Annotated in this window: 56 protein-coding genes, 1 other RNA gene and 2 pseudogenes (1 of these 59 cut by a window edge); 19 read left to right on the top strand and 40 right to left on the bottom strand. The window is 64.0% G+C overall.

What is annotated here, in order from left to right:
* The 4 genes in view from ftsE to AC1U2B_RS09010 are tightly spaced (at most 2 nt apart) and all read left to right on the top strand, a layout consistent with a single transcriptional unit that may run on beyond the window.
* On the top strand, window positions 1-622 hold the 3' portion of the coding sequence (gene ftsE, locus AC1U2B_RS09025) for a cell division ATP-binding protein FtsE (protein WP_043394723.1). Its footprint begins 68 nt before the window's first position; only the last 622 of its 690 coding nucleotides appear in the window; the start codon falls outside the window, past its left edge; the stop codon is at window positions 620-622.
* The gene (ftsX, locus tag AC1U2B_RS09020; protein ID WP_043394725.1) at window positions 623-1,519 is read left to right on the top strand and encodes a permease-like cell division protein FtsX; all 897 of its coding nucleotides are present in this window, start codon (window positions 623-625) and stop codon (window positions 1,517-1,519) included. It abuts the gene before it with no gap.
* Between the two features lie 2 nt (window positions 1,520-1,521).
* On the top strand, window positions 1,522-2,022 hold the full coding sequence (smpB, locus tag AC1U2B_RS09015; protein ID WP_480216613.1) for an SsrA-binding protein SmpB: 501 nt from the start codon (window positions 1,522-1,524) through the stop codon (window positions 2,020-2,022).
* Window positions 2,019-2,864 (top strand): EamA family transporter, encoded by an 846-nt coding sequence (locus AC1U2B_RS09010; RefSeq protein ID WP_197063780.1) that lies wholly within the window; start codon window positions 2,019-2,021, stop codon window positions 2,862-2,864. Before smpB ends, AC1U2B_RS09010 begins: the two co-directional genes overlap by 4 nt.
* Before the next feature lie 9 nt (window positions 2,865-2,873).
* Here the strand turns inward: AC1U2B_RS09010 and AC1U2B_RS09005 are convergent, their stop codons facing one another.
* Both AC1U2B_RS09005 and AC1U2B_RS09000 read right to left on the bottom strand, forming a co-directional pair.
* Window positions 2,874-3,281 carry a VOC family protein gene (locus tag AC1U2B_RS09005; protein WP_043395260.1) on the bottom strand — a complete coding sequence of 136 codons (408 nt, stop codon included), beginning with the start codon at window positions 3,279-3,281 and terminating at the stop codon, window positions 2,874-2,876.
* A gap of 20 nt (window positions 3,282-3,301) precedes the next feature.
* The gene (locus tag AC1U2B_RS09000) at window positions 3,302-3,736 is read right to left on the bottom strand and encodes a helix-turn-helix transcriptional regulator (protein ID WP_029119570.1); all 435 of its coding nucleotides are present in this window, start codon (window positions 3,734-3,736) and stop codon (window positions 3,302-3,304) included.
* A gap of 80 nt (window positions 3,737-3,816) precedes the next feature.
* Between AC1U2B_RS09000 and AC1U2B_RS08995 the strand changes: the two genes are divergently transcribed.
* Entirely contained in the window at window positions 3,817-4,671 is an 855-nt protein-coding gene (locus AC1U2B_RS08995; RefSeq protein ID WP_480216518.1) for a maleylpyruvate isomerase family mycothiol-dependent enzyme, read from the top strand.
* A gap of 91 nt (window positions 4,672-4,762) precedes the next feature.
* Window positions 4,763-5,135, top strand: a transfer-messenger RNA (tmRNA) gene (gene ssrA / locus AC1U2B_RS08990).
* Between the two features lie 128 nt (window positions 5,136-5,263).
* Here the strand turns inward: ssrA and AC1U2B_RS08985 are convergent.
* Both AC1U2B_RS08985 and AC1U2B_RS08980 read right to left on the bottom strand, forming a co-directional pair.
* Window positions 5,264-5,782: a hypothetical protein gene (locus AC1U2B_RS08985; protein WP_480216517.1), complete on the bottom strand. Its 519-nt coding sequence runs from the start codon at window positions 5,780-5,782 to the stop codon at window positions 5,264-5,266.
* Window positions 5,783-5,949: 167 nt separating this feature from the next.
* Window positions 5,950-6,570 (bottom strand): PaaI family thioesterase, encoded by a 621-nt coding sequence (locus tag AC1U2B_RS08980; RefSeq protein ID WP_480216516.1) that lies wholly within the window; start codon window positions 6,568-6,570, stop codon window positions 5,950-5,952.
* 371 nt (window positions 6,571-6,941) lie between these two features.
* Here AC1U2B_RS08980 and AC1U2B_RS08975 point away from each other — a divergent pair, with 371 nt between their 5' ends.
* Window positions 6,942-7,610: a helix-turn-helix transcriptional regulator gene (locus AC1U2B_RS08975; protein ID WP_480216515.1), complete on the top strand. Its 669-nt coding sequence runs from the start codon at window positions 6,942-6,944 to the stop codon at window positions 7,608-7,610.
* 12 nt (window positions 7,611-7,622) lie between these two features.
* Here AC1U2B_RS08975 and AC1U2B_RS08970 read toward each other — a convergent pair whose 3' ends face one another.
* A complete protein-coding gene (locus AC1U2B_RS08970; protein ID WP_480216514.1) occupies window positions 7,623-9,362 on the bottom strand; it encodes a 3-ketosteroid-delta-1-dehydrogenase in 1,740 nt (579 codons plus the stop codon).
* 133 nt (window positions 9,363-9,495) lie between these two features.
* Here AC1U2B_RS08970 and AC1U2B_RS08965 point away from each other — a divergent pair, with 133 nt between their 5' ends.
* Window positions 9,496-10,644: a 3-ketosteroid-9-alpha-monooxygenase, oxygenase component gene (locus AC1U2B_RS08965; RefSeq protein WP_480216513.1), complete on the top strand. Its 1,149-nt coding sequence runs from the start codon at window positions 9,496-9,498 to the stop codon at window positions 10,642-10,644.
* Window positions 10,645-10,646: 2 nt separating this feature from the next.
* The gene (locus AC1U2B_RS08960; RefSeq protein ID WP_480216512.1) at window positions 10,647-10,931 is read left to right on the top strand and encodes a ferredoxin; all 285 of its coding nucleotides are present in this window, start codon (window positions 10,647-10,649) and stop codon (window positions 10,929-10,931) included.
* Between the two features lie 43 nt (window positions 10,932-10,974).
* Here the strand turns inward: AC1U2B_RS08960 and AC1U2B_RS08955 are convergent, their stop codons facing one another.
* Window positions 10,975-11,907 (bottom strand): hypothetical protein, encoded by a 933-nt coding sequence (locus AC1U2B_RS08955; protein WP_480216511.1) that lies wholly within the window; start codon window positions 11,905-11,907, stop codon window positions 10,975-10,977.
* 248 nt (window positions 11,908-12,155) lie between these two features.
* On the opposite strand from AC1U2B_RS08955, the gene AC1U2B_RS08950 reads away from it, so the two are divergent.
* Window positions 12,156-12,770 (top strand): TetR/AcrR family transcriptional regulator, encoded by a 615-nt coding sequence (locus tag AC1U2B_RS08950; RefSeq protein WP_480216510.1) that lies wholly within the window; start codon window positions 12,156-12,158, stop codon window positions 12,768-12,770.
* 29 nt (window positions 12,771-12,799) lie between these two features.
* Here the strand turns inward: AC1U2B_RS08950 and AC1U2B_RS08945 are convergent.
* The 11 genes and pseudogenes from AC1U2B_RS08945 to AC1U2B_RS08895 form a co-directional block, all read right to left on the bottom strand.
* Window positions 12,800-13,573: pseudogene (locus tag AC1U2B_RS08945) on the bottom strand (SDR family NAD(P)-dependent oxidoreductase); the annotation flags it as partial.
* Window positions 13,574-13,593: 20 nt separating this feature from the next.
* Window positions 13,594-14,670, bottom strand: a complete 1,077-nt coding sequence (locus AC1U2B_RS08940) for a hypothetical protein (RefSeq protein ID WP_480216509.1) — start codon at window positions 14,668-14,670, stop codon at window positions 13,594-13,596.
* Entirely contained in the window at window positions 14,657-15,694 is a 1,038-nt protein-coding gene (locus AC1U2B_RS08935; protein ID WP_480216508.1) for an alpha/beta hydrolase, read from the bottom strand. Before AC1U2B_RS08935 ends, AC1U2B_RS08940 begins: the two co-directional genes overlap by 14 nt.
* A gap of 1 nt (window position 15,695) precedes the next feature.
* Window positions 15,696-16,559 carry an SDR family NAD(P)-dependent oxidoreductase gene (locus tag AC1U2B_RS08930; RefSeq protein WP_480216507.1) on the bottom strand — a complete coding sequence of 288 codons (864 nt, stop codon included), beginning with the start codon at window positions 16,557-16,559 and terminating at the stop codon, window positions 15,696-15,698.
* Entirely contained in the window at window positions 16,556-17,047 is a 492-nt protein-coding gene (locus AC1U2B_RS08925) for a polyketide cyclase (protein ID WP_064986483.1), read from the bottom strand. The genes AC1U2B_RS08930 and AC1U2B_RS08925 overlap by 4 nt, the downstream gene beginning before the upstream one ends.
* A gap of 70 nt (window positions 17,048-17,117) precedes the next feature.
* Window positions 17,118-18,161: an acyl-CoA dehydrogenase family protein gene (locus tag AC1U2B_RS08920; protein WP_480216612.1), complete on the bottom strand. Its 1,044-nt coding sequence runs from the start codon at window positions 18,159-18,161 to the stop codon at window positions 17,118-17,120.
* Between the two features lie 14 nt (window positions 18,162-18,175).
* The gene (locus AC1U2B_RS08915; protein ID WP_480216506.1) at window positions 18,176-19,333 is read right to left on the bottom strand and encodes an acyl-CoA dehydrogenase family protein; all 1,158 of its coding nucleotides are present in this window, start codon (window positions 19,331-19,333) and stop codon (window positions 18,176-18,178) included.
* The gene (locus tag AC1U2B_RS08910; protein WP_480216505.1) at window positions 19,330-20,106 is read right to left on the bottom strand and encodes a crotonase/enoyl-CoA hydratase family protein; all 777 of its coding nucleotides are present in this window, start codon (window positions 20,104-20,106) and stop codon (window positions 19,330-19,332) included. The genes AC1U2B_RS08915 and AC1U2B_RS08910 overlap by 4 nt, the downstream gene beginning before the upstream one ends.
* Complete coding sequence (locus tag AC1U2B_RS08905) at window positions 20,103-21,527, bottom strand: aldehyde dehydrogenase family protein (protein ID WP_480216504.1); 1,425 nt, start codon at window positions 21,525-21,527, stop codon at window positions 20,103-20,105. The genes AC1U2B_RS08910 and AC1U2B_RS08905 overlap by 4 nt, the downstream gene beginning before the upstream one ends.
* Before the next feature lie 16 nt (window positions 21,528-21,543).
* Complete coding sequence (locus tag AC1U2B_RS08900; RefSeq protein WP_480216503.1) at window positions 21,544-22,650, bottom strand: zinc-binding dehydrogenase; 1,107 nt, start codon at window positions 22,648-22,650, stop codon at window positions 21,544-21,546.
* 13 nt (window positions 22,651-22,663) lie between these two features.
* Window positions 22,664-24,250: an acyl-CoA synthetase gene (locus AC1U2B_RS08895; protein WP_480216502.1), complete on the bottom strand. Its 1,587-nt coding sequence runs from the start codon at window positions 24,248-24,250 to the stop codon at window positions 22,664-22,666.
* Between the two features lie 103 nt (window positions 24,251-24,353).
* Between AC1U2B_RS08895 and AC1U2B_RS08890 the strand changes: the two genes are divergently transcribed.
* Together AC1U2B_RS08890 and AC1U2B_RS08885 are read left to right on the top strand one after the other, a co-directional pair.
* A complete protein-coding gene (locus tag AC1U2B_RS08890) occupies window positions 24,354-26,276 on the top strand; it encodes a flavin-containing monooxygenase (RefSeq protein WP_480216501.1) in 1,923 nt (640 codons plus the stop codon).
* On the top strand, window positions 26,273-27,160 hold the full coding sequence (locus AC1U2B_RS08885) for an SDR family NAD(P)-dependent oxidoreductase (RefSeq protein WP_480216500.1): 888 nt from the start codon (window positions 26,273-26,275) through the stop codon (window positions 27,158-27,160). The genes AC1U2B_RS08890 and AC1U2B_RS08885 overlap by 4 nt, the downstream gene beginning before the upstream one ends.
* A 6-nt stretch (window positions 27,161-27,166) precedes the next feature.
* Here the strand turns inward: AC1U2B_RS08885 and AC1U2B_RS08880 are convergent, their stop codons facing one another.
* Complete coding sequence (locus AC1U2B_RS08880; protein WP_480216611.1) at window positions 27,167-27,802, bottom strand: Dabb family protein; 636 nt, start codon at window positions 27,800-27,802, stop codon at window positions 27,167-27,169.
* 456 nt (window positions 27,803-28,258) lie between these two features.
* On the opposite strand from AC1U2B_RS08880, the gene AC1U2B_RS08875 reads away from it, so the two are divergent.
* Complete coding sequence (locus AC1U2B_RS08875) at window positions 28,259-29,470, top strand: NADH:flavin oxidoreductase (protein ID WP_480216499.1); 1,212 nt, start codon at window positions 28,259-28,261, stop codon at window positions 29,468-29,470.
* Here AC1U2B_RS08875 and AC1U2B_RS08870 read toward each other — a convergent pair.
* Window positions 29,431-30,249, bottom strand: coding sequence for an IclR family transcriptional regulator (locus AC1U2B_RS08870; protein WP_480216498.1), 819 nt, complete (start codon window positions 30,247-30,249; stop codon window positions 29,431-29,433). The two genes, AC1U2B_RS08875 and AC1U2B_RS08870, sit on opposite strands and share 40 nt — an antisense overlap.
* Before the next feature lie 226 nt (window positions 30,250-30,475).
* On the opposite strand from AC1U2B_RS08870, the gene AC1U2B_RS08865 reads away from it, so the two are divergent.
* Complete coding sequence (locus AC1U2B_RS08865; RefSeq protein ID WP_480216497.1) at window positions 30,476-30,910, top strand: hypothetical protein; 435 nt, start codon at window positions 30,476-30,478, stop codon at window positions 30,908-30,910.
* A gap of 11 nt (window positions 30,911-30,921) precedes the next feature.
* Here AC1U2B_RS08865 and AC1U2B_RS08860 read toward each other — a convergent pair whose 3' ends face one another.
* From AC1U2B_RS08860 to AC1U2B_RS08845, 4 genes are all read right to left on the bottom strand, one after another.
* Entirely contained in the window at window positions 30,922-31,074 is a 153-nt protein-coding gene (locus AC1U2B_RS08860) for a hypothetical protein (RefSeq protein WP_480216621.1), read from the bottom strand.
* Window positions 31,071-31,979, bottom strand: a complete 909-nt coding sequence (bphC, locus tag AC1U2B_RS08855; RefSeq protein WP_480216496.1) for a biphenyl-2,3-diol 1,2-dioxygenase — start codon at window positions 31,977-31,979, stop codon at window positions 31,071-31,073. The genes AC1U2B_RS08860 and bphC overlap by 4 nt, the downstream gene beginning before the upstream one ends.
* A gap of 13 nt (window positions 31,980-31,992) precedes the next feature.
* Window positions 31,993-33,174: an acyl-CoA dehydrogenase family protein gene (locus AC1U2B_RS08850; RefSeq protein WP_480216495.1), complete on the bottom strand. Its 1,182-nt coding sequence runs from the start codon at window positions 33,172-33,174 to the stop codon at window positions 31,993-31,995.
* Window positions 33,175-33,281: 107 nt separating this feature from the next.
* Entirely contained in the window at window positions 33,282-34,361 is a 1,080-nt protein-coding gene (locus AC1U2B_RS08845; RefSeq protein ID WP_480216494.1) for a 2Fe-2S iron-sulfur cluster-binding protein, read from the bottom strand.
* Window positions 34,362-34,565: 204 nt separating this feature from the next.
* On the opposite strand from AC1U2B_RS08845, the gene AC1U2B_RS08840 reads away from it, so the two are divergent.
* On the top strand, window positions 34,566-35,402 hold the full coding sequence (locus AC1U2B_RS08840) for a mycofactocin-coupled SDR family oxidoreductase (RefSeq protein WP_480216493.1): 837 nt from the start codon (window positions 34,566-34,568) through the stop codon (window positions 35,400-35,402).
* Window positions 35,403-35,497: 95 nt separating this feature from the next.
* Here AC1U2B_RS08840 and AC1U2B_RS08835 read toward each other — a convergent pair whose 3' ends face one another.
* Complete coding sequence (locus tag AC1U2B_RS08835) at window positions 35,498-35,878, bottom strand: hypothetical protein (RefSeq protein ID WP_480216492.1); 381 nt, start codon at window positions 35,876-35,878, stop codon at window positions 35,498-35,500.
* A 206-nt stretch (window positions 35,879-36,084) separates the two neighbouring features.
* On the opposite strand from AC1U2B_RS08835, the gene AC1U2B_RS08830 reads away from it, so the two are divergent.
* Window positions 36,085-36,924 carry an IclR family transcriptional regulator gene (locus AC1U2B_RS08830; RefSeq protein WP_480216491.1) on the top strand — a complete coding sequence of 280 codons (840 nt, stop codon included), beginning with the start codon at window positions 36,085-36,087 and terminating at the stop codon, window positions 36,922-36,924.
* A complete protein-coding gene (locus AC1U2B_RS08825; RefSeq protein WP_480216490.1) occupies window positions 36,921-37,916 on the top strand; it encodes a LipP1 family hormone-sensitive lipase in 996 nt (331 codons plus the stop codon). The genes AC1U2B_RS08830 and AC1U2B_RS08825 overlap by 4 nt, the downstream gene beginning before the upstream one ends.
* Here the strand turns inward: AC1U2B_RS08825 and AC1U2B_RS08820 are convergent.
* From AC1U2B_RS08820 to AC1U2B_RS08810, 3 genes are all read right to left on the bottom strand, one after another.
* Entirely contained in the window at window positions 37,867-38,511 is a 645-nt protein-coding gene (locus AC1U2B_RS08820) for a twin-arginine translocation pathway signal (protein ID WP_480216489.1), read from the bottom strand. The genes AC1U2B_RS08825 and AC1U2B_RS08820 overlap by 50 nt on opposite strands.
* Window positions 38,508-38,972 carry an Rv1363c family protein gene (locus AC1U2B_RS08815; protein ID WP_480216488.1) on the bottom strand — a complete coding sequence of 155 codons (465 nt, stop codon included), beginning with the start codon at window positions 38,970-38,972 and terminating at the stop codon, window positions 38,508-38,510. Before AC1U2B_RS08815 ends, AC1U2B_RS08820 begins: the two co-directional genes overlap by 4 nt.
* 470 nt (window positions 38,973-39,442) lie before the next feature.
* On the bottom strand, window positions 39,443-39,877 hold the full coding sequence (locus AC1U2B_RS08810) for an Rv2576c family protein (protein WP_480216487.1): 435 nt from the start codon (window positions 39,875-39,877) through the stop codon (window positions 39,443-39,445).
* Between the two features lie 306 nt (window positions 39,878-40,183).
* Here AC1U2B_RS08810 and AC1U2B_RS08805 point away from each other — a divergent pair, with 306 nt between their 5' ends.
* On the top strand, window positions 40,184-40,624 hold the full coding sequence (locus tag AC1U2B_RS08805; RefSeq protein ID WP_165605594.1) for an Rv2253/PknI dimerization domain-containing protein: 441 nt from the start codon (window positions 40,184-40,186) through the stop codon (window positions 40,622-40,624).
* Window positions 40,625-40,689: 65 nt separating this feature from the next.
* Here the strand turns inward: AC1U2B_RS08805 and AC1U2B_RS08800 are convergent, their stop codons facing one another.
* The 8 genes from AC1U2B_RS08800 to AC1U2B_RS08765 are packed head-to-tail and all read right to left on the bottom strand — an operon-like array spanning window position 40,690 to window position 49,829.
* Window positions 40,690-42,249: an MCE family protein gene (locus AC1U2B_RS08800; protein ID WP_480216486.1), complete on the bottom strand. Its 1,560-nt coding sequence runs from the start codon at window positions 42,247-42,249 to the stop codon at window positions 40,690-40,692.
* Entirely contained in the window at window positions 42,249-43,433 is a 1,185-nt protein-coding gene (locus AC1U2B_RS08795; protein ID WP_480216485.1) for an MCE family protein, read from the bottom strand. The genes AC1U2B_RS08800 and AC1U2B_RS08795 overlap by 1 nt, the downstream gene beginning before the upstream one ends.
* Window positions 43,430-44,896: an MCE family protein gene (locus AC1U2B_RS08790; protein ID WP_480216484.1), complete on the bottom strand. Its 1,467-nt coding sequence runs from the start codon at window positions 44,894-44,896 to the stop codon at window positions 43,430-43,432. Before AC1U2B_RS08790 ends, AC1U2B_RS08795 begins: the two co-directional genes overlap by 4 nt.
* Window positions 44,896-45,975, bottom strand: a complete 1,080-nt coding sequence (locus tag AC1U2B_RS08785; protein ID WP_480216483.1) for an MCE family protein — start codon at window positions 45,973-45,975, stop codon at window positions 44,896-44,898. The genes AC1U2B_RS08790 and AC1U2B_RS08785 overlap by 1 nt, the downstream gene beginning before the upstream one ends.
* On the bottom strand, window positions 45,975-47,006 hold the full coding sequence (locus AC1U2B_RS08780) for an MCE family protein (RefSeq protein WP_480216482.1): 1,032 nt from the start codon (window positions 47,004-47,006) through the stop codon (window positions 45,975-45,977). Before AC1U2B_RS08780 ends, AC1U2B_RS08785 begins: the two co-directional genes overlap by 1 nt.
* On the bottom strand, window positions 47,003-48,190 hold the full coding sequence (locus tag AC1U2B_RS08775) for an MCE family protein (protein ID WP_480216481.1): 1,188 nt from the start codon (window positions 48,188-48,190) through the stop codon (window positions 47,003-47,005). Before AC1U2B_RS08775 ends, AC1U2B_RS08780 begins: the two co-directional genes overlap by 4 nt.
* 11 nt (window positions 48,191-48,201) lie before the next feature.
* Window positions 48,202-49,062 carry an ABC transporter permease gene (locus tag AC1U2B_RS08770; RefSeq protein ID WP_064858439.1) on the bottom strand — a complete coding sequence of 287 codons (861 nt, stop codon included), beginning with the start codon at window positions 49,060-49,062 and terminating at the stop codon, window positions 48,202-48,204.
* On the bottom strand, window positions 49,059-49,829 hold the full coding sequence (locus AC1U2B_RS08765; RefSeq protein ID WP_480216480.1) for an MlaE family ABC transporter permease: 771 nt from the start codon (window positions 49,827-49,829) through the stop codon (window positions 49,059-49,061). Before AC1U2B_RS08765 ends, AC1U2B_RS08770 begins: the two co-directional genes overlap by 4 nt.
* Before the next feature lie 266 nt (window positions 49,830-50,095).
* On the opposite strand from AC1U2B_RS08765, the gene AC1U2B_RS08760 reads away from it, so the two are divergent.
* Window positions 50,096-50,941 carry an enoyl-CoA hydratase gene (locus tag AC1U2B_RS08760; protein WP_480216610.1) on the top strand — a complete coding sequence of 282 codons (846 nt, stop codon included), beginning with the start codon at window positions 50,096-50,098 and terminating at the stop codon, window positions 50,939-50,941.
* Window positions 50,942-51,030: 89 nt separating this feature from the next.
* On the opposite strand, the gene AC1U2B_RS08755 is transcribed toward AC1U2B_RS08760, so the two are convergent.
* From AC1U2B_RS08755 to AC1U2B_RS08735, 5 genes and pseudogenes are all read right to left on the bottom strand, one after another.
* On the bottom strand, window positions 51,031-51,444 hold the full coding sequence (locus AC1U2B_RS08755) for a hypothetical protein (RefSeq protein ID WP_480216609.1): 414 nt from the start codon (window positions 51,442-51,444) through the stop codon (window positions 51,031-51,033).
* 45 nt (window positions 51,445-51,489) lie between these two features.
* Window positions 51,490-51,699 (bottom strand): annotated as a pseudogene (locus tag AC1U2B_RS08750) (TetR/AcrR family transcriptional regulator); the annotation flags it as partial.
* Between the two features lie 194 nt (window positions 51,700-51,893).
* Window positions 51,894-52,694: an enoyl-CoA hydratase/isomerase family protein gene (locus AC1U2B_RS08745; RefSeq protein WP_480216479.1), complete on the bottom strand. Its 801-nt coding sequence runs from the start codon at window positions 52,692-52,694 to the stop codon at window positions 51,894-51,896.
* The gene (locus tag AC1U2B_RS08740) at window positions 52,691-53,920 is read right to left on the bottom strand and encodes an acyl-CoA dehydrogenase family protein (protein ID WP_480216478.1); all 1,230 of its coding nucleotides are present in this window, start codon (window positions 53,918-53,920) and stop codon (window positions 52,691-52,693) included. Before AC1U2B_RS08740 ends, AC1U2B_RS08745 begins: the two co-directional genes overlap by 4 nt.
* A 40-nt stretch (window positions 53,921-53,960) precedes the next feature.
* Window positions 53,961-55,022, bottom strand: coding sequence for a phosphotransferase family protein (locus tag AC1U2B_RS08735; protein WP_480216608.1), 1,062 nt, complete (start codon window positions 55,020-55,022; stop codon window positions 53,961-53,963).
* Between the last annotated feature and the right edge of the window lie 457 nt (window positions 55,023-55,479).

Raw genomic sequence — 55,479 nt, 5'->3', positions numbered from 1 at the left:
GCTCAAGATTGACAAGGGTGAGTTCGTCTTCCTCATCGGTCCGTCCGGTTCCGGCAAGTCGACGTTCATGCGGCTGCTGCTCGGCGCCGAGGTCCCGACCTCGGGTGACATCCGCGTCTCGAAGTTCCATGTCAACAAGCTGCACGGTCGCCAGATCCCGAGCCTGCGCCAGGTGCTCGGCTGCGTGTTCCAGGACTTCCGGCTGCTGCAGCAGAAGACGGCGTTCGAGAACGTGGCCTTCGCGCTGGAGGTGATCGGCAAGCGCCCGGACACCATCAACCGCATCGTGCCCGATGTGCTGGAGATGGTGGGGTTGTCGGGCAAGGCCAACCGGCTGCCCGGCGAGCTGTCCGGTGGCGAACAGCAGCGGGTCGCGATCGCCCGGGCTTTCGTCAACCGGCCGCTGGTGCTGCTGGCAGACGAACCCACCGGCAACTTGGACCCCGAGACGAGCAACGACATCATGGACCTGCTGGAGCGGATCAACCGCACCGGCACGACGGTCGTGATGGCCACCCACGACCATCACATCGTCGACTCGATGCGTCAGCGCGTCATCGAACTCGAACTCGGCCGCCTCATCCGCGATGAGCAGAGCGGCGTCTACGGAATGGATCGCTAAGTGCGCTTCGGCTTTCTTGTCAATGAAGTCCTGACCGGATTTCGTCGCAACGTCACCATGACGGTCGCCATGATCCTGACGACCGCCATCTCCATCGGCCTGTTCGGCGGTGGTCTGCTGATCGTCCGGCTGGCCGACCAGTCCAAGCAGATCTATCTGGACCGCGTGGAGAGCCAGGTCTTCCTGACCGACGACGTCTCGTCCAACGACCCCAATTGCGACGCCGACCCGTGCAAGTCGCTGCGCAAGCTGATCGACGACCGCAAGGACGTCAAGTCGGTGCGCTACATGAACCGGGACCAGGCCTACGACGATGCCGTCCGGCGCATTCCGGCGTTCAAGGATTACGCCAGCAAGAAGGCGTTCCCGGCGTCGTTCGTCGTCAAGCTCGACAATCCCGAGCAGCACAAGGGATTCGAGGACGCGCTGCGTGGACGTCCCGGCGTGCGCCAGGTGACAGACCAGAAGGAACTGGTCGACCGGCTGTTCGGCATCCTCGGCGGCATCAGCAACGCGGCGTTCGCGGTGGCGCTGGTGCAGGCCGTCGCCGCAGTCCTGTTGATCGCCAACATGGTTCAGGTCGCGGCCTACACCCGGCGTACCGAGATCGGCATCATGCGACTGGTCGGTGCCACCCGCTGGTACACCCAGCTGCCGTTCCTGGTCGAGGCGATGCTGGCCGCCACCATCGGTGTGGTCGGCGCTGTCATCGGCTTGATCGTGGTGCGGGCGATGTTCCTCGAGGACGTGCTCAACCAGTTCTATCAAGCCGGCCTGATCGCCAAGGTCGACTACGCCGACGTTCTCTTCTATTGCGCGCCAATCATGTTGGCATTGGGCCTGACCATGTCCGGGGTCACGGCCTACGCCACGCTGCGCGCGTATATCCGGCGATGATGATGGCCAAGAAGAAAGACGCCGACAAGGACAAGTCGGGCAACAACTCGGTCGTCGCAACCAACCGGAAAGCGCGACACAACTATTCGATCATCGATACCTACGAGGCGGGTATCGCGCTGGTCGGTACCGAGGTGAAGAGCCTGCGCGAGGGTCTGGCGTCGCTGGCCGATGCGTTCGCCACCGTGGACGACGGCGAGGTGTGGCTGCGCAACCTGCACATCGCCGAATACCACCACGGCACCTGGACCAACCACGCCCCGCGGCGCAACCGAAAGCTGTTGCTGCACCGCAAGCAGATCGACATGCTGGTCGGCAAGCTGCGGGACGGCAACTTCACGCTGGTGCCGCTCAAGCTGTACTTCTCCGATGGTCGGGTCAAGGTCGAGTTGGCATTGGCCCGCGGTAAAGAAGCACACGACAAGCGTCAGGACCTCGCCAAGCGCGATGCGCAGCGGGAGATCACCCGCGAGATGGGTCGACGTTTCAAGGGCAAGATCTGACCGGGGTTCTGCTGGCGCTGCTGTCCGCGCTGGGCTACGGCATCAGCGATTTCGTCGGCGGCATCGCCTCACGACGTGTCGCCGCTCTGCGGGTCGTGCTGGTGTCATACCCCATCGCCGGCGTGCTGCTGACGCTGATGGCGTGCGTTGTCGGCGGCCAGGTTTCGTCGAATGCGGTGCTCTGGGGCGTGTTGTGCGGCGTTCTGCAGGCGTTCGGGATCTGGTGGTTCTACGCCGCGTTGGGCTCTGGACCGATATCGGTCGTGTCGCCGCTGACCGCGATCCTGGTGTCGGCGGGGCCGATCGTCGTCGGCGTCGCCATGGGGGAGCGGCCCAGCGGGCTGGCGATCGCCGGGATCGCGCTGGCGTTGGTCGCGGTGGCATTGGTCAGTGCCCAGGCCACCGATGAGGACGAGACACCACACCGGTTCACCGCCAAGGTCGCCTGGCTGACCGTCGGCTCCGGATTGACCTTCGGGCTCAGCTTCGCCGTGATCCATCAGGTGCCGCACGAGGCGAAGCTCTGGCCTTTGGTATTCGCCCGCTTCGCAGCCACCGCGGTGGTGATGGTCGCCGCGTTGGCGACCCGCAATTTCGCTCTGCCACGCGGACTTCCACTGAAGCTCGCCCTGATCGCGGCGGCGCTCGACGTCATCGCGAACGTGGGGATGCTGCTGGCGCTGCAGGCTTCCATGCTGTCGTTGGCGAGCGTGCTGATCTCGCTCTATCCGGCGGCGACCGTCGCGCTGGCCATGGTGGTGCTCAAAGAGCGGGTTCGGGCCTGGCAGGCCGTCGGCATGGCACTGGCTTTGGGTTCGGTCGCGATGATCGCCGCCGGATAGCTGGTTGAACTAGAGCTGGTTGATCCTGATCAGGTTGCCGGACGGATCGCGAAAGGCGCAGTCACGCACGCCGTAATCCTGGTCGGTGGGTTCCTGCAGGACGTCGGCGCCGGCAGCCTCCAGACGCGCGAACAGCGCGTCCAGATCATCGGTGGCCAAGGTGACGGCGCCATAGGAGCCCTTGGCGATCAACTCCAGGATGGTGCGACGCTCGTCGTCGGTGATGCCGGGGTCGGCGCCCGGCGGGTGCAGCACGATCGACGTGCCCGGCTGTCCGGGCGGGCCGACGGTGATCCACCGCATGTCTTGGTAGCCAACGTCTTTGCGAACTTCGAAGCCGAGCGCGTCGCGGTAGAACGTCAGCGCGGCCTCGGCGTCGGTGTGGGGCAGGAATGCGTAGTGAATGGATATGTCCATGCCCGTCACGGTAATGGGGGTCAGTGCGGTGGTGCTTCTTGATTCCTGACCGGTCTGGTGACCTGTCTTGCCAGGCAGGCGGGAATGCCGTCGGCCGCCTGCGAGTGGTCGCGGCGGTACACGCTGGGCGCCACCCCGACCAGTTCGGTGAATCGGGTGCTGAACGTGCCCAGTGATGAAAATCCAACGGCGAAGCAGACATCCGTGACGCTGAGATCGCCGCGACGGAGCAGCGTCATGGCCCGTTCGATGCGTCGCGTCATCAGGTACGAGTAGGGCGATTCGCCGTAGATGCGCCGGAATTCCCGGCTCAGGTGTCCGGCGGACATGTGCGCGCCGCGGGCTAGGTCTTCGACATTCAGCGGCTTGGCGTACTCCCGGTCGATCCGGTCCCGCACCTTGCGGATCACGGTGATGTCCCGTAGGCGTTGCGCTTCCGCCCGGTCGTCCCCCATGGGGCCATCGTTGCATGACAAAATTGGGACGCATCGCGGATTTCCCGGTGCGGAGGGGTCTGCCGTCGTACGGTCAGCCGGTGAGTAGTCCATCGCGCCCCGTCACTGTCCTGGAAAAGTCCGATGTTCTGCCCGCCCTGTTCGGGGTGTGGGACGACCTGGACCAGCTGTTGTCGACCATCTCCGAAGCAGAACTGCTGACCACGCAGACCGAGCTGCCCGGCTGGCACGTCCGGGATGTCGTCGCGCACGTCATCGGTACCGAGCTGATGCTCAAGGGCGAGCCGGTGCCCGATGCCGACATCGACGTCTCGGAACTGGACCACGTGCACAACCCCATCGGCGCGATGAACGAATGCTGGGTCCGGTCGTTCGGCGCACTCTCGAGTGCCGAGCTGCTGGAAAGGTTCCGTGCCGTCACCGGCGATCGGCGGGCGACGCTGACCGCGATGTCGGACGAGGAGTGGAACACCCCGACGATGACGCCGGCCGGCCAGGACAGCGTGGGCCGGTTCATCCGGATCCGCACGTTCGATTCGTGGATGCACGAGCAGGACATCCGCGAGTCCGTCGCACGACCGGCGTCCGACGCGGCGTTGCAGAAGCCGGAAGCGCGGCTGTCGCTCGACGAGATCGAGACGATGATGGGGTTCGTCGTCGCCAAGCGCGGGGGAGCGCCGGACGGATCGCGCGTCGCGATCGAGCTGACGGGCCCCATGGCCCGCACGATTCGGGTCGCGGTCGACGGTCGCGCCGCGGTCGTGCCCGACTTCGGGGGAGCTGAGCCGAGCACGGTCATCCGGATGGACGGCTGGCAGTTCACGCGACTGTGCGGTGGACGCCCCCTAGGTGCCGTGCGGCCGGTCGTCATCGAGTTCGAGGGCGACGCCGAGGTCGGGAAGCGGATCGTCGAGAACCTCGGCTACGTCATCTGACCTGGTCGGACGCTGGAGCCGGATACTCGGTGGAAGTTGTCGGCGCGGCCGGTATGATGGAGTGTCCTACCGAAAGTCGGCGGGGGTGCGAGGGGCTGAACGGTTTCGACTTCGCGCATCGAATCAAGAGAAGCGTGCCGGTGCAGGCAACTGACCACCGTAAGCGTCGTTGTAAACCAATTAAGCGCCGATTCCAATCAGCGCGACTACGCCCTCGCTGCCTAAGTAGCGACCGCGTGTCTGTCAGACCGGGAACGCCCTCGGCCCGGACCCTGGCATCGACTAGAGGGAACCACCCACGGGTTCGGTCGCGGAACCTGTGGGGACATCAAACAGCGACTGGGATCGTCATCTCGGCTTGTTCGCGTGACCGGGAGATCCAAGTAGAGGCATAGCGAACTGCGCACGGAGAAGTCTTGAGGGAATGCCGTAGGACCCGGGTTCAATTCCCGGCAGCTCCACCGGAATAAAGCAGGCCAGGCCCTACAGGGCCTGGCCTGTTTTCTTTCCCGTCAACGTTGCGGCTGTATGTGCCGCTGTGGCGTCGTTGCACAAATGCGCCGGCAAGAACGACCCGGAGTTCGCTGTTCTTCTACCGGACTCTCGTGTGGCTGAGCTCGACCGTGGTGCCATCGCCCCGGTATCCCTCGATCGGCTGCAGCTCGTACCTGCCGGGGATGTCCCCGGTCTCGTAGTAGCTGAAGAACAGCTCGGCGGCTTCGTCGGCACCGAAAACCTGCGACCGGCTGATCACCTTCACGCCGTGCGCCAGCTGGATCGGGAGGTCCAGCGGCTCCGTGCCACTGCGCGGGTGACCGACTGTGTACCTGACCCAGTCGACTCCCCACTGCTGACCCCCAGGCTTACGGATCTCCAGAGTCATCGTGTTCGGGACGCCCGCGGCCTGGATGTACCGAGTCGGCAGCTCGCCCGTCTTCAGCATCTCGCTGTACGTCTTACCCGACGGGATAGAGGCTAGGCCGAGGCTCCACTGGTCGTCGCCGTTGAAGTTGTGCAGCGGGTTGGAGAACGTCGAAATATCCCGTCCCGCGGCGATTTCCGACACCAGGACGCCACCGTCGCAGGTGACGATGTGGGTGTATCCGCTCACCGTCTGACCCTATCCGCACGAAGCGTCGGTATAGGCCTCACGCCTCTTACCTTGTCCCGAACGCCGGTTTGTAGCACAGCCGTGTCCATCACTCCAAGGAGCCAATTATGGGTCGACAACCTCGGATTGCATCGCGACTGTCGCGATGAAGATCCGACGGTTTGCTCTCAATGCTTGCTCAAGGTGGAAGCGCCGCAACCGATCTGAGGAGTGATGAACACCCCTTCGGCCTGGACTGTGATGCCATCGATTGTTGCGATGTGTCCAACTGCAAAGGTTTTCATCCTTTCAATGCGGTCGATACGAGCTGCTATCCGGACGGGTCCGAGTGCGGTGCCCTTCTCGTACCGGATCGTCAGTGTTCCGGTGACCGCAGGTTGGCCTGGCTTATGGGCCGTTGCGCCTAGGACGTGGTCAAGGAGCAAGGCGCAGATTCCTCCATGAACGTGGCCGGCTGGACCTTCGTAAGCGGCGCCCAATGTGGTTTCGGCCCAGACTGTTCCGTCGTCGTCATGATGTACATCCAATGGGGGAGCGAGGGCATTGCGTAATCCAATAACCGCATTGCCCCAAGCGAGCGACGCCCCGCTGATCTCGTGCTGAACACCAAATGACCCGGGTGTGAGTACGCGGCTGAGTTCATCTGCCGCGGCATCGATTTTGGCCTGAGCCGACCCGATGGTCACAGCGTCGCATTGGCTGCGAATAGTGAAATCGACCAGCCGGCGGACCGAATCGGTGAGGGACTGATAGAGCGCTTCTTGCACATGGGCATTCTTCTCGGTCATCTGGCTAGCTCGCCGGATCCAGCCGCGCGGGACACGTAGACAAGGTGGTCTGCAACCGAGGGGGGCGGAGTAACACCTTGCGGCCGTGAGCTTCCGGCGGCCCAGTGAGGAAGCCAATGGGATGGTGACCGTCGTGGCCTGTAACGACCGCCATTCCGGTACCGGCATGGCGGAGCATGTACACCATCTCCTGGAGTCGTGGTGGGCGATTCGTGGGTCTCACCATGGCTTCGCCGAGTCTCATTGCTTTCCTCCGTCCCGCGTCTGGTCTCGGACCACTGTCAGCCGGCGTGTCATCGTCGAGCAATGCAAAATCCCGGTTAGCGGTCGAGGTGCGGAGTCTCGGCTGGCCCGATTGTTAACCTAAGGGTGTGGGAGAACCCGAGTCTTCAGATATGCCCTCGCTGCCCGCCATCAATTGGGCGTTGCTGGGGATGCTGTCGTACGAGCGGGAGCTGTCGGGTTATGACATCCGCAAGTGGATTCACTGGAGCATGCGCTTCTTTTTCGGCAGCCCCGCGTATAGCCAGATTTACGCTGAGCTGAAGAAGCTGGAGAAGCTTGGGCTGCTGAGTTCGCGAGTGGAGGGTACGGGGGCGCGTTACCGCCGGCTCTACAAGATCACCGATCAAGGGTTGGCCGCGGTCTCCCGGTGGGCCAAAGAGGCGCCGATCGAGCTTCCGACGTTGAAGCATCCAGCGATTCTGCGGGTCATGCTGGGCCATCTGAGTGATCCGGCCGCGCTTAAACAGCTTCTGCAGGAACACATTGCGCAGATCGACGAGATGCAACGTGAAGCCGCCAAGGAAGCGAAGTGGGCTGGCGCTGATCCAACGTGGGCGTACGCCAAACTTGCTTTGATTTGGGCCGACCGTTACTACACGTCTGAGCGGGAGCTTGCCCTGAACCTGATCAAGGATCTGGAAGAGGCGGAGGCAAGCCTGCCGAGCGCGAGCCAGGGCAGTGCCATCGCATGGCCCGATCTCACCTATTGGTACGAGATCGAACGCAGGGTTGCTGCCGAAGAGGCAGGTGACTGAGTCGCGGCTGTCTCACCGCGCCGGCGGGACCAGTCTCTTATGCGCGGCGTGCTGAGCGGCAATATGGCCGTAGACCAGACCTTGCGCGATGGTCGCGCCCGCGCCTGGGTATGTGCGGCCGAATGCGTTGGCAGCGGTGTTCCCTATCGCATACAGGCCATCGATAACGGTGCCGTTCTCGCGTAGGACACGCGCATGATCGTCGGCGATCAACCCTCCGCAGGTACCTAGATCGCTCAGCACCATTTTGACGGCGTAGAACGGACCCTTCAGCAATGGACGTAGGTTGGGGCTCGGCGTGACCGTGGGGTCGCCGTAGTAGCGGTCATAGGCGCTGCGGCCTCGGCCAAAGTCGGGGTCTTCGCCTGCGAACGCGTTCTCGTTGAACCGCTCGGCCGTCGTGCGGAAGTTGCCTGCCGGAACGTTGATTTGCGCAGCGAGATCGGTGAAATTCTCTGTTCGAAAAGCGATTCCGGCGTCATACCAGCTTTGGGGGATCGGCATGCGGGGGAACAGTTCCGCGGCGAAGACGTAGCTGTTGCGGTACTGCTGGTCGAACACGATCCACATTGCCTCGACGGGGTTGCTGGCAGCTTGTAGTTCCAGCACCCGCTGACCGAAGCTCATGTAGTCCGCCGATTCATTGGCGAAACGACGACCGCTTTGATCGACGATGAACGATCCAGGCAACGAACGCTCCGCCAGCATGACCGCGGGAGCCGCTCCCGGCAGCGGCGCCACTGCGGGAAACCACCACGACTGATCCATCAATGCGATACCGGCGCCGATGTCTTGGCCAACCCGGATGGCGTCGCCAGTGTTGGATCGTGCACCCAAGCTGAGATTGGGCCCGAGGGATTCAGCCTGGAACTTCCACCGCATGTCCATGTCGTGGTCGAATCCGCCCGCGGCAAGCACGACGCCGCGTCGGGCGGTGATCGTGAATGCGGCATCGGAATGTGTGACGTTGGCGCCGGTGACCTGGCCATGGTCGTCAGTGACGAGGCCAGTCAACGAAGTGTCAAGCCAGATGGGAACACCGGCGCGAATCGCCCCTGCGAACAGGCCGGCGGCCAAGGCCTGGCCGCCGGCGGCATAGCGTCGTCCCAGCGCCAGCCCTCCGACTCCTTGAGCGAGTCGCTTGATGACTGTCGTTAACCCTTTGCGTGGAACCCTGCTCATCAGGTTCAACCAGCGGTAGTCCGAGCCGGTCGTCGGCATCGGAATGCTGACTTCCATCACCCCGGGGCGCAGGTCCGCCAGGTACTCACCGAGAATCGCGGTGTTCAGCGGACGGCATTCGCAGGTGCGGCCGGCGGCTGAACCTCCCGGTGCCTCAGGGTGGTAGTCGGAGTAGTCCTTGGCCCAGAACAGCTTCATCGGCGTGGTTCGGCGCAGCATGTCGACCGTCGCCGGCAGGTGACGTAGATAAGCGGTCGAACGGTCCTGTGGGGCTGAGTCACCAACGACCGCATCGAGATAGGTGGTCGCCCGCTGCGCGGTATCGACGCCGCCGCACTCTTCGATGACGGGACTCGCGGGCAACCACAGGGCGCCGCCGGAACGGGCCGTTGAACCACCCACGTAGGAGGACTTTTCGATCACGAGTACCGACAAGCCCTGTTCACGTGCGGCCAGTGCGGCGGCGAGGCCGGTGCCGGACCCCACGACGAGAAGGTCGACTTCGGTGTCGGCGATGGCCAGACCAGCGGGGATCGTGGTGTGCGTCGAGTCGGTCACGGTCAACGACATTAAAGCTGCACAGACACATTTCTCGCCGGGAAATTCCTGTCAGCGGGAACGCCGATCTCGCTGCACACGGCTGGCGCAGTTCAATGATGTTGTCACCATGGCGATTTCACCGATTGAAGGACGGACCGAAACGATGACAGCCCAATCCGAAACCGACGACGTCCGGTTGATCGAAGCTGGCTCGGTGCCGACCAGGTTTGCCAGAGGCTGGCACTGCCTGGGCCTCATCCGTGATTTTGCCGACGGAAAGCCGCACCAGATCAACGCTTTCGGACAGAAGCTGGTGGTGTTCAGCGGCGAGGACGGCACCATCAGCGTCCTGGACGGATATTGCCGGCACATGGGTGGCGACCTGTCCCAGGGCACCGTCAAGGGAAACGAGATCGCGTGCCCCTTCCACGATTGGCGCTGGGGCGGGGACGGCCGGTGCAAGCTGGTTCCCTACGCGAAGCGCACCCCGCGGCTGGCCCGCACCGCAGCGTGGCCCACATTGCAACAGGACGGCATGCTGTTCGTCTGGAACGACCCCGAGCACAAAGAGCCGCCACAGGACGTGACCATCCCTCGCATCGAGGGCGCCACCAGCGACAGCTGGACCGACTGGCACTGGTACACCACGGTGGTGCACACCAACTGTCGCGAGATCATCGACAACGTCGTCGACATGGCGCACTTCTTCTACATTCACGGCTCGATGCCCACACACTTCAAGAACATCTTTGAAGGTCACGTCGCGACGCAGTACATGAAGAGCGCTGGGCGGCCCGATCTCAGCGACCCCGAGGAGGGCGTGACGATCCTCGGGACAACCTCCCTGGCCGCGTATCACGGGCCGTCATTCATGGTCGATGAGCTGACCTACCATTACGAGGATTTCGACCAGCGGACCGTGTTGATCAACTGCCACTATCCGATCGACGAGAATTCCTTCGCGCTGCAGTACGGCATCGTCGTGGAGAAGAATCCGTCGATGCCCGACGAGCTCGCCGTCGAGACTGCTGTCGCCCTGGGCGATTTCGTCAAGATGGGCTTCGAGCAGGACGTCGAGATCTGGCGCAGCAAGACCCGTATCGACAACCCACTGCTGGTTGAAGAAGACGGACCGGTGTACCAGCTGAGGCGTTGGTACGAGCAGTTCTACGTCGACGTCGCAGATGTCGCGCCGGACATGGTCGACCGGTTCGAATTCGAGCTGGATACGACGCGGCCCCGGGAAGCCTGGATGAAAGAGGTCGAGGCCAATGTGGCTGCGCGCGCCGCGATGTCCGATTCGATGAGGTGACGATGTCGGTCCGGTACGACAACCGCCTCGACGACATGCCGATGGTGCCGGTGGATTGCCTGCGGTGCGGAGCTGCCGTGCGGGTCCGCAAGAGCAGCTGGAGTCAGACCAGTGTGCAGTGGACCGGCACGGCCCTCGGACGTTGTGAAGAGCGCTGCACGGTAACACAATTGGCACCGTATGCAGATCGCAGCCTGTTCCTGGCATGCTCAGCGCTCAATGGAGCGATCGACGACGCGGTGCGTGCGGGAACGCTTCCGGTAGTCGACGGCGTTTGCTCGGACTGATGAAATGGGCTGCGCCGTGAGTCACGGCGCAGCCCAACGGTTTCTAGCTGGACACCGTTACGTCCATCAGTGGGAGCCGTTCCATCGCGGTGGCCCGTGGGTCCGGCGCAGCCGCCGCGGCCGCGTGGTTCTCTTCGCCTCGGGTGTAGGTCCACACGCAGAACGGTTCACCTTGGGCGAATTTGAAGTCCTTGGGCGGCAGGTTGATGGCCAGCTTGCAGCCGGGGAAGAACGGTGCCGAGATACGTTGCTCGAACGTGCAGTTCATCCAGGCGCGCGCCGGCGGATAGAGACCCTCGTCTGTGTACTTCTGCAGCACTTCGCAGCGACGCATGTTGAGCACGACGTGATCCGGGTTGTAGACGATGTACTCGCCGCCGTAGCCCAGCGTGCCATCGATGCTCAACACCGCCAGTTTCAGGAAGTCCACCACATGCACCGGGTCGATCTTGAGGACCTTCGCCAGCTTCGGGTACTGGTAGTCGATGATGAGCTGGTACATGTCGGGCAGCCCCAGCCATACCTCTTCTTCGGGGATGATCTTCGTCCATTGGTCGATGAGGTAGTTGTGCCCCTTGAGGTACTGATCCCAGTAGGTCTTGATCAGCCGGATCAGAGCAGGCTTCGTGAGGTCTTCAGACTGTACGTCGAACGGGATCACCTGGTATTGCGCGTCTTTCCAATCCCAACCGGGAGGAGCAATGAAACGTCCCATGGGCATGACCTGGCGCATCCCGGCCCGCGAGACCTGGGCGGTCACGTCCATCGCGGCGTTGATACCAACCTTCTCGGAATAGATCTTCACGTGCGCATACGGCATGAAGTTCAGAACATCCTCGAACACGCGTGCCAGACCGACCAGAAAGTCGCGGGAGAAGTCCTGGATGTTGCCGACCTTGCCCATGAAGTCGTGCGTGTAGTCGTCGTAGTTCAATTCCTCGGTCTCCGTGGTGGTTTCCTCGGTTTCGGCGGTCATGGTTCCTCCTCGGTGGGCTGTGCTGCATGAGCATCAATAGGCACGGGACGGGCAGCGGCCAACTGTTTCGCGGCCGGCGACGCGGCGGCATCCCGCTGTCAGATTCAGTAAACATGGCAGAATCTGACACATCTGACTGTAGTATTCGAGAGACGTGGATCACTGCAGGTTTCCCTGTCATCGGGATGCCAATCATGTTGTCGACGAAGGAAACACGATGAAGCGCCAAGCGCGGGAGAGGGGCACACGTGCGGGCTGAAGGCCGGCCGGCGACGTTGACGGAGCGCCGTGCCGAAGAGCTCCGATTGGATATCGCCATTGCCGCGCGTGACATTTTCCTCGCGGACGGATCGACGTCGGCGACGGTGGAGCGCATCTGCCAGGCCGTAGGTATCGCGCCGCGGACATTTCATCGGCATTTTCCGGTCAAAGAAGACGTCGTCATGCCGCTGTTCCGTCAGTTCGGCACGCTCAGCGTCGAGGTCTTGGCCGCCGCTCCGCGAGACGGCGATGTCGTCGACATCCTCGTGGAGGCATTCAGCACCGAGGTGCCCAAACGCGGACAGGTCGAGTTCGACCGCACGTTCATGGCGCTGGTGGTCGGTGCACCCCAGTATCGGTTGCGCTGGCTGGACTGGGGTCAAGAACTTGTCGGGCCGATCACCGAGTTTCTCGACACCCGGATCGGTCTGGACGATGATCCGATGACGCGGGAGTTACCGGCGCAGTTGATCATCCAGGCGTGTCGGCATGCCTATGTGCAGTGGGTCGAGCACGGCGACTTCGGTCGCCTGCGTTCGGTGCTGCGTACCGGTATGAGCATGGTTGTGGGGGCTTTGCCGGGCACTGAACCGAGAACTTGATTGGTGCCCGTCGGGTCGATACGGACTAGCGCGCCGCCGTCGACCCGGATTTCGGTGCCGGTGATGAATGCGCCGTCATCGGAGGCAACCATGGCGATCACCGCAGCCACGGCACTCGGATCGCCGAGGATCGGGTTGTCGCGGCCGTGGAGTAGCGGCGTCTGCTTGGCCCACAGCCCCAAGTCGTAGCCTTCGGGCATCTTCTCGAGTGTGGTGTTGGCCAACGCGGTAGAGACACCGCCTGGCTGGATGTTCACCGCACGCAGGCCCTGCTTCGAGTACTCCAGAGCCAGTGAGTGGGTGAAGCTCAGGACCGCGCCCTTACTGGCGGCGTAGGCCGCCATGTAAGGGTGAGCGAATGTCGCCGCGGTGGAGGTGAAGTTCACCACCACGCCTCGGCCCGACTCCAGCAGCGCCGGAAGCGCCTGACGTGTCATCAGGAAGGTACCGGTGAGATTGACGGCGAGCGTGCGGTTCCAGTCCGCCAACGTGGTCTCGTGGGTGTGCGAACAGGTCTGGATCGCCGCGACGTTGACGAGTACGTCGAGGCCACCCAAGTCGGCCACCGCACCGTCGACGGCAGCGATGACTGCATCCTCGTCCGAGATGTCGAGTGTCGCGGTGGTCAGGCGCTTGGCGGTGCCGGCGTTTTCCGCGGCGACAGCAGTGGCCGCCAGTCCGTCGGCGGCGATGTCGTAGGCGACAACGGTGGCGCCCTCATCGAGCAGCCGTGCGGTGGTGGCCGCGCCGATGCCGGACCCGGCCCCCGTCACGATGACGCGACGATCGGTGAAACGATCCATTTTCCAGTGCCTTTCGCGGTCTATGCGAGTTGGAATGCGCTGACAGGCGCGTCGTCCGGGTACGTCGTCGGGGTACCCAAGTCGTAGGCCGCGTTGAGTGCGCCGATGAACGCGGCATCGTGGAGGGGCTCACTGGGGACGTCGAGCTTGATGCCCTTGCTCTTGAGGTCATCGACCATCATGCCGATGGCGCGTTCGATCGTGATGTCGTCGGAGCCGTCCATGTTCTTCTTCAGTTCGTCGTAGTCGGAGAACACTTCGGCGGACCAGTGCACGAGGAACCTCAGCTCGTCGGTGTGATGCCGTCCGATGACGTCGTCACCGTTCTTGAGCAGCCATCGATCACGATCGGCCGGGTCGCCGGTGAACTCGGTGTCGAAGGACAGTCCGGCGGGAACCTGTTGCGCCAGAGGACCGTTGGCCTCGCCGCGGTGCATCATCATCTCGTTCTGCACGACCACACCCCGGTTGTTGATCGGCGGCAGTACCCGCCCGGGCGCCTTGAGTGGTCCGTCGGGCCAGTACGTGAATCCTGATTGTTCATCGAGGGAGAACCAGGTGATGACCTGGGCCATTTTGATCAGGTAATCGGTGAACAGCCCCGATTTGCCCATCACGCTGCACAGCCAGGTGGGTGCGTTCTCGTAGCGCACACCACGGAAGCTCGGGGAGTCCAGATGGCCGGGATCGCGGTTGGCGCATGGGCCATTGATGTTGAACAGCATTATCTGTGGCTTCGCGTACTGCGCGTTCCAGTAGCTCTTGGCGTGCTCGAGGAAGGCGCTGTTGTAGAAGCAGTCGTGCAGCTCGGGGTACAGGACGGCACCGTAATTGGCGAGATAGCCGCGGAACGTCGGAGTGAGAAACAGATCCAGAGACGGGGTGAACCCTTCTGGGAACGAACCGCTCATGGTCGCCATCAGCTCGTCCGCGGAGGCGAAGTGCTGCGCGATGATCAGCTTCCACGGGCCCCGGTCGTGCACAATGTCGAGCAGCCGCCGCCGCTGGTCGGGGGTGTAGACATCGGCGATCTCGCGCGGTGGCGCGGCAGGACGGAGGACGTCGGACAGCTCGCGTCGACGCTCATCGGTCAGCATGGTTTTCTCCTTCGGTGGTGAGTGTGTCGACTGTCGACGTTGGGGCAGAAGCGCTTTGAATGAGGGACCCGTTGGTGGATCGGCCAGTGGGGCAGGGGTGGGCGAACTTCGCGCGCACCAGCGCACCGACCTCGGCCATGGCGAGCCGGCCGCGTGCCGTCGCATCGGACCGCATCAAGAACCCGTGGTACATCCCGGGATAACGGGTGAGGGTGGTCTGCACTCCCGCCTCACGTAGTCGATTGGCGTAGCGCTCGCCCCAGTCCCGGATGGGGTCGCATTCGCCGGTGACCACGATTGCCTGCGGCAGGCCGCTCAGATCGGTCGCGTAGGCCGGCACCTGATAGTGCGAATGCGACTGGTCGCCACTGCGGTCGACCAGTTCGTGCATGTAGACGATGTCGTCGTGGCGCAGCATCGGTGCGTCGGGCATCGCAGTGATCGATGGTGCGCCCATGTCGCGATCCAGGCCGGGGTAGAGCAGGACCTGAACGGCTATCTGCGGCCCGGCATGGTCGCGCGCCGCCAAAGCCACTGCGGCAGCGAGTGATCCACCGGCACTGTCGCCGGCCACCCCCAACCGTCCGGCATCGATGTCGAGTTCGGCCGCATTGGCGGCGATCCATTCCGTCGCCGCGTAGGCGTCGTCGAACTGCGCGGGTGGTGGTGACTCCGGCGCCAGGCGGTACTCGACGGCTGCGACGGCGGCTCCGCTGGCGTGGGCCAGTGCTCGCGCCAACGGCTCGAACGAATGGTTGGAGCCCATGACGAGTCCGCCGCCGTGGAAGTAGACCAGGACGGGCAGACGTCCACCCGAGCTCGGTCGGTACAGGCGAACGGCCAGCGGGCCGGCAGGGCCGGGTGCGGTGAGGTTCTCTGTGCCGGCCATGGCCGGCATATCAGGCAGCGGCGCGGATTCGATACCGGCGCGGACGGCCGGCAGGCCTCGGGTCCGCATCGGTGCGATGTCTCCGAATGATGCGACCCGGGCGGCGGCATCGCGATCGAGTTGTGGTGTGGGCATCTCAGTTGTGGGTGGGGTCGAACCGGCGATGTTCGCGCAGTTGCGGCGGCTGCTGGCTGGTCAGTACGCGGGCACGTTCGGACATCGCCGCGCCGACGTAGTCCGGTTGGGTGATGAGATAGAAGCGTCCGTCGGCGGCCTGATCAAAGACCACCTGTGCGGCGGCGAGTGGGTCCATTGCGTCAGCCTTGATATCGAGCATGGCCGCGCGCTGCCCCTCTGCGGCATCGGTGTTCCCGGTGTCGACTCCGCCCGCGGATTCGAAGATGTTGGAAACGACGGCTCCCGGCAGGACGGCCTGGACGTGAATGTGATGCGCATGGCCTGCGGACTGCACCTCGAGATTCAGACATTCGGTCAGCGCCAGGACGGCATGCTTGCTCATGATGTAGGGCGCCTGCAGGGGAACCACGGCGACCCCGCCGATCGACGACAGATTCCACACCCACGCGGGCGCATCGGTGGACATCATTCGCGGCAGGAACGCGCGAATGCCATGGAATACGCCGTTGACGTTGACGTCGACGATCCGCTGCCAGTTGGCCAATGGCGTATCCCACAGGTAGCCGAACTGTTCGACCCCGGCGTTGTTGACCAGCAGCCGCACGGCCCCGAATTCGTCAAAGACCTTGTCGGCCAGCTGCTGTACCGCCGCGGCATCACGAACGTCGCAGACGGTATCGATTGCGGTTCCGCCGGCCGCGCAGATCTCGTCACGCAGAGCAGCGATGGCGGTGGCGTCGATGTCAGCCAACACCACCGTCATACCGAGCTGACTGGCGTGCCGCGCCAGGCCGGCGCCGATGCCGGCACCGGCGCCGGTGATGACGGCCACGCCACCGCCGAAGATCGCCCTAGCGGTCACGCGGGTTGCCCGTTGGCAGCCGCCGCCTTTGCGGCGTGCTCGGCGAACGGGATCGAGTTCTCGGCGTCCAGCACCACGGTCATCGAGGTGAACACCAACGCATCGCCCGCACGCCGAATGCCGACGTCGACGACGCCGCTCGACACCCCGAACGGGACGTTGTTGGTGATCTGGTTGACGTACAGATAGAACCGCACCGTCGTGATCGCACCCTCGGTTCCGGTACGGAAGACGTTGGTCGCGTGGTGGCGGCACGGGTACGGGTTCTCGTTGCGGTGCTCGGTGAGCCAGGCGAGAGTCTCTGCGCCACCGTGCAATTCAGCTGCCAGCAGATGCTCGAATGGGCAGTTTCCGGAATCCGAACGGCTCAGATACTCCATCTCGTCGCCGATCCGAGCCGCCACCTCGGCGAAGTTTCCCTGGTCGTAGTGAAACCAGAATTCGGCAATGAATTCTTGGGCCTCAGGCAAGCTGATCGAGTTGCTCATACCGGTCAGTCAACTCGTCGGAGTTGTTCGTCACAGCGCCCGTGACCGGTCACCGGAATAATCCCGAAAGCTACCCGGTGCCGGTGATCAACGCCCACATGCCGGTGCGGCCTGCTTCTGCTGCTGCGGCGGCGACCTTCCGGTCCCAGAAGTGCACAGAACCGTTCTCTGAGCGCCACGCCAGGGCCGCGCGGGTCCATTCGTGCAGGCGGTGTTCGCGTGTCGTCCCGATCGCACCGTGCACCTGGTGCGCATTACGTGTCACGGCCGACGCCGCATGCCCAGCGCAGGACCGTGCGACTGCGATCTGGAAGTCGAGACGGTTTGTCAGCCACCCTGTTTCGAGTGCGGTGTTCAGTGCCGCCTCAGTAGCCGAGCGGGCAACGGCAGCCTCGGCAGCGGCGTCTGCGATCAGGTTGTGGATCGCCTGGAACTTGGCGAGTGGACGGCCGAACTGGATGCGCGACATCACGTGGTCAACCGATGCCGCGATCGCGCCATCCAGTGCGGCACAAACCTGAATGGCTCGAACCAGAGCGGCTTTACGCTTCAGTTGGGCAACCAAATCGGGCGCTACCGCATGTCCTGACCAGCCGGCCGCGTCGACGCCGACGGTGTCACGCGGTTCGCCGATCAGGTTGTGTCCCGGGGCAATGGTGATTTCCGTGGCGTCGACGTCGGCGACACGGTAGCCGTCGTCGCCGTGCCAGACCGTGACGATCCGGTCGACCGAGCCGGCCCAGGGGGTCGGTGCCCGAGGTGCACCGGGTTGCGGCACCACGTGGATCGTGCGGAGCGCGTCGTCGACTTCGTGGCCGACGGCCTCCAGCAGCCAGCATGCCAAGAGGTCGTGTTCGGCCAACGGCAGCCGTACCCCGTGCCGTACAGCGGCGGTGAGTAATTCAGCCGATTCGCGCCAGCTCGCGCCGCTGCCGCCGGATTGTTCCGAACCGGTCAGCCGCACCAGCCCGAGCTCATCGAGTCGTCGCCACAGTGCGCGGTCACAGTCGACTCGTGCCTCCGCCGGCCCAGGATCGTGGGACAGCCGGTAGTCGGCAAAGACGGCGTCCATCATGTCGATCAGATCGCCATCGACCGGCGACGTGCTTGTCATCGATCCGGTTGCGTTCATCGCAGCCCCAATCCCCGCGCGATGACTCCGCGCAGTACTTCGTTGGTTCCGCCGCGCAGGGTGAATCCCGGGCGCTGGTCGACAGCGTGGGACACCAGATCGGCCCACGACGAGTCGACCGCGCGTTCGTCACCGGTGCGCAGATCGGCGTAGTCGGCGATATCGCCCTCGACCGTGGTGCCGAGGACCTTGACCACGGCCGCGGAGACATCGGCGGCCTCGCCGCGTTGTAGGGCGTCTGCCACCGCCGTCGAGGTGTGATGCAGGCCGGCGACACGTGCCACCAATCGGCCGATCTCGACATCGCACGAAACATCCTGTGGAGCAGCCTGTTCGAGTGCAACGCCCAGGAGTGGAAACGTCGAGAGGAACCGTTCCGGGCCACTTCTCTCGAAGCTCAACTCGGAGGTCACCTGGCTCCAACCCTGCCCGATTTCCCCGAAGACCCGGGAGTCGGGCACGAACACCTCATCGAGAATCACCTCATTGAAGTGGTGCCCGCCGTTCATCGAGATGATGGGCCGAACGTCGACGCCCTCGGCGGCGAAGTCGACGATGAACTGGCTGAGCCCAGCGTGCCGATGTGCCGTGTCCACCGGTGCGGTGCGGGCCAAGACGATGAACGCGTGGGCGCGGTGCGCCCCCGAGGTCCATACCTTGGTCCCCGTTATCGCCCAGCCCCCGTCGACACGGACGGCCCGCGTGCGCACGCTCGCCAGATCTGATCCGGAGTCGGGCTCGCTCATTCCGATGCCGAAGAAGCACTCACCACGGACGATGCGCGGCAGGTACTCGTGCTTCTGTTCTTCGGTGCCGTACTTGAGAAGCGACGGCACAATCTGGCGGTCGGCGATCCAATGGGCGGCCACCGGTGCACCGGCGGCCAGTAGTTCCTCGGTGACGACGAAGCGGTCGTGAAACGAACGGCCGTGCCCGCCATAACGTTCGGGAACCGTCATACCCAACCAGCCTTGTCGGGCCAGCGACCGGGTGAAGGTCTCGTCCCAGCCGCACAACCACGCGTCGACCGACGGCGTGAAGGCACCTACAGCCAATTGCTCGGCCAGGAACGCCCGGACCTGGCCGCGCAACGCGTCAGCAGCTGGGTTCGAGCTGCTCGCCGGCGGCACCAGTCGTCTCAGGGTCGGCGTCATGAGGTCTTCCACTTCGCGATGCGCTCGTGGTGCGCCGTGTCATGGTGGGCCAGCGGTTGCATGGCTGCGGCCATGCTGAGAGTGGATTCCAATGTGCCGGTGATCGATTCCTGAAGCAGCCGTTTGGCCATGCGCAGCGCATGCGGGGGATTGGCGGCGATACGTTCGGCGAGCCCGTGCGCGTCCGCGAGCAGATCGTCATGGGCCACGACGCGGCTGACCAGCCCCCACTCCAGCGCGGTGGCGGCATCGATGCGGTCGCCGGTGAAGGTGAGCTCGGCGGCACGGGAGTACCCGATGGCCCGCGGCAGAAACCAGGTCCCGCCGTCGCCGGGAATCAAGCCGAGTTGTACGAAACTTTCTGCGAACGATGCGCGCTCCGAGGCGATGCGGATGTCACACATCATCGCCAGATCGCAGCCGGCGCCGATCGCCGCCCCGTTCACCGCCGCGATGATGGGGACTTCGAGCCGACTCATCGCGCGTGGGATGCGTTGGATGCCATCGATGTAGGCACGTCGTTGGTCGATGGGTTCGAGGCCGAACATGCCGTCGCGGTCGGCCATCTCCTTGACGTTGCCGCCGGCGGAAAAGATCTTGCCGCTGCCCGTGAGGACGATCGCCCGAACTGCGTTGTCGCGGTTCGCTGCATCGATATTCGCTTCGAACTCGGCGACCACATCCGGGCCGGATATCGCGTTACCCGCCTCCGGAAGGTTGATCGTCCAGAGCTGGACCGAGCCGCTGGTGCTGACGTCGACAGGCGCTTTCACGGCCGCTCGCTGAGCTGAAGGGACTTCGTTTGCAGGTACTCCTCGAAACCGAATCGCCCGAGTTCACGGCCGATTCCCGACTTCTTGTAGCCACCGAATGGCGCTGCGGGGTTGTAGGAGCCGCCGTTGATGTCGACCTGTCCGGTCTGAATCTGACGGGCGAACGCGATCGCCGTGTCGTCGTCGGCGGCCCACACCGCCCCCGACAGGCCGTAGGGGGTGCCGTTGGCGATGCGCAGGGCATCGTCTGCGTCGGTGTAGGGGATTACTGCCAACACGGGTCCGAAAACTTCTTCCTGTCCGAGTTCAGATTCCGGGTCGACGTCAGCGAATACCGTTGGTGCCAGGAAGAACCCGACGTCGCGCACCCGCTCGGAGCCGCCGGTCAGCAGGCGTGCGCCATCACGCTGCGCGCGGTCGATGAATCCGCGCACCGTGTCGAACTGGGACCGCGAGGCGGACGGGCCGATCCGGGTGCCGGGGTCCCACGGGTCGCCGACGGTATAGCGGCTCACGGCCGATTCGATCAGTTCGAGCGCCTCGCCGTAGCGCGCCTGCGGCACAAGCATTCTCGTCCATGCCATGCAGGTCTGGCCGCCGTTGAGGAACGCGTTGCCGACGCCGACTTTGACCGCGGTGGCCAGGTCGGCGCCGTCGAGGATGACGTTTGCCGATTTTCCGCCGAGCTCGAGGGCCACCTTCTTGACCGACTGGCCAGCCAGCCCGCCGACACGGGATCCCACACCGGTTGACCCGGTGAAGGACACGAAGTCGACATCCGGGTGACTGGCGAGGCGCTCACCGATCACCCGTCCAGGGCCGGAGACGAGGTTGATCACCCCGGGCGGCAGGCCCGCTTCCTCGCAGGCTTCGATGAACGCGAACACCGACAGCGGTGCCTCGTTGCTCGGTTTGAGCACGACGGTGCAGCCCGCGGCGATGGCCGGAAGCACCTTGGCTACCACCTGGTACAGCGGATAGTTCCACGGGGTGATGGCGCCGACAACTCCGTAGGGCTCGCGCAGTACCAGCGAATTGCCCACGCGCTCTTCGAAATCGAACCTGTCCAAGACGTCGGCAAAACCGTTGGCAACAGCGAGCGGTACCTGCGTTTGCACCGTCTGCGCGATTCGTACCGGGGCGCCCATCTCTGCCGTGATGAGGTTGGCGATATCGGGCAGGCGCTTCTCCATCGCATCGATCACCCGGCGCAGCCGCTGCCGCCGCTCTTGGACGGTGATCGCCGGATCGAAGGCGCGGCGTGCTGCGGCGACCGCCGCGTCGACATCGGCTTCATCGCCGCCCGGGACATGGCCGATCACCGCTTCGGTGGCCGGGTCGACGACGTCGATGACACCGCTGCCGTAGGGCGCCACCCAGTGGCCGTCGATGAACAGCTCGGAACGTTGGTGACTGTGCATATTCGTCCTTTGCGAACTACGGGGTGATGCTGGCACGGATGTCGCGCTTGCCGTCCGCCGCGGCGAAGGCGTCATTGATGTCGTCGAGCGAGTACGTCGTTGCGGCGAGCCGGTCGAAGGGCAGTTCGTGTTGGTGGCGGTCCAGGAATGTCAGGGCGCGAGACAGCACTGCCGGGTCGTACAGCGAAACGCCGACCATGGTCTTGTTGCTGAACACGAATCGCGAGGGGTCGAACGCGAACGTCTGGCCCGCGTTGATGTTGCCGATCTCGACGTAGCGGCCGAACTGCCCCAGCATCTGCAGGCCCTCGTCGATCGCCGAGGGGTGCCCGACGACTTCGACGACGACGTCGGCACCGTGTCCGTCGGTGAGCGCACGAACGGCCTTGGCCCGGTCCCTGGGCGTCGCGACCTGGTTCAGATCCAGCACGGTGTCGGCACCGAAGGCGGCCGCCAACTCCAGCCGTTCGGCGATGCCGTCGATCGCGATCACGTTCGCGGCCCCGCGCGCTTTGGCGACCGCGATCGCATAGAGGCCCAACGCTCCGGCCCCTTGCACCACGACGTGTTCACCGAGCTGAAGGTCGACGCGTTCGAGCCCGTACATCACCTGGGACAGAGCACAGTTGGCGCCTGCCGCGATGTCGTCGCCGACACTGTCCGGAACGGTGTAGACGACGGCGCCGGCCGGCAGCAGGTAGTAATCGCCGTAGCCGCCGACGAAATATGGTGGCTCGTCGGCCCGGCCCAGCATGGCCATCTTGAGCTTGAGGCAGCCGTTTCGTCGCCCGGCAAGGCAATCGCGGCAGCTGTGGCAGCTGTAGAAGTAGGGGAACACCACTCGGGTGCCGGTCTGCAACGGCTTGCCGTTCGAGTCGGCGGCGACACCGTCACCCAGGGCCTCGACAGCCCCGACCATCTCGTGCCCCAGCACCGTTGGCAGTTGCCCGCCGAGACCTCGGGTTGCGAACGTGCCGTGCCAGGCGTGTACGTCCGACCCGCAGATGTTGGCGCGGGTCACGCGGACCAGGATTTCGCCCGGCCGGACCTCTGGCAGAGTGACGGTTTCGATCTGAAATGGCTTGCCGGGCTCGTCGAATCGCGCGATGCGACCTTTGTACATGTGTTGTGTTCCTTCAGTTTTGCGCGAATTCGGGGCTGAATTCTTCACGCAGTCGGCGTTTGAGCAATTTGCCGCTGGGGTTCTTCGGGAGGGAATCGACGAAGAACACCCGTTTGGGGGTCTTGAAGCCTGCGAGATGACCACGGCAGTGGGTGAGGACTTCGTCTTCGGTCAGCGTCATGCCGGCGCGGGGGACCACGGCGGCGACCACAGCTTCGACCCACAGCGGGTGCGCCAACCCGAAGACGGCGGCTTCTTCGATACTGTTGTGCAGGTAGAGAATTTCTTCCACTTCGCGGCTGGCGACATTCTCCCCGCCGGTCTTGATCATGTCCTTCTTGCGGTCCACCACGTGCAAGAGGCCGTGCTCGTCGTAGAAGCCGAGATCACCGGAATGGAACCAACCGCCGGCGAACGCCTCCGCGGTCTTGTCCACGTCGTCGAGGTAGCCCAGCATCAAATGTGAACTGCGGTGAGCTATCTCGCCGACGGTTCCCGGCGGTACGGGCGTGCTGGTCTCATCGAGGATGGTGGTTTCGACATTGACCACCGGTCGGCCCGCCGATCCGGCGTGGGTGTCCTGTTCCTCCGGTCCGAGCGCCGAGGCGAGAGGCGCCATCTCGGTCTGGCCGTAGAAGTTCCACAAGCGCAGAACCGGCAACCGGCGGCGCAACTCGTGCAGGATTTCGGTCGGCATCGGTGAGGCGCCGTAGTACCCCTTGCACAGGCTGGACAGGTCGACCTGGTCGAAGACGGGGCTACGCAGCAGACTGATCCACACCGTGGGCGGCGCAAAGTAACTGGTGGCGTGGTGGCGCTCGATGGCGTGAAGTACCAGTTCGGGTTCGGGGCGGGGCAGGATGATGCTTGTCGCGCCGAGATAGATTGCCGTGGCCAGGAAGTTGTCCAGCTGTGCGCAGTGGTACAGCGGCAGGGAATGGATGACGACGTCCTCGCCGGACATCGAGCCGGCGACGATGGTGCTGATGTACTGCCACATCAGGCTGCGGCTGCTGTGCATCACCCCCTTGGGCCGCGACTCGGTGCCGCTCGTGTACATCACCCGGACCAGCTGTTCGTCGCCGAGAAGATGGTCCGGGGCAGTGCTCGCGGTCGCGAGCCAATCGGCGAAATCTGGCCAGCCAGAAGGGCATTGCTGCCCGGGCGGAACCAGTGCTGCCGTGGCGCGCACGGCGGTGCCGAGGCGCAACGCGTCCTCCGCGACCGGCGCCAGGTCCGCTTCGACGATGAGCCCGGCAGCATTGCTGTGCGCCAGGATGTAGGTGATCTCTTCGGCGGTGAGCATGAAATTGATCGGGACCAGAACCACGCCGGCACGGGCCGAGGCGAATGTCAGTACCGCGTACTGCCAGCAGTTCCGTGACAACAACGCAAGCCGGTCTCCGGCCCGAAGACCGTTGTCGCACAACGCTGCAGCGGCGCGGTCGACCAAGTGGTCGAACTCGGCGAAACTCAGTGTCACCTCGCCGTCGACGATCGCTGTCTTGTTCGGCTGTCTGCGCGCCGACCGGCGTGGAATGTCGGCGAGACTGTGGCTGCGGGCCCGGGCGATGACGGTGTCCAGGTCATCAGAATCCATGCGGTGAAACGTATGTAGCGCACCGGGTTGCTCGCAGGATCGTATCCCGCTCAGAGGTCAAAGCAGCGGCGGCGCCGGGTCGTTCCCTTCGATACTCGATTGCATGACCGCCGCGACCGAATCGTCCTCACCTGTAGCCAGCGCTCCTGACCCTGACGCCCTGCGTGCACACCTGATGCAGGCAGACCCCGGTGTCTTGGTTGCGGTGCTGGCACAGATGACCGGTGATGCATCGGTCGTCGATCGGTACGCTCCCAAGATCGATCACGTGCCGGACCCGCCGGAGCGGGCGGGGACCACCGATCCCGAGACCATGCACGCGCTGGTCGGCGAGATCAGCGCTGCGCTCGTCGACTTCCGGCCCGAGGACGCGGCCGGCGCAGATCGCGATTTGTTCACCCGGGTGCTGCCGCTGGCGGTGGGCGGTCCGGTCGATGACGAATTCGTCGACCTGCTGATCGAACAGGGTGGTTTCCGCCCGTCGCAACCGACGCTGCCGCGCACGGTGCCGATTCCCCAGACCACCTCCATGGCCATCATCGGGGCCGGGTTGGCCGGCATCGCGGTAGCGCTGGCGGCTGCCGAGGAAGGCGTCCAGTTTCAGATTTTCGACCGCAACAGCGAAGTCGGGGGTACCTGGCTGACCACCACGTACCCGGGCATCGGCGTCGACACCCCGTCGGCCTACTACTCGCTGTCGCGAGAAGTGAACCCGGAGTGGTCCAGCTACTACCCGCAGGGCGCCGAGTACCAGGCGTATCTCGTCGCGCTCGCAGACAAGCACGAGCTGCGCAAGCACATCCGGTTCGGCACCGAGGTCGAGGCACTACGGTGGGATGAAGAGCGTCAGCAGTGGCAGATTCATTCGCGCGGGGCCGACGGAAGCACGACGGTCGACCATGCCAGTGTCGTCGTGACCGCGGCCGGCTACCTGAATCGTCCGCGCTTTCCCGATCTGCCGGGCCGGGAGAGCTTCGGCGGCATCAGCATCCACTCGGCGCAGTGGGATCCCGCGCTGGACCTGACGGGCAAGAAAGTGGCGATCATCGGGGCCGGCTGCACGGCGGTGCAGATCGTCGATGCCTGCGTCGACCAGGTCGAACACCTCACCGTGTTCCAGCGGCAGCCACATTGGGTCGCCCCACGCAAGCGGCTCTCCGACGACGTCCCCGAACATCGCCGCTACCTGGGGCGAGTGCTGCCGTTCTACGCCAAGTGGAATCGGATCAAGTCGTACTGGGCCACCGCCGACAACAACTACCCGGTGATCCTGCAGGATCCGGCGTGGTCCAAGGACCATCTGTCGATCTCGCCCGCCAACGACGTGTTGCTGCAGATGTGCACGAACTACATCGACCAGATGTTCGGCGCCGGAACAGAATTGGCACGCAAAGTCACGCCCGATTTCGCCCCGTACGGCAAGCGGATCATCCGCGACCCCGGCGGCTACTACGCCGCGTTGACCCGTGCTCACGTCGACGTCGAAGCCAGCGAGCCGGCCGCGGTGAACGCCGATGGGATTGTCACGCACGACGGCCGACAGATCGACCTCGACGTCATCATCTACGCCACCGGCTACCACCTGGACTTCCTGTCGACGATCGACATCCGCGGTCGCGACGGCCGGGCGCTGTCCGCTGAGTGGGGCGACAGCCCGCGTGCCTACCGCGGCGGCACGGTGCCGGGCTTTCCCAACCTGTTCATCACGTCAGCACCCAACTACAGCCCAGGACACGGCGCGGGCGCCAACTTCTCGATGGAGGTGCTGGCGCACTACATCATCGAGTGTCTGCAGCTGATGGCGCTGCGCGGCGTGCAGACCATGGAGGTCACGCGCACCGCGTACGACGACTACGTCGAGGGCATCGACGAGACGATGCGCGGGACCGTGTGGTGCCATACGCCCAACGCCCACACCTACTATCGCTCCGATTCGGGTCGCGTCGTCGTGGCGACCCCGTATCGCCTGGTCGACCTGTGGCGTCAGCACCGGGCACCCATCGAGGAAGACTTCATCCTGCAATGACACAGCTTTTGACCGGCAAGACCGCACTCGTGACGGGCAGTAGCCGGGGGATCGGACGTGCGATCGCACAGCGGCTGGCGGCCGAAGGCGCCACGGTCGCGGTCACCGCGCGCGGACATGGTCCGTCAGCGTCGGTGCGCGCCGGCGTGAGTGCGGTGATCCCGGGCAGCATTCAGGAAACCGTGCGGCTCATCGAAGATGCCGGTGGTTCGGCGTTCGGGGTGCCGGCGGATCTCGAAGACCCCGACGCTCGTGACGGTCTTGTCGAGGCGGTCTTGGAACGGACCGGGCGCATCGACGTCTTGGTCAACAATGCCGGTTTCGCCGACTATGCCGTGGTCGAGGACATGCCGATGGCAACCTTCGACCGGACAATCGACCACTACCTGCGCATCCCGTTCGCCCTGACGAAAGCCGTTGTGCCGCACATGCGGAGTGCCGGCGCGGGTTGGATCGTCAACATCGGCTCGGTTACCGGGGTTGCCCCGGCGCGTCCGTATCGGGACTACAACAAGACGGCCGGCGATGTCATCTACGCATCGTGTAAGGCGGCGCTGCACCGGTTCACGCAAGGGGCGGCAGCCGAATTGGTCGATGCGAACATCGCGGTCAACTGTGTGGGTCCGTCGACAGCGGTGCGCACCCCGGGCGCCGCTGCGCTGATCCCCGATGCGTTCCCCACTGAGCCGGTTGAGTATCTCGCGGAGACGGTGCTGGCCATGTGTCACGCGCCCGCGGCGGAGCGCACGGGCCTGGTGGCGTTCAGTCTGCACTACCCATGGTCTCAACAGTTGCCGGTGCACACGCTGGACGGCGGCGCGGTTCTGCCGCCGCTGCAACCGCCGGCCACGGCCAATCCGAACATCCTGCCCGCCGGGGTCTAGCCGGTTCTATCCGCCCAGCACCGGCGTGGTCAGCTCACAGAAGCTGTGGCACAAGCGATCTCGGATGATCACGTCGGTGGTTTCCGGGTCGAACCAGCGATCGACGACCGCCCAATGGATAGGGTGCATCAGGTAGGGCCCCATCAAACCGTCGACGTCGGTGAATTCCTGCTCGAACACGTGCGTCCACGGGCTGGTACCGATGGCGGTGTCGACGCGACTGAGCTGCCACGCGGCGATGGTCGACACATACCGGGGCATCGAAGCCAATTCGCGTTCGAAGTCGGCAACGGTGTTGTCGTCGACGTCGGGATCGACGCGCAGCAGTAGCGCTCGGTACACGGTGCCGGTGCCACTGCGTGTCGGGGTGCCACGGTAGGTCGCGCCGTTGACGTGGGTGATCGCCGGATCGGCCAGAGCGCTGTCGAAAGTGCTTTGTTGCCAGGAAGTCTGGTCTGCGAAACGCAGATGGACCAGGATGTCGCCACCATTGCGCGAGCCCGGCAGCGTCGGTTCGACCACGTACGCGAGTGCGCCGCTGTCGCGGGCTGCCGCGCGCAGGTGCTCCAGGACTCGTGCGCGGTCGGATTCGTCGACGTCGATCAAACGGGTCACGCCGACGGTGCTGCCCGCCGCGGGCACCCGTGGTTGCAGTGCCACGACATCCCCTGCGGGGGAGACGTTTTCAGGAGACGCGGCCACGCTGCGGTTGCGCTCCACAATGAGGCCGGCCACGCTGTCCCACCACTGCGCCAGTGCTGGATCCCCGCGGCCTTGCCACGTCATCTGCCACCACGCCTGTGGGCTGGGCAGGGACCAGGTGATGGTGACGACGTTGGTTCGGTCGTCGAACCAGATCGGTGGGCTGACGAGGATGTCCCACATCGTCATGCCCCGTTCGATGGCGCCGGGGGCGTAGCCGGCGAGGTAGGCGTCGATGAACTTCTGGGCACACCCGGGGGCGGTGACCACCCGGTCGATGACGAACACTTCGTCCATGAGTAGAGACTATGGGCCGGTGGTATCCCGCGGTCCGCCCGTTCCCGGTTACCGGGAACGGATCTTTGCTCCCCGATGGTGGGCGGCAATGGTGAACCCATGGGCGACAATCCTTTTGAACCTGCGCAGTTGGGGCCGGTGGTGCTGCGGAACCGAATCATCAAAGCGGCGACCTCTGAGGGGCGCTCGCCCGACGGTGCGGTCACCGATGATTTGATCGCCTTTCACCGTGCCTTCGCCGACGGTGGCGTGGGCATGACGACCGTCGCGTACTGCTGCGTCTCTCCCGAAGCTGCCAGCGCGCCAGGGCAGATTGTCATGAGTGCGACCACGTTGCCGGGCCTGCGCAGGCTTACCGATGCCGTGCATGAGACTGGAGCGGCGATTTCGGCGCAGCTCGGCCACGCCGGGGTGGTGGCGCCGAAGAAACTCACCGGTGTCACGGCGGTGGCGCCGAGCAGGTTCATCAACCCGACGTCTTTCGCGTACTGCCGGGCAATCAGCGTTGCGGAAATCCAGGCTGTCATCAGGCAATTCGGGGCGGCCGCCCAGATCGCGGTGGACGCCGGATTCGACGCGGTCGAGCTTCATTTCGGGCATCTGTACCTGCCCAGCTCATTCCTGAGTCCACTCATCAACCGCCGCACCGATGGCTACGGCGGATCGATCGACAATCGGTCGCGGCTGGTTCGCGAGATCGCTCAACACGTGCGGACGGTTGTCGGCGGCCAGGTCGCGGTGATCGCCAAGCTGGACATGGATGACGGTCTGCCCGGCAGCATCTGGATCGACGAAGCACTGCGCACGGCACAACTCCTCGACGCCGACGCCACCCTTGACGCCATCGAGCTGACGCAAGGTTCCTCGGTCTACAAACCGATGTATCTGTTCCGCGGCGATGTGCCGGCCAAGGAGTTCTCGAAAGTGATGCCCGCCGCGCTGCGCCCCGCCATTCGACTGTTCGGCAAGCAGGCGATGGGCATGTACCCCTACCGGGACTTGTACATGCTCGACGCCGCCCGACAATTCGTCCCGCTGATGAAGAACACCAAACTCGTTCTGTTGGGCGGCATCACCAACCGCGAACATATCGAGACCGGCATGCGGGAAGGGTTCGACTTCTTCGCGATGGGGCGGGCGCTACTTCGTGAACCCGACCGGGTGAACACCATGATCACGGAGCCGGATTCACGCAGCCGTTGCACCCACAACAACAAGTGCATGGTGACCGTGTTCGGGCGCACCCATTGCGTCCTCGACCCCGACCAACGCTACGGTGTCGCCCAGCGGCTCACTGACGACCGGCGGTGAACTGCCTGCAGCGACCGGGAACCACCTTGGTGCGGGCCGAATTCGATGTTGCGCCAGATGCGGGACGCGGTGATCCGCACCGGTGCGGCCAGCCGCTGATCCAGCGTGATCCGGTCGATCGGCCCGCACACCGATACCGCCGCGAGCGGTTGACCGGGCAGTCCGATGGCTGCCGCCACGCAGCCGATCCCCAGTAGCGATTCCTCGCGGTCGAATGCCACACCACGTTCGCGGGTCTTCGTCAGTTCGGCCGCCAATTGCTGGGCGCCGGTGATCGAGAAACGAGTCTGGCGCCTGCTGAAATCGACTTCCGTGCAGTCGCTTTCGGCAAGGATGGCCTTTCCCAGCGCAGTACAGTGCGCCGGTACGCGATTGCCGACCGAGGTGTGGACGAGATCGGACAGGTGATCGCCGATTCTCTCGAGACAGATGACATCGGAGCCGTCGAGGACGGCCAGATGTACCACCAAGCCCGTGGCCCGCTGCAGACTGCGCAGGAGCGGAAGCGCGGCCTGGTGAATGCGGCCCTGATGCACGGCCAGCGACCCCAGCTCGACCAAGCGGGTCCCGAGTTCGTAGTCGAAACCTTCCCGTCGAAGCCAGCGCAGGTGCACGAGTCGCTCGAGCATGCGGTGCACCGATGAACGCGGAAGACCGGTGCGGTGCACGATCTGCACCATCGTCAGCGGTGTCTTGCCGTCGAAGGCATCCAGCACCAGGGACATCCGGTCAATGGCGGCGATCGGCGTTTCACCGCGGTTCACGACGGTCGTTGTCATGAGGCGCTCCCAGAGGTTGATAGTCAAAAAAGGACTATAACTATTTTTACCATACGGTGTGCGCGCTGTCACACTGCGGTTTGAGTTCGAAGGATGCCCGCTCAGCGGATATTCGTCACATCCCGGGCCCGTTGCCCCGTAACTTCTTGCTGGTAAAGAGATCGCAGCCACGTCGGCCGGCGCTGCCGCTGGCGTCGATCAGGCAGGCGCGTCGGCAAGGGCAGGTATGAAATCAATCATCACGGCCATGGCGTTGGTCGCCACGGCATGGGCGTCGATGCCGCTGGCGCACGCGGATATCCGCCCCGGGAACTTCGAACTGAGAATCTCTGGCCGGCACGACTTTCACACCTGGCTATGGGCGCTGTCGAGTTGTCAGGGCGACTGCGTTCACGTCCAGGCGATTCCACAACCGGTGGCCAGAGCTTTTCCGTACCAGGGCGACGCACTACTGCACGACGGACGGTTCACGCTCACCGTTGATGTGCCGGATGGATTGCGTTGCGGGGATGTCTATTACGGCCCGGTGATACCGACCCGGGATACCTACTCGTGGGATGCAAGCACGATGTCGGGGACGCTCTCGTCAGCGTTCGCCACCGGCTGCGACGGATCGCCCGCCGGGACATTGACGTATCCGTTCGACCTCGTCCAGATGTAGGTCGGGAGCTGCTACGCGCGGGCCGCGGCGCGGCCGGCGCGGGCCGCCTCGACCGCGGCTGCCGCGCCGGCCACGCCAAACCCGGCGATCACGACGTCGGCCTCGTCGGCCCACTCGGTGATCGAGTCAGCTGGGATCGGCCGGATATCGTCGGTGGCGTTCATGGGCGCATCGCCGCCGGGAGGTCCGACACCCACTGGTGGCCCCAGTAGCTGTCGGCAGTGATTTCCTCTGCCGTGTAATAGGTTTCGTCGACTCTCATGCCCTCGGTGCCGAACTCGATGTCCCAGTCGCCGGGAGCGCGCACGTAGAAGGACACCATCTTGTCGTTGGTGTGGCGGCCGAGGGTGGACGAGAGCTGGAAGCCTTCGGCATTGACCCGGTCGAGGGCCTGACCCACGGCGTCGAGGGTTTCGACCTCGACCATCAGGTGAATGAGGCCGGGATCGCGCAGGTTCTGCGCGGGGCAGATCGCCAGACTGTGGTGACGCTCGTTGACGCCCATGAACCGAACCCGGACGGGTCCGAACTCTGGTGGCACCGGGACACGGAACGCGCCACGGGACTTGAATCCCAGGACTTCGGTGTAAAACTCGAACAAGCCGTCGACGTCGAGCGCGGGGAGCACGACGTGTCCCAGGCCCTGGTTGCCAGTGACGAACTTCGCGCCGTGCGGCGTGATGACGGGGGAGTGTTCGAGGACGGGGCCGTGAAACACCTCGAGTGCGGTACCGGCGGGGTCCTCGAAAGCGATGACTTCTTCGACGCGTCGGGCATCGGCGTCCGCCAACCCCGGCTGCTTGAACGGCACCCCGGCGGCCTCGAGCGCACTTTTGACCTGCTCGAGGTCGGCGTGGTCGCGCACCTCCCAGCCGACGGTCATGATCTTGTCGGACTCACCGGGCACCACGACGATGCGCGCGGCACGCTCGTCCATCCGCAGATACAGCGCGGACTCGTCGGGCCCGGTGCCGGTGGCGAAGCCGAGGACGTTGAAGGCGAAGTGCCGCCAGCGTTCGACGTCTGAGGCGGCGACGGTGACGTAGCCGAGGCTCTTGATCAATCCCACGGGTGTTCTCCTGTCAGATCATCGCCCGCAGCGGACCCTGCGGGTCCACGCCGAGCGAACTCAGTGCCGACGCGTGGTAGACCGTGCCGGGAACGTGGATGGCGTGCGCTTGGCCGACGTGCACATCACGCCAATACCGTTGCAGCGGTTTGTCCATGCGCGCGGCGTTGCCCCCGCATCGCGCGAATACTTCATCGACCGCCGAGACCGCGCGCCATACGGCTCGCACCTGGGTACGCCGACCGGCCGCGCGGTCTTCGAAGGAGACTTCCCTGCCCGAGTCGACCATGTCGAAAATTCGGTCGGCGTTGGCCAGCAGCTCTTGGCGGGCGGCGTTGATATCGGCGGCAGCCTCGCCAATCGCGTACATGACGTAGGGATCATCTTTGATCGAGACCCCACCGGAGGTCACCCGCTCGCGTTGATAATCGAGTGCGGCGGCCAGTGCACCCTCGGCGATGCCGATGGTCGCTGAGCTGATGCCGAGCGGGAACATGGTCGACCACGGCATCAGGTACAGCGTCTCGGTCATCCCGGCCTCGCGTTGGGCGGTGCCGTCCATGACCTTCATCGCGTCCATCGTGCGGTAGGCGGGGACGAAGGCGTCCTTGACGATGACGTCCTTCGAGCCGGTGCCGCGCAGCCCCACCACGTTCCACGAGTCTTCGACGATCTCGTAGTCCCGGCGCGGCAGGATCATGTGCAGCATCTGCGGCGGCATCAGTGGCTTGCCGTCGGCGTCACCGACCATCGCGCCCAGGAAGATCCACTCACAATGGTCGGTACCCGAACTGAACTGCCAGCGGCCGTTGAAGATGTAACCGCCATCGACCGGAGTGGCCACGCCCTGTGGCGCGTAGGGGGAGGCAACCCAGGTGTCGACATCGTCGGCCCAGATTTCGGACGCGACTCGTGGGTCTGCGTAAGCGAGCTGATACGGATGGACGCCGACGACGCCGTTGATCCAGCCTGCCGACGGATCGAGTGCGGCGGTTGCCATGACGGTTTCGGCGAATTCTCGCGGGTGGACTTGCAGTCCGCCGTGGGCTTTCGGCTGCAACAGCCGTATGTTGCCGGCCGACTTCATCAACTTGACCGTCTCGTCGGTGAGCTGCCCGGCCTTTTCTGCCTCGGGGCCCTGGGCGCGCAGTTGGTCGGCGATCTCGCGCACCCGGTCGATTACCCGGTCGGTCATCTTGTCGTCCTATCGGTCAATGGCTGTCACTGATGGTCCATCGGTGGACTTTCCGCTGGTGAGAACCGTTCCCGGTGAGCGGAAAATGTTGTGGGGTAAGGGTGTTTCTAAAACTTGATGTGTAGTTCGTCTGAGAGGGGTGTGGCCTGGCAGGCCAAGATCAGGCCGTCGGCGAGGTCCTCTGGTTGCAGCACTTCGGAGGCTGCCATGTCGACTTGGCCAGCGAGCACGGTCGCCGCGCACGATCCGCACTGGCCTTCCCGGCACGAATACGGCACGTCGAGGTCTGCCGCGAGCATCGTGTCGACCAATGTTGTGCGCCGTGGCCATCGCAACAGGTGGTTCGCGCCGTCGAGGTCGACCCGTACCGTCGCAGCATCCCCGTTCTCAAGATCGTGTGCCGCTGAGTCGATTTCATCGGCAAACGGGTCGCCCGAGAGGGACTGGAACACCTCGAGATGGATCCGCTCACGTGGCACTCCGGCTTCGGTCAGGGCCTCCTTGACGACCGACATGAACGCGGCGGGACCGCAGATGAACGATTCGAAAGTCGCGGACCCGGAAAAGACGGTGCGCGCAAATCCGGTCAGCTGCGCGCGAGTCGGCAACCCCTGCACCGATTCCAGCCAGTGCAACACCGTCAAGCGACCGGCGTAACGCGCAGCCAGTTCGCGGAGCTCAGCTGCGAAGATCACCGAATGCTCGTCACGGTTGGCGTAGCACAGCACCGCTCGTCCAGAACCGGATGCCATCGCTGATTTGAGGATCGACATGACAGGGGTGATACCGCTTCCGGCGGCCCACAACAGGAAGTCGGTGTCGAGTGAGGACGGTGTGAAGACTCCGGCCGGCGGCAGCACTTCGATGGTGTCGCCAGCAGAAACGTTGTCGCACAACCAGTTCGACCCGTATCCGCCCACAGTCCGCTTGATCGTGACTTTCGGCGCGGGATCGGTGTGTGGTGAGCTCGCCAGCGAGTAGCACCGGGCAACCGAGCCGGTCTGATCGCTCGGCACGCGCAGGGTCAGGAATTGCCCTGGGCGGTAGGTGAAGCGGTCGCGCAGCTGTTCGGGGACGGTGAACACCAACGATCGAGCGTCGGCGCTCTCCTCGACGACATCGGCCACTGCTAGCGGTACACCGCGGCCTGGGCTGACGATTTCGGTGTCGACTTCGACATCGTTCATGTGCTCAAAGTCTGGGACGCCGAAGACATGCGCCCAACCCGTCTCTCCGATGAGCGGGATCCCTGCATTGGTTTCCGATCACCGGGAATCGGCGAAGATTCGGATCGGAGCCGCGACCTACCGTTGCTCGGGTGAGCAGGGAATCGAAGCCCGATTCAGACGACGCCGAGAGCATTGGGCAGGCAGAGTGACGGGGAGGGCGACGTGAGTGCGCTGCGGCTGGCCGGCAAGGTCGCCTTGATCACCGGTGCAGCCCGCGGAATCGGACGCGCGCAAGCGGTCCGATTCGCCCAGGAAGGCGCCGACATCATCGCGCTGGACCTCTGCGGGCCGGTCGAGACCGTCTCGGTCCCTTCCAGTACGCCGGCCGACCTCGAGGAGACCGCCAACCTGGTCAGGCAGGCCCGCCGCCGGATCCACACCGAAATTGTCGACGTCCGCGACCTCGAGGGCATGCAGGCAGCGACCGATCGTGGCGTCGATGAATTCGGTGGACTTGACGTGGTGTGCGCGACGGCCGGAATCACCTCTCGTGCGATGACGGTCGATCTGAGCGAAGACGCCTGGCGCACCATGCTCGACGTCAACCTGACCGGCGTGTGGCACACCTGCAGAGCCGGCGCAGCGCATCTGATTGCGCGGGGCGGCGGCTCCATGGTGTTGACCAGCTCCATTGCCGGTGTGCGCGGGCTGTTCGCAGTAGGCCACTACACCGCGGCCAAGCATGGGGTGATTGGGCTGATGCGCAGCCTCGCCCACGACCTCGCGCCGCATGCCGTCCGGGTGAATTGCGTCCTGCCCACCAACGTCGACACGCCGCTCATCCAGAACGATGTGGTCCGGGCCGCCTTCCGGCCGGACCTGGATCGGCCACCTACGCGCGATGAGTTCGCCGAATCTGCGCGGCGGATGAACCTTCTGTCCATCCCGTGGGTCGAGGCGGTCGACGTGGCGAATGCGGCGCTGTTCCTGGCTTCTGATGAAGCGCGCTACATCACCGCGATCACGTTGCCTGTGGATGCGGGCGCCACGCAAAGGTAACGCCAGCAAAGGAATTCAAGACAATCGCTGTCGCCGACACGGGCGTGGGAGCCGAATCTGTCGTGCAGCTCGCACGCGTCGGCTTGAATTCCCCATCATTGATCGCCCGGCACCCAGCGGGTGGCACCGTCGATGGCAACGCAGCTCAGAAACAAGCCGTCGGGGGCCTGAGCGACGTCGTTCACGAATTGTGGGCAGGGTGAGCCCTCGACCTTGATGCCCCGCATCGGCGGCGAACGAAAGTAGCGCGGTTCATATCGCCGTGGAGAGCCGCAGAACACGAGTCGGCCCCACGAGGTGGTGCCAAAGACGAAGTGCGAGGTGTCGCCGCACGGGGCTCCCAGCACTACGCCGCCGGAGATGCCGGGCGTGCAGTAAGCGTCTTCGCAGGGGCCTGGGTCGTCGGCGGCCGCCACGGGCGCCGGACCAAAAGTGAGTGCGCCGACGGCGATGGCCAGCAGCAGGTGCTTGCGCATGGGTCTCCCGAAGTCGTTGATGTGTTCTTCAGCTCTACCGAGTTCGGGGAACCCGGCGATACGTGGTCGACCGGTGAGCGGAACCCGCCCGGGGCGGAGTGGCCGGCGGGCGGGTTCAGATCGGTATGTGACAGCGACCACAGCGTATGGTAAAAAACTCACTATTCCTATTTTGACTATTCGAGTGATGAGCCTGGAGGGTTTCGATGACGCTGACCGTCGATATGGCTGCCGAGACGCCTAGCAACGTGATCGATCGGGTTTCCCTGGTGTTGGAAGCGTTCGACGGGTCGGGAAGTCTCACCTTGGCGCAGATCGTTCGTCGCACCGGGTTGCCTCGCTCGTCCGCGCACCGCATGCTCGAGCGTCTGGTGAACTTGCGCTGGCTGAGCCGTGACGGGTTCGATTACGAGCTCGGCGTACGCCTCGTGGAGTTGGGAAACCTTGCGCTGCAACAGGACCGAATCCACCGGGCTGCCATTCCGCTCCTGCGTGATCTGCACCGGGCCACGGGGCTGGTGGTGCATCTCGCCGTGTTGGACGGCTCTGACGTCGTATACCTGGAGAAGATCGGTGACGAGGTGCGAGCTGCAATCCCGACTCGGGTCGGCGGCCGCCAACCCGCCCAATGCACCGCCGTCGGCAAGGCCATCCTGGCCTATCGCGACTCTGCCGACGTCGACCTTGCGAAACGACGAACCCGGTACTCGGTAGCCACGAGCGCCCAGCTCGCCGCCGAACTGGACCGAGTCCGGGCCCACGGTGTGGCCACGGAAAGGGAAGAGTCTCTCCGCGGATTCGGCTGCGTCGCAGCACCGATCGGACCCGTGGGCGAAGCCGTGGCCGCGGTATCCGTGTGTGGTCCGATGTCGCAAATGACGTTCGATCGGCGGTTGGTGACGCCGGTGCGGATGACCGCCACGGCTGTTTGGCGCAACGCCGAAAGCGTCCGCGAACATGCGGCGCCCACGCTCCTGCGCCCCCTGCGGGGCGGTATCACCGCGCACAACGCGGAGCTGCGCGCGTCGGCGATGCGGCCCGCATGAGCCTCGATCCACAAGTGGCGAACCTGATCGAGGCCCTCGATACGGGATTTCCCAACGTATCCACGATGACCGGCGCCGAGGCCAGGGCCGCGATTCGCGGGCGGTTCGTGCCGAACCCGCAGCCCGAACCGGTCGCCGCCGTCTGGGACGACCGGGTGTCTGTCGACGGTGGTCATGTGGACGTCCGGATATACCGCCCGGACGCGTCCGGACCGCTGCCGGTCCTGGTGTACGCGCACGGCGGCGGGTTCGTCTTCTGTGATCTGGACAGCCACGACGGACTGTGCCGGAATCTGGCGAATCTGATTCCCGCGGTGATTGTTTCGGTCGCATACCGACTGGCTCCCGAGCACCGGTGGCCCACGGCCGCGGAGGATGTGTATGCAGTGGCCCGCTGGGTGTCCGAACACGCGGGTGACTTCGGTACCGATGCCCAACGCGTCGCGATCGGGGGCGACAGCGCAGGTGGCAATCTCGCTGCCGTGACCGCATTGATGGCGCGCGACCGCGGTGACCTATCCATTGCCGCGCAGCTGCTGCTGTACCCGGTGATCGCCGCGGAATTCGACACCGACTCCTACCGTCGGTTCGGAGCGGGCTACTACAACCCGCGTGAAGCGCTGCAATGGTATTGGGATCAATACGTTCCCGAGCAAAGTGATCGCAGCCATCCGTACGCGTCCCCGCTGTGCGGTCGTCTCGAAGGATTGCCTCCGGCCGTCATGTTGGTCGCCGGTTGCGATCCTCTCAAAGATGAGGGCCTGGCGTATGCCGATGCACTGCGGGGTGCCGGCGGTACCGTTCAGCAGTTGTTCTTCGCCGGCGGCATACATGGCTTCATGACGATGCCCATGTTCGATATCGCGCATGCCGCCCGTCCTCTCGATGAGTGCGCCCGGTTCTGTGCACATTTCGAACGGCTACCCCGTACGTCGTTGACGTCTAGATCGGATCAAATGACGAAATCCGCCAAACCCCATCAATTTTCGTGAGTCCGACGTTCACGCTGCTGGCCGACTGCGTTGGTTCGGGGTTTTCGCGGCTGGTGGTGGTTTGGTTGAGGAAGATCAGTACGTGTGCGCTGTCTGCGTGTGCGTCGATCGTGGCGGCACGGACGACCGACGCGACGGCGTGAATGTCCTTCTGTTTGGCGGCCGGCGCGACGAACTGGTCGGCGAACTGGCTGTAGTACGTCAGGAAGCCGCCGGTGAGGTGCGAGCGCGCGGCAGCCAGGTCGTGATCCAAACTTGCCGGCGCATAGGACAGTAACGCCACGGCACCTTCGGATGCGGCTTTGGCAACCTGGGTTGTGGCCTCGGCGCTGGCGCGGTCACTGCGATAAGTGGTGAAGTACGTCGCTCCCGCGGTGCCGGCGCACGCCAGCATGAGGCTCGTGACGGCGATAGACCGCCACCGGCCCGCAAGCCGGCGGGTCAGTCGCTTCGAACGGCCGGGGTTCGAAGTGGTCTGCTCCGACACGTCGATGGGTTGCTCGTCGGCGGCCGGGCACACGTCGTCGGGCTGATCGCTGTCGACGTCCTCGGGAGCGGTGTTGTCAGCGAGGGGTGCTGCCGTCTCTGTGGTCATGGCACGAACTCGACTTTCGACATCTTGAGCTGCGCTCCGTCTCTGATCATGGTGACACTGAGGCGCCAGTTGCGTGGTTGTTGGTTTGTCCCCGCGGTATTGCTCACCGTCGTCGCCGCGGTTACGAGCACCACAGCAGAATCCGGCGTCATCGATTCCACGGCCGCGCTGCGCACCGTGGCCTTTGTCGCCGCTTTGGACTCGCGCGCGACCTGGACGAAATCCTTTGCATCGGCCTGAAAATCATCACGAAACTGCCCGGTGGAATTAGCGAGGATCTGCTGGACGTTGTCCTCGGCCTTGGTGCCGTCGATCGACATCAGCGTGACGACGGCCTGTGAGGCGGCGGAGGTGAATTCCGCCTTCCGCTGCACCTCGCTGTCGAACTGGCGGTGGTAGTCGAGCATGTAGCCGGTTGCCACAAGTGCTGCGGCGCTGGCCAGGACGGCGCCGGCGGCCAATGTCGTTGACAGCTTCGGGCGGCGTAGCCACCGTCGTTTCGCCGAAGAATCTGGGGTGAAGCCTGGGCCGGCGTCCGCGAGATCTGTTGTGGAATCGGTCGGTTCGCCGGGGTGTGGTGAACCACCGACCTCGACGGCCCGCGCGCGGAGCCCATCAACCCGGGCACGCGCCGCTGCGGCCAGTTCTTCTGCGGCGAGTGCTTCGGCCTCCGCCTGGTTGATCAGCCCCGGGTCGACAGACTGTGCCCGGTCGTCTTCGTCGGCGGTGTCTAGGGCGTTCACCTGCGTCGCGGTATCAGCGCGGCTGAGTAACCGCATGATCCACCTCCGGTTCCCTGCTGGTCGTGGGTACTGGTGCCCCTTGGTGCCATTCCCGTTCTGGCCATGATGTTCTCGACGCTAATCCGGTCGAGATCCGAATGGTGAAGGATTCCCGCCCAGCGGTTGACGGTCGCCTGGTGCTCGATGCGTCACCAATTTCGTAGCGAGCACAGAGCACCGCTGGGTCCGTTCGATCGGTTGACGACCTTCCCGTCGACGGTGAGCGTGCAGTGGAGTGTTTGTCCATTTTGGGTCGGCTGGCCGGCAGCGGTGACCGTGACCATTGCCCAGTGCTCGGGGTCTGTCAGCAGGGCTTCGTGGACCCACGGTTTTCCGGGCTCGAGACGCACGTCGTCTCTCGGGCTGAATTCATAGGGGTTGTGGCTGTATTCGGCCCAAGTGGGTGGTTCGACGTCGCGGTAGTAGATGCCCGCATTGGTCGATACGTCGGCGGTGACGGTGTACGTCACATGGTGCGGTACCGAGTCGCTGTCTGCGTGTACGGTCTGCGCTGTCGCTGTGCCGAAGGCGACCACCAATACGGCGCCCGCCGCTGCCCGGCGTGGTGCTCGATCGATTCGCATCGCAGACTTCCTTCACTGGCGGTAGGTCCTTGGTCAACGGTGACACACCGTCGACCCACTCAGGGTGCGATGACCGCCTGGCGGGATTTTGTCTGTTGCCGAATGCGGAAAGTTGGACAGTAGTAGCTGTTCGAACTGTGCGGCAACACCTTTCGGTGAATCAATGCAGTCGGACGCGCGCCGTGTGGTGTCTGCCAGGGGCGTCAAACGGGTTCGGTGCAAAAGGAGCGGCTCATGCAGATATCAACGACAGCAATCGCTGCAACGGCGGTGACCGTCGGGCTGTTGACTGGGTGGCAATGCGGCATGGCCGCAGCATCGAACGACTGGGGTCTCAATGGCACCTACGTCGCAACGTCCAATGGTGAGTGGGCCAAGACCAACGACATCTATCACGACGAGGCGAGTATTCGCAGCACCTGGACGATCAAGACCGAGTGCAGTTATCCGACCGAATGCGCAGGCACCGTCGCCACCGACTGGGGATGGACTGCGCCGATCTACATGAAAAGCGGCGTCTGGTACGTCAAGAAGACGGTGGACAACTGGCAGCCGTGCGCAGATGGCAGTGCGGGGCCGGGACTTCAGGTTTTCAGGTTCTACCCGGCTACCTCTGATGGGGCCGGGTCGGACATGACGTCGTCGACACTGATGGGCGAAGACTCCACCACCGGTGTCAGCGGCTCGTGCGGAAGTAGCAGGGTCCTCTTCATCACGATGCCCTTCAAGCTGGTCAAGGCCGCTTGACCCAGGGTACCTAATGTGTGGGGCCGGCACGTCCTGAGATCGCGCCGGCCCCAACGTCGTTCATGTCAGGCAGTGAACAGGTCCCGCCACGTCCGTTCTCCGCTCTGCGGGGCCAGATCCTTCTGCCGGTAGACCTTTCCGTCGGGACCCGCGTAGCGGCCGGTGGCGGGGTCATACGTGGCGATGGCGACCGACGGCCCCTTCGAAGCCTCGGGGATGAAGGCACTCGGAGCCACCGGCGTGGGCGTGGCACCATCCGCGGGCGGCGGGGGAGTATCCGGTGCGGTCGGGCCCGTTGGCGGTTGATCCGTTGCCGGCCTCGGCGTTCCGTCGAGTGGTCCGTAGATCGTGCTGTCGTGGTCGACCCGAGAATCCGGTGGAATGCCCTGAGCGAGGAGGTTCGGGTCGATCGGATACGGACCGAGAGCATGCTGGCGCATCGCCAGGGGCTCGTAAGGCTTGTCGCTGTCGCAGATTTCGACTGTGGGAGCGCGCTTTCCCGGATTTCCCATACATGGATAGTTTCGTGCGCCACGCACACCGATCGGCGAGTCCTGCGGCAGCTTGCAGTACAGCCCGTCGGGGGTGTCGACGTCACTGGTGTCTTCCGGTGAGCGCCACGACGACGGCGGGAGGAAGCCGACGGTGCAGGCCGGCGGATCGCCGATGTTCAGGGTGAAATCGCCCAACGCCATGCCCGTCGGATTGTTCTTGGGTGCACCGTAGGACTGGGTGGACGACACTGTCGGTGGCAGCAGCACCAACAGTTGTTCGAGCGACGGGTGGTAGGTCACAGCCACCTGCCCGAGGGTTGTCAGGTTGGCCAAGAGCATCGGCAGAGTGGGCTTTACCTGGTTGAACAGGCGGGAGCCCTCGTCCGCGGCGCCCGGGCCCTCTTCGAGGAGCGTCCTGACTTGGGGGTCGTTCTGGACCAGTTGCCGGCTGAGTCCCGCGACGCTGTGGGCCCAGGTCCGGATGGCATCGACGGATTGGGCCTGGCCGTCGAGCAAGGGCCTGCTGTCATCGATGAGCGCTCGAGACTGATCGCTCACGCTGTTGGCGTCGGCGATCAATTTCGACGAGGAATCCAACAGTGACCCGGCGTCGTAACCAGAGCCGTTGAACGCCTTGAATGTTTCGTCGAGCAGTGGACTGATCTTGTCTTTCGGGATGCTGTCGATGAGCGCGCTGGCTTGATCGAGCATCGGTCCGACGGCTTGCGGGATCGACGTTTTCGACGCCGGAATGACCGAGCCGTCGTGCAGGTAAGGGCCGGCGTCGTTATGGGGTTGCAGGTCGACATATTGCTCGCCGACGGCGGATACGCTCAGGACCGCGGCGTGCAGGTCCGCGGGAATCTTGGACGCGTTGTCGAGCGACAGCGTGGCGACGGCACCGTCGCGGGTGGGCCGGACGTCGGTCACCTTGCCGATCTGCACACCGCGGTAGGTGACATTCGAGAACCGGTACAGCCCACCGGTGGCCGGCAGTTGCAGGCTTACCGTCATGCGCCCGAGTCCCAGCAGTGTGGGTGCCTGTAGGTAGACGACCAGCATCACTGCCATGCCGATGATCGAGGCGGCCGCGAAGAGGGCCAGCTGAATGCGTACGAATAGGGTCAGCATCAGTTGCTGCCTCCGTTCGGATTCGCCGGGCCGGCGGCTGCCGGAGCAGGCAGCGTCGCAACGGCTTTCGGTGGAGCGGTGAGCAATGTGCCCAGTGGGTCCTTGGTGTAGTTGGCGTACCACGGGTCGCCGGGAGCAGGGACCAACGGGGCGCCTTCCTGTCCCCATCGGGTGCCCAGAAGCAGCCCTCGCTTGAGGCGGGGGATCGTGAAATCGAAGGTGATGAATTCGTTGAGGTAGTCGCCACGAATGCCGCGGTCGATGAAGTTCTGCGGGTAGGGATACGTGGGCGCGAACGCCAGGACAGTACCCAGATTCGGCCCGACGTCGGCCAGGGCGCGGAGGGTCGGCTCCAGGTTGCGCAGGTTGGTGACCAAGTCGTCCTGGGTGGCTTTGATCAGCTTGGTGGCTGTAGTGCTGAACACGCCGAATTTCTCCAAGGCTGTCGTGATGCGGGGCTGTTCTCTGATCAGGACATCCAGCGCAGGCGGGATGCGTTGCAGGGCTTGGGTGATCACATCGCTCTGGCCGGCCATGGTCCCTGCCAGCCGAGTGAGCGCGGTGATGGAGGCATTGATGTCGTCTCGCTGATGGGCGAAGATGCCGACCACATTGTTGAGGCGGGTCAGCAGGTCACGAATCTGGTCTTGCCTACCGTTCAGCGCGTTGTTGGTCTCGGTGACCAGCTCACCGACCCGGCCGAGCCCGCCGCCGTTGACGAGGACCGACAGCGACGACAACGTTTGTTCCGTCGATGGGTATGTCGACGTCCGGTTCAGCTGCAGGGTGGTGCCTGGGGACAGTTGTCCGGAGGGCGCCTTTCCCGGCGGCGGATCCAGCGCCAGGTGCATGGACCCGAGCAGACTGGTTTGCCCAACAGTCGCTACCGCATTCGCGGGGACCACGGTGCCCGGTCTGACGGACACCTCGACGTCGGCGCGCATGTTGCGCACTCTCATCCTGGACACACTGCCCACGATCACGTCGCCGACCATGACCGGCGAATTCGCCTCCAGGGTACCGACATTGGCGAGCTCGACGTGATAGATCGTGGCGTTGGCCCCGCGTCCCACCGTGCCCGGCAGCGGCAGAGAGTTCAATCCGTGGAACGCGCAACCGGTGACCGATAGCAGGGAGCAGACCGATATCGCGGTCAGGCGGGTCAGGGACCGTCGCGTCGTCACGGGGTGCCTCCTGGGTTCGGCGCCGCGGGAGCGGGTGCGGCTTCTGCGGGAAGGAGCAGGTCCCGCACCGTGGGTGCCTGTGGCGAGGGTGCGGCGCCGGCCGATGGTTGGGGAATCGGCGCGCCGGGGAACAGGGCGGGTGCCGGATCTGCCGGTAATCCGTTGGGCACGTACGCACCTGGAGGCCCGGGTGGCGCGCCCCACCCGGCAGGCGGTGCCACGTCATTGGCGCCGGTGTAGGCCGACACCGCCGGGGTCTGGGGTTGGGACTCGGTGCGCGGGCCGCTTCCCCCAGGGGCAAGCTTGGGGTCGGTGTACACCAGATTCTCCGGGCTCGGTGCCTTGCGGAGATAGACGTTGGTCGGCAACGGCAGGTAGTTGAAGTTGATCAAAGACAGTGCGGGCCCGAGATACTGCGCGCACAACTTCGACGATTCTGCTGCCGTGGCGTTCTTCACCGCCGCTATCGCTGAGCACACCACAGACACTGGATCGGCGAAGTTCGACATCGCGAAAGCGCCGACCGCGGTACCACTATCGGGGTTGTAGATGTTGTAGCCGTTGGCGATGGCGTTGGGCGCCACGTGCAACACATTCTCCAGTTTGAGTTTGTTGTCGACGAGGTTCTGCGTCACGTTCGTCAACCGCTGCAACTGCTCGACGGTCTGATCGCGGGTACCCGCGACGAAGCGCCGGACTTCGCCGACAGCCGAAGCCAGATTGGTCAGGGCGGCGTCGAGATCGGACCGCGCCCCGTCGACGACGCTCGTGACACTCGCGAGGCGATTCTGGAACTCGACGATCTGGGTGTTGCTGTCGCGCAGCGCGGTGACGAAAGTCTGCAGATTCTTGATGATCTCGACGACGTTGCCGCTACCGTGCGCCAAGATGCGTCCGATCCCCGAGAGTTGGCTGATCGCCTGGTGCAACTTCTCGCCGTTGCCATCCATCGCGGTCGCGGCACTGTCGATGAAACGGCTCAGCGACGTGGCAGAGGAACCGCTGACCGGACCCAAGTCGGTGGCCAACCGCATGAGTTGGTCTTTGACCTGGTCCCATTCCACCGGTACCGCGGTCCGGTCAACGCCGATCTGCGCACCGTCGGCCATTGTCGGACCGGCATCCTCGTACGCGGGCGCCAACTGTACGTATCGCGCGGCCACCAAGTTCTGCGCCATGATGATGGCTTTCGCGTCAGCGCGGATCGGCACCCCGTAATCGATCGCGAGGGTCAGCCGGGCTTGGCTGCCGGCAGGCTCGATGCTGGTGATCGTTCCCACTTTGACCCCGGCGACACGGACTTCGTCGCCCGGGTAAATCGCTGTGGCGGAGGTGAAGTACGCGGTGATGGTGGTAGGGCGAAAGACGGTCTGCCGTACCAACAGCACGCCGCCGGCGAGCGCCAACACCACCAGTAGGGTCGCCACGACACGGGTCAAGGGTTTGCGATGGCGGGTGATCATCAGTGGCCTCCCGGAATGCCGTTGTGGGGCCAGGGGAACTCGGCGCGCGGGCCGGCGTTGTCAGGCGGCTGGCCGGCGTTCGTGCCGCGACGGAATCCGAAGGCGTAGTCGAGGAACGGTTGAATGGTTTGTGAGGGGATGAGGTTGCCGACGAAGGCGTTGTAGTACCAGCCGTTGTTCACTGATTCGCCCTGTGTGACTTGATATTTGGCCAGCCCGGCGAGGGCCTTGGCGATGTTGTCGCGGTTCTTCTCCAGAATCGCGGTGACGGAGTTGACCTTCTGTAGGGTCGGGCCGAGGTCCTTCTCGTTGTCGTGTACGAGTCCGGACAGCTGCTGAGAAAGCGCCGACGTATTGGCCAGCAGATCGACGATCGCGTGCCGTCGTTGATTGAGCACTCCGGTGAGCGCGTTGGCATCGAGCAGCAGGGTGTTCACCTGCGCGCTGCGCTGCGACAGAATGCCGGTTACGTCGGCCGCGTTCTTGAGTAACGCGGCCAGGGATTCGTTGCGGCTGTTGAGCGTTCGTGACAGGCGGGTGAGCCCGTCGAATGTCGGTCCCAGTTGGGGGGCCATGCGGTCGATGGTGTCCGACAGCGTGTCGAGCGAATGGGTGAGTGTTGCGGTGTCGGTGTCGGCGGTGTTGGAGGTGAAGTCGCTGACGGCGTCGGTCAGCGAGTAGGGCGACCCGGTGCGGGCAAGAGGGATGGTGTCGGCAGGGCGCAAGTTGCCGGTTCCGGCGGGCTCCAAGGTCATCATCCGGGCACCGAGGACGGTGCCCGTCCTGATGTGGGCGGTGGTCTGTGTGCCCAGAGCGACGGTGCCATCGAGGGTGAACGTCACCAGAGCTTTTCCGCGATTGAGGGTGACGGCGCTGATGGTGCCCTTGGTGACGCCAGAGACCTTGACGTCGTTTCCCGGCGACAGCCCGCCGGCGTCGGCGAACACCGCGTGGTATCTGATCGACGTGGCCCACGACCAGAGTTTCTGCGGTTGAAGGCCGACGGCGATGACGAGGATGATCAGCACCAAACCGATGAGTCCGGTGCGCATCAGTTTCGATCCGCGGTATTTCAGCATCAGGGCTCCCCGCAGCGTCCGGTGTTCTGCATGATCCAGGGGAAGTACGCGGTGCGGCCCTGCAGGTCCGTCACGCGGACGTTCATGCCGCACAGGTACTGGTTGATGAAGCTGCCGTAGGCACCGAGGCGAACCAGTTTTCGGTAGTTGGCGGGCGCCTTCTGCAGCGCGAGATCCATGCGGGCCTTGTCTTTGTCGTTGTCCAGCAATGTGGCCATTCGGTTGAGCTGCTTGACCGTTCCCGCAAGTGGCGGGCGGGTCTGCGTCATGAGTTCGGCCAGGGAACCCGTTCCGTTGTCCAGGGCGCTGATGGCATCGCCGATCGGGTCACGTTCCTGGGACAGGCCGGTGATCAGCTGTTGCAGGCGGGTGACGGCGCCGGAGAATTTGTCGCCGTCCTTGGCGACTGTCGCAACGACAGTGTTCAGGTTGTCGATCAACTGTTGAACCGTCTGCCCGTTGTCGGCCAGTGCCGTCGTGAATGAAGTCGTTTGAGCCATCAGCGATTCCATGGTTCCGGCCTGGCCCTGCAGAATCTGGATCAGGGAGTTGGTCAGCGCGTTGACGTTCTGGGCGTTTAGTCCCTGGATGACGGGTTTGAGCCCGCCCAGTAGCAGGTCGAGGTCCAACGCGGGTTCCGTGCGGTCGGACGGAATCTGCGTGCCGGCCTGCTGGATTTTTGTCGACCCCGGGTTGTCCACGATTTCCAGGTAACGGTTGCCCACCAGATCGAGGTAACGCACAACGACTTTGGTGCCGGTGGTCAGCACGACGTCGCGGTCGGCGTCGAAACCTATGACCACGGTGTTGTCCGGTCGCAACGCGATGCTGTCGACCGTGCCGACCCGGATACCCGCGACTCGCACGGAGTCACCGACTTTGAGGCTGGAGGCGTCGGTGAACACGGCTGAGTAGCTGTTCGTCGAGCCGGTTCGGTACTGCCCGAGGATCGCGAAAAGCGCCGCGGTCACCAGGAGCATCGTGATGCCGAAGGCGCCGAACTTCAGCGCGGTCGAGTTGTGCCGCGTCATCCTGGTTGCCCTGTCTGAGCAGTGTTGCGGGGTGGTCCGTCGAGCGGGCCGAACAGGGCTTGCTTGAGGGCATCGGAGTTCAACAGGATCCCTTGATTTCCGTACTGTGCGGGGTTTGCGTTGATGTCGGTGACCACGAACGGCGGCCGCTCCCCGAAACCCACGTTGGGCAGGCCCATGCACTGGGGACCGCCCGAAGCGGCGACCTTCGGCAGGTTGCCCGGGTAGCGGTAGCGTTCGGTGCCCAGCAGGAACGAGTCCAGCAGCATGATCCCGGGCAACGGTTGCGGCGGTCCCATCGCCAGCGGTTCCATGCCCTTGAGAGCGCAGGTGAGCGCCTGGTTGTATTGATTGGTCAGATTGGTGGTGGGCACCAATACGTGCATGGCATCGACGATCGCGTTGCTGTTGGTGCCGACGACGTCATTACCGATATCCGCCAATCCGATGGCGCTCAGCAGCACCGTGTCGAGGTCCTGCTGGCGCTCGACGATGGTGTCGCTGAGCCGGGATGCGTTGCGTGCGGCGTCCATCAGATCGGGGCCGGCATCCGCATAGGCGCTGAGTACCTTCGGGGCCGTGGCGATTTCCTGGCTCATTGCGGGAAGGCTGGGATCGATCTTGGCGAGCATGGCGTCGAAATCGACCAGCGTCTGACCGAGTTTGTCGCCGCGGCCGCCCAGCGCCTGTGCCATGGCGCCGAGTGTTTCGTTGAGCTTTTCAGGTTGGATTTGGGACAGTACATCCACCAAATGCTCGAAGACCGTGTTGATCTCGACGGTGACGTGGCCGGCGTCGAGGACCTGTCCCGCGTGCAGCGACTGGGCAGATGGTTCGGCCGGCGGTACGAGATCGACGTACTTGGCGCCGAACACCGTGCTGGACACGATCTGGACCCGGGTATTGGCCGGAATCAGTTGCAGGTAGTCCGGATTCATCGCCAGACTAATCGCAGCGCTGCCGTCTGGCCGATTTTCGATGGCGGCTACCTTGCCCACTTGCGCGCCATGCAGTTTCACCTTGGCGTCGGGGTTCATGATCAAGCCCACCCGTGGGGACAGCACGGTGACGGATGCCGTGGGTGTTGCGCCACCGCGGAACAACACGACGGCGCCGACGACGAGCGCAGCGGCCAGGCCCAGCGCAGCAGAGCCGGTGAGCAAACGTACTGAGTCACGTGACATTTGATGCCTGCTTAGCCAGAGAGATTGAAGTTGCCGTTGGACCCGTAGATGGCCAAAGAGATGAGCAACGTGATGGATACGACGACGATCAGCGAGGTGCGGACGGCATTGCCGACTGCCACGCCTACCCCGGCCGGTCCTCCGCTGGCGAAGAAACCGTAGTAGGTGTGCAACAGGAGGATTGCCAGCGCCATCAAGACCGCTTCCAGGAATGACCAGAGCAGGTCAATGGGGTTGAGGAAGGTATCGAAGTAGTGGTTGTAGAGGCCGCCGGACTGTCCGAGTAACACCACGGTGGTGAATTGGCTGGCGACGAAGGACAGGATCACCGCGATGGCGTACAGCGGCGTGATCGCGAGCATTCCCGCCGCGATACGTGTGCTGACGAGGTACTCGACGGATCGGATGCCCATGGACTCGAGTGCGTCGATCTCTTCGTTGATCCGCATCGCGCCCAACTGGGCGGTGACGCCGGCACCGAAGGTGGCAGCCAGGCCGATCCCCGCGACGATGGGTGCCGAGATTCGGACGTTGATGAATGCCGCCAGGAATCCGGTCAGCGCTTCGATGCCGATGTTGCCCAGGGAGCTGTAGCCCTGGATCGCAAGGACGCCGCCCGTGGCGAGCGTGAGAAACCCGACGATGACGACGGTGCCGCCGATCATCGCCAATGTGCCTGCGCCCATGCTGATTTCAGCCATGAGCCGGATTACTTCGCGTCGGTAGTGCCCGGCGGCGTAGGGCACCGCGGCAATTGCCCGACCGTAGAACAGGATGTGATCTCCGATGCCGGCGGTGATCTTCGCGGGCGTCTGAACGGCGCGGGTCAGCCGCGGGTAGGTGGACCGGAGCGGCGCTGCGGTGCGCGTCATCGCGTGGTCATCTGGATGCCGATGGCGGTGACCACCACGTTGACCACGAACAGCGACATGAACGCGTACACGACGGTCTCGTTGACGGCATTGCCGACCGCTTTCGCTCCGCCGCCAGAGATGGTGAGCCCGCGGTAACAGGCCACCACGCCGGCGATGAGACCGAAGAGCGTCGCCTTGACGCAGGAGATGACGACCTCGGGAACGCCGGTGAGGAGCGTGATTCCGGCGGCGAAAGCGCCGGGGTTCACGTCCTGGACGAACACCGAGAACAGGTATCCGCCGAGGATGCCGATGATGACCACAAGACTGTTGAGGAGCAGCGCGACGAGTCCGGAGGCCAGCATGCGCGGAGTGACCAGCCGCTGCACGGGATTGATGCCGAGTACCTCCATGGCGTCGATCTCTTCCCGGATGGTGCGCGATCCGAGGTCGGCACACATCGCCGTCGCGCCGGCGCCGGCCACGATGAGCACCGTCACCATGGGACCGACCTGTGTGACAGCGCCGAACGCCGCGCCCGCTCCGGAGAGATCGGCGGCGCCCAGTTCGCGGAGCAGGATGTTCAGGGTGAACGACACCAAAACGGTGAACGGGATCGCGACGAGAAGTGTGGGTGCCAGCGACACGCGCGCGACAAACCAAGACTGGTCAAGGAATTCGCGCCACTGGACTGGCCGCTGGAACGCGAATTTGGCGGCGTCGGCCGTCATGGCGAACAACCCTCCGACCGCTTGCAACGGACCGGCGAACGATTGCTGCGCCATCACGTACTCCATTTCTCGACTAGGGACCTGCGAATCGATGTGACCCGAGACACGTCCCACCGAGGAAGACTGACAGCCACGCTTCAGGGCCCGCCATTGTGATTCCCTCCCACCGGGATTTCGAAGACGGCCCGCGGCGTCGTTCGGTGAGCGGGATAGTCGATCGGCCCACCCCGCCTGATCACGCCGTACGGACGTATTCCGAGCTGGCGCGGACTGGTCGAGTCCATGCGGACACCGGTGTCAGCGGGTCGACACAACTACAGCTGTGCACGGGATTTGCGCGATTCGCAATCGGGGCCGGTGTCGCCGTGGTGACCATGAACAGGCCGCAATATCGCAACGCTCAGAACTCCCGCATGACCGACGCGCTGGATGCGGCCTTCGAACGGGCAGTCGCTGACGAGGACGTCCGAGTCATCGTGTTGGCCGGCAGCGGAGAGCATTTCAGTGCCGGCCACGACATCGGCACGCCTGACCGCGATCACCACGTCTCCTACGACAACAGAGCGGTGCTCTGGTGGGATCACGTTGACAAGGTGGGCGGCGATCGACGTTACGCGCGCGGACTGGCGGTATACCTCGGGATGTGCCGCCGCTGGCGCGACATCCCCAAGCCGACCATTGCGATGGTCCAAGGAGCGTGCATCGCCGGTGGGCTCATGCTGGCATGGGTATGCGACCTGATCGTCGCGTCCATAGACGCATTCTTTTCAGATCCCGTCGTCCGCATGGGAATTCCCGGCGTCGAGTACTTTGCTCACCCGTGGATCCTCGGCTCTCGGTTCTCCAAGGAGGTTCTCTTCACCGGTGGCCGGTTCAGCGCCGAGCGAGCATACGAGGTTGGGATGGTCAACCGGGTGGTTGCCAAGAACGAACTCGAAGAGACCACTCTCGGCATCGCCCGCCAGATCGCGGCCATGCCGCAGTTTGGTTTGGCCTTGGCGAAGCGCGCGGTGAATCAGTGCGAAGACCAGATGGGCTTGCGGGCCGGCATCGATGCTGTGTTCGGATTGCACCACTTCGCTCACTCGCACAACGCTGAGGTGGGTGCTGATTCCCTCGGCGGGGTTGATGTCAAATCAATTGCAGCACAGCACATGCAGCGCTAGTGGTAGCGTCCGAACTCCGGATCACGAGGTATGGAGGAACGCGGATCAGGAGCCGTGTGCCCGTTTAGTGCGCGACTCGGTAGTTGAAGTCATGCGACAGCCTCGTCATCGGAGCCTGCCGTGCCATTCAATGGCCTGGCCGCGGCTTTCTCGTCCTGGCCCTGCAACCGATTGACCACCATGCGGAGGCGATGCATCAAGTCGTCAAGGGTTGTGCGCTGTTGGCTGACGGCCACAATGTTGGTAACCCAGATGTCAGTGAGTATCTCAGCAACGTTGCGGTGCAGCCGAGACGGCTGCCCATGGTGCATGGCCGTGCAGAAGATTTCAGACACCTGCCGGTGCACGATGGCGGCACGGCTAGAGTCCTGCCCTTGCGCGTACAAGTACGGCCGGATTACAGCCTCGGTGAATCGAGGGGATGCGCACAGAGAAACAGTGAGCTTCTTGGCAACCTCTAAAACCCCTTGGCGGAAGTCAGAGCAGCCGATACTCGCGTCCATGGTGGCGGAGAAGTCGCGGAGCCAGTGGTGTAGGCATGCCAAGAGAAGGTCGTCTTTGGACGTGAAGTACCGATACACAGTGCTGGGCGCTATACCGGCGGCGGTTGCGACCGAACGTATTTGACATTTGACGTCGCTTAGGGCTGCCAGTGTTGTCGCAGCCGTCACGATCCGCTCGTAGCGTTCTTCTCGTCGAGGCGGGCTCTTCGAAATCGCGTTGGTCGACGCTGTAGTCCGAGGGCCGGGGTGTGGCATGGTCGGCTCCTTTATGCGCAGTTGCAGTCTTGCGGCCAGTGGCACCGATCGCGCCAGGTCAACGAGCTTCCTGAACGCGCTCAATGTTCTGCCCACCACGCGAAAGTTGCTTTTTCGCAGACTATGTGACTGCTCTATCTCCGCAGATCCGACAGTCACGACGACAGCGGGTTGCCGGGTGACCGAAACACGAATCAGGTGCCAGCGAAAACCGGAGCGCGCTTCTCTCGGAACGCAGCCAGTGCTTCGCGCATGTCCGAGGTGCGAGCGGCCAGAACTTGGTTGCGATTCTCGAGGCTTACCGCCGCCTCGATGCTTGGTGCGTCCACATTGTCTTGGAGTACGTGTTTGGTCAAAGACATGCCGAATGGACTGTTGGCGATGATCATATCGGCGGTGTTGTATGCCGCATCGAGCAATTGGTCGGCCGGAGTCACAGATGTGACCAGGCCGATGCGCAAGGCTTCCTCAGCGAGCACGAAGCGGCCCGTCAACGACATCTCGGTGGCGCGACCGAGGCCGATCAACCGGGGGAGAGCCCACGAGCTCCCAACGTCGCCGCCGGAGAGCCCGACTTTGACAAACGCGGCATTGAACTTGGCGTCCTCACTAGCGATTCGGATGTCGGCTGCCAAAGCGAGTCCCAAACCTGCGCCCGCTGCGGCTCCATTGACCGCCGCAATGACGGGAGTGCTGATCCGCCGGAAGCCAATGATCGCTGCAGCCCAGGACTGCTGGCCGGCCATCATTTCGGTGGTGGACATGTCGGGCAGGGTTGCCGCGTCGTCAAGATCGAGGCCGGCGCAGAAACCGCGTCCTTTTCCTGTAACGACCAGTACACGGACCTCCGGATCGGTTTCAACGGTTCGTTGCAAAGCGTGCAACTCGTCGAACATCTCGAAGGTGATCGCGTTCAGTCGCTCTGGCCGGGCCAGTGTGGCCTGCAGGATTCCGAGCCGGGGCCTGGTGAGTTCCAACGTGCGATAGGCGATCACCAGCGCGCTCCTGCAAGGACTGGGGCTGTGGAGTATTCGTACTTCGCCACCGATCGACGGTGAACCTGATCCGGTCCGTCGGCGATCTGCAGGAACCGCGCTTGGGCGTAGAGCGTGGCCAAGATCGTGTCTTGGGAAAGGCCTGCGCCGCCGAACATTTGGATGACGTCGTCAACGATTTCTTTGACAGTCCGCGGTACCGCGATCTTGGCTGCCGCGATGTCGTGGCGCGCAGCTTTGCTGCCGTCGACATCCATACGTCGCGCGGCGCGAAGGACCAAAAGTCGGGCTGAGTCCAAGGCGACCCGCGCGTCGGCAATAGCCGCCTGAACCACGCCCTGTTCGCTCAAAGGTAGGCCGAAAGCCACCCGGTTCTTGGTGCGATGCACCGCTAGGGCCAATGCTCGTTCGCCCATTCCGATCAGTCTCATGCAGTGATGCATCCGGCCCGGGCCTAAGCGAGCTTGGGCGACGGCGAATCCTCGCCCTCGGCCGCCGAGAAGGTTGCGCTTGGGTACTCGAACGTGATCGAAAAGGAGTTCGCCATGCCCGCCTTCATAGCGGTCGGTGAAGCCCAGCACCGACGTTGAACGAAGTACTGTGAGCCCAGGGGTAGCCAACGGAACCAGCACGATGCTGTGACGGTTGCCGGTCGATGCGTCCGCGTCCGTCACTCCCATCACCAATGCGACCTTGCAGTCCTCGCGCAGAGCGCCCGTCGACCACCATTTGCGGCCCGTCAGGACCCAGTCGTTTCCGTCTTCAACGATTTCCAAGCACACATTGTTGGCGTCGGAGCTGGCTACATCGGGCTCTGTCATTGAGAAACACGAACGTATGTCACCGGCGAGCAGCGGCTGCAACCACTCTCGCTGTTGCTCTTCAGTGCCGAATCGTCGTAACAGTTCCATGTTGCCCGTGTCGGGCGGACTACAGTTGGTGGCCTCCGGTGCCAACAGTGGGCTCCACCCGGTCAGTTCGGCCAGTGGGGCATAGTCCAGATGCGAGAGAACCGTGCCGGCATCATCATGGCGAACGAGGTTCCAGAGCCCTGCCCGTTTGGCTTCGCGCTTGAGGTCGGCCATGATCGGCGGTGCTCCCCAAAGGTCTGGCATAGCTGCTAGTTGTTCGGCAGCAACAGTTTCAGCTGGCAACACGAAGTCGTTCATGAAGGCCGTGAGACGTTCCTGCAATGCAAGTGAGGTAGCACTGTAAGTGAGGTCCATGGTGCCCAGGTTCCTTTCGTAGGTGCGAGAGGTGTCAGCTTCAGAGGCAGCTCAGCCGCGATCTAGCTGACGTTTCGAGGGCGCGTTGCAGCAGGGGCGCCACCATGTCGGAAACATCGTCGAAGCCATCGCCGACAGTGGCTCCCGCGGCGTGCCGAGCGCGTATGCCCTCGAGAATCACGGCTAGTTTGAAATCGGCAAAGACCAGATACCAATCCAGGTTGGGAATGCAGATGCCACGTCTGTCGGCATAGCACTCCAGAAGCTCTGCACGAGTGGGAAATCCACTCAAGCGTGTCATGCCGATGGTGAGCGGATTGTCGATGTCTGCGCCGTTGTCCCAGAATCCCAGCATGATGCCGACGTCGCAGAGCGTGTCACCGAGTGTGGCCATCTCCCAGTCGAGAAGGGCCGCGACTTGGCTGAAGTCATTGGACGACAGCATGATGTTGTCAAGCTTGACGTCGCCATGGACAATCCCAGGATGCCGGTTCTCCGGGACAGTGCGGTGCAACTTCTCCAACAGCGTGACCACTTCGGGACGGTCAACGGCTCTGGATGCATTCCACTGCTTCGACCATCGCGCCAGCTGGCGCTGCAGATAACCTTCCGGACGCCCGAATCCGCTGAGGCCGATTGCGGCAGCGTCGATCTCGTGGAGATCGGCCAGAGTCTGAGCCATCGCGAATGCTGCCTGCCTGCGCTGGTGTGGTTCAATCGTCGCCGCCGTGCTCGCACCGTCGATACACGTACCGTCGACGAATTCCATGATGTAGAACGGGGCTCCGATCACAGCAGGGTCCTGGCACAGCAGCTCGACACGCGGAACCGGCACCGAGGTGCCGGCCAGTGCGTCCAGGACCGTGAATTCACGCGTCATGTCGTGGGCGCTGTGCAACACGTGACCATAGGGCGGGCGTCGCAGTACCCATTGGCGTTCAGCACATTTCAGGATGTAGGTCGGATTCGAGCGTCCGCCGCTGATGGATGACGCGGTCAGGCTGCTGGTTATCCCGTCCATGCGGTTACTGAGAAAAGCGCGTACCCGGGTCAGGTCCAAGTTGTTCTCCACGTCAGCTGCCGCCGAGGGAACGTGAACCATATGGAGCCGCGGTTTCGGCATTGACTTTGGCATCGGTCATATCGCGAATCTTGGCCCCTCGACCTCGATGCCCCAACAAGATCTTCCTCTGACCGGGAGGCTGAGGGTTTCTGATCACCGGGAAGCGGCGCAGATCTGACGCTGAGCGAGTTTCTACCGTTTGGGTGTGAGCAGTGGATCGAAGACCGGTGTCGATGTCGTCGTAGTCGTCCGCGACCTCGAGCATCTGGAGCCGCCACCGCGCGGAAAGGTTTGGCGGACTGGACATCGTGTGAGCCACCGCATGTATCACCTCCCCGGAATTCGCCGTCGACCACGACGAAAGGCCTGGCGTTCCCCGTTGATGCGAGCGCGACGCGCCAACAGTGGCTACGCAAAGGCGCTCGCGGACCCGGGGATCACCACCGTGGCGCTCGATGACGCCAAGATCGTTCAGCACTGTCCCGACGGGTCGCTT

Source organism: Mycolicibacterium sp. P4_G11 (assembly GCF_056555145.1).
The sequence above is the reverse complement of the archived record's forward strand: the minus strand, read 5'-3'. Positions and strand labels throughout refer to the sequence as shown.

Bases quoted from the DNA above. Each gene is read 5' to 3' on its own strand.
- AC1U2B_RS08755 (WP_480216609.1), bottom strand. From the start codon at position 51,444: ATGGACGCGAGTATCGGCTGCTCTGACTTCCGCCAAGGGGTTTTAGAG.
- AC1U2B_RS08925 (WP_064986483.1), bottom strand. From the start codon at position 17,047: ATGAGCAACTCGATCAGCTTGCCTGAGGCCCAAGAATTCATTGCCGAA.
- AC1U2B_RS08865 (WP_480216497.1), top strand. From the start codon at position 30,476: ATGAAATCAATCATCACGGCCATGGCGTTGGTCGCCACGGCATGGGCG.
- AC1U2B_RS08955 (WP_480216511.1), bottom strand. From the start codon at position 11,907: ATGACCGCCGAAACCGAGGAAACCACCACGGAGACCGAGGAATTGAAC.
- AC1U2B_RS08895 (WP_480216502.1), bottom strand. From the start codon at position 24,250: ATGGATTCTGATGACCTGGACACCGTCATCGCCCGGGCCCGCAGCCAC.
- AC1U2B_RS08875 (WP_480216499.1), top strand. From the start codon at position 28,259: ATGGGCGACAATCCTTTTGAACCTGCGCAGTTGGGGCCGGTGGTGCTG.
- AC1U2B_RS08810 (WP_480216487.1), bottom strand. From the start codon at position 39,877: ATGCGAATCGATCGAGCACCACGCCGGGCAGCGGCGGGCGCCGTATTG.
- AC1U2B_RS08935 (WP_480216508.1), bottom strand. From the start codon at position 15,694: ATGCCCACACCACAACTCGATCGCGATGCCGCCGCCCGGGTCGCATCA.
- AC1U2B_RS08805 (WP_165605594.1), top strand. From the start codon at position 40,184: ATGGCCGCAGCATCGAACGACTGGGGTCTCAATGGCACCTACGTCGCA.
- AC1U2B_RS08900 (WP_480216503.1), bottom strand. From the start codon at position 22,650: ATGTACAAAGGTCGCATCGCGCGATTCGACGAGCCCGGCAAGCCATTT.
- AC1U2B_RS08905 (WP_480216504.1), bottom strand. From the start codon at position 21,527: ATGCACAGTCACCAACGTTCCGAGCTGTTCATCGACGGCCACTGGGTG.
- AC1U2B_RS08870 (WP_480216498.1), bottom strand. From the start codon at position 30,249: ATGACAACGACCGTCGTGAACCGCGGTGAAACGCCGATCGCCGCCATT.
- AC1U2B_RS08860 (WP_480216621.1), bottom strand. From the start codon at position 31,074: ATGAACGCCACCGACGATATCCGGCCGATCCCAGCTGACTCGATCACC.
- AC1U2B_RS08915 (WP_480216506.1), bottom strand. From the start codon at position 19,333: ATGACGCCGACCCTGAGACGACTGGTGCCGCCGGCGAGCAGCTCGAAC.
- AC1U2B_RS08780 (WP_480216482.1), bottom strand. From the start codon at position 47,006: ATGACGCGGCACAACTCGACCGCGCTGAAGTTCGGCGCCTTCGGCATC.
- AC1U2B_RS08845 (WP_480216494.1), bottom strand. From the start codon at position 34,361: ATGAACGATGTCGAAGTCGACACCGAAATCGTCAGCCCAGGCCGCGGT.
- AC1U2B_RS08740 (WP_480216478.1), bottom strand. From the start codon at position 53,920: ATGGACCTCACTTACAGTGCTACCTCACTTGCATTGCAGGAACGTCTC.
- AC1U2B_RS08775 (WP_480216481.1), bottom strand. From the start codon at position 48,190: ATGTCACGTGACTCAGTACGTTTGCTCACCGGCTCTGCTGCGCTGGGC.
- AC1U2B_RS08940 (WP_480216509.1), bottom strand. From the start codon at position 14,670: ATGCTGACCGATGAGCGTCGACGCGAGCTGTCCGACGTCCTCCGTCCT.
- AC1U2B_RS08785 (WP_480216483.1), bottom strand. From the start codon at position 45,975: ATGCTGAAATACCGCGGATCGAAACTGATGCGCACCGGACTCATCGGT.
- AC1U2B_RS08885 (WP_480216500.1), top strand. From the start codon at position 26,273: ATGACACAGCTTTTGACCGGCAAGACCGCACTCGTGACGGGCAGTAGC.
- AC1U2B_RS08825 (WP_480216490.1), top strand. From the start codon at position 36,921: ATGAGCCTCGATCCACAAGTGGCGAACCTGATCGAGGCCCTCGATACG.
- AC1U2B_RS08770 (WP_064858439.1), bottom strand. From the start codon at position 49,062: ATGACGCGCACCGCAGCGCCGCTCCGGTCCACCTACCCGCGGCTGACC.
- AC1U2B_RS08765 (WP_480216480.1), bottom strand. From the start codon at position 49,829: ATGGCGCAGCAATCGTTCGCCGGTCCGTTGCAAGCGGTCGGAGGGTTG.
- smpB (WP_480216613.1), top strand. From the start codon at position 1,522: ATGGCCAAGAAGAAAGACGCCGACAAGGACAAGTCGGGCAACAACTCG.
- AC1U2B_RS08820 (WP_480216489.1), bottom strand. From the start codon at position 38,511: ATGACCACAGAGACGGCAGCACCCCTCGCTGACAACACCGCTCCCGAG.
- AC1U2B_RS08830 (WP_480216491.1), top strand. From the start codon at position 36,085: ATGACGCTGACCGTCGATATGGCTGCCGAGACGCCTAGCAACGTGATC.
- AC1U2B_RS08790 (WP_480216484.1), bottom strand. From the start codon at position 44,896: ATGATCACCCGCCATCGCAAACCCTTGACCCGTGTCGTGGCGACCCTA.
- AC1U2B_RS08735 (WP_480216608.1), bottom strand. From the start codon at position 55,022: ATGGTTCACGTTCCCTCGGCGGCAGCTGACGTGGAGAACAACTTGGAC.
- AC1U2B_RS08960 (WP_480216512.1), top strand. From the start codon at position 10,647: ATGTCGGTCCGGTACGACAACCGCCTCGACGACATGCCGATGGTGCCG.
- AC1U2B_RS08800 (WP_480216486.1), bottom strand. From the start codon at position 42,249: ATGCTGACCCTATTCGTACGCATTCAGCTGGCCCTCTTCGCGGCCGCC.
- AC1U2B_RS08920 (WP_480216612.1), bottom strand. From the start codon at position 18,161: ATGACAAGCACGTCGCCGGTCGATGGCGATCTGATCGACATGATGGAC.
- AC1U2B_RS08980 (WP_480216516.1), bottom strand. From the start codon at position 6,570: ATGACCGAGAAGAATGCCCATGTGCAAGAAGCGCTCTATCAGTCCCTC.
- AC1U2B_RS08835 (WP_480216492.1), bottom strand. From the start codon at position 35,878: ATGCGCAAGCACCTGCTGCTGGCCATCGCCGTCGGCGCACTCACTTTT.
- AC1U2B_RS08850 (WP_480216495.1), bottom strand. From the start codon at position 33,174: ATGACCGACCGGGTAATCGACCGGGTGCGCGAGATCGCCGACCAACTG.
- AC1U2B_RS08965 (WP_480216513.1), top strand. From the start codon at position 9,496: ATGACAGCCCAATCCGAAACCGACGACGTCCGGTTGATCGAAGCTGGC.
- AC1U2B_RS09005 (WP_043395260.1), bottom strand. From the start codon at position 3,281: ATGGACATATCCATTCACTACGCATTCCTGCCCCACACCGACGCCGAG.
- AC1U2B_RS08970 (WP_480216514.1), bottom strand. From the start codon at position 9,362: ATGTCGTTGACCGTGACCGACTCGACGCACACCACGATCCCCGCTGGT.
- AC1U2B_RS09000 (WP_029119570.1), bottom strand. From the start codon at position 3,736: ATGGGGGACGACCGGGCGGAAGCGCAACGCCTACGGGACATCACCGTG.
- AC1U2B_RS08890 (WP_480216501.1), top strand. From the start codon at position 24,354: ATGACCGCCGCGACCGAATCGTCCTCACCTGTAGCCAGCGCTCCTGAC.